The 57,153-nt window shown below is 67.8% G+C and carries 54 protein-coding genes (1 of these 54 only partly in view); 24 read left to right on the top strand and 30 right to left on the bottom strand.

Annotation, left to right across the window (positions count from 1 at the left end):
* Window positions 1–80: the 5' end (the start) of an alpha/beta hydrolase gene (locus tag AVL48_RS18935; protein WP_061987089.1), read on the bottom strand. Its footprint begins 1,510 nt before the window's first position; the window shows 80 of its 1,590 coding nt (coding positions 1–80); its start codon is at window positions 78–80; its stop codon lies beyond the left edge, outside the window.
* 185 nt (window positions 81–265) lie between these two features.
* Between AVL48_RS18935 and AVL48_RS18930 the strand changes: the two genes are divergently transcribed.
* Complete coding sequence (locus AVL48_RS18930; protein WP_061987087.1) at window positions 266–958, top strand: DNA alkylation repair protein; 693 nt, start codon at window positions 266–268, stop codon at window positions 956–958.
* Here AVL48_RS18930 and AVL48_RS18925 read toward each other — a convergent pair.
* The 8 genes from AVL48_RS18925 to infC form a co-directional block, all read right to left on the bottom strand.
* Window positions 939–4,325, bottom strand: a complete 3,387-nt coding sequence (locus AVL48_RS18925; protein ID WP_061987085.1) for a tetratricopeptide repeat protein — start codon at window positions 4,323–4,325, stop codon at window positions 939–941. The genes AVL48_RS18930 and AVL48_RS18925 overlap by 20 nt on opposite strands.
* A gap of 112 nt (window positions 4,326–4,437) precedes the next feature.
* The gene (pheT, locus tag AVL48_RS18920) at window positions 4,438–7,008 is read right to left on the bottom strand and encodes a phenylalanine--tRNA ligase subunit beta (protein WP_061987083.1); all 2,571 of its coding nucleotides are present in this window, start codon (window positions 7,006–7,008) and stop codon (window positions 4,438–4,440) included.
* The gene (pheS, locus tag AVL48_RS18915; RefSeq protein ID WP_061987081.1) at window positions 7,009–8,073 is read right to left on the bottom strand and encodes a phenylalanine--tRNA ligase subunit alpha; all 1,065 of its coding nucleotides are present in this window, start codon (window positions 8,071–8,073) and stop codon (window positions 7,009–7,011) included.
* A gap of 275 nt (window positions 8,074–8,348) precedes the next feature.
* On the bottom strand, window positions 8,349–9,179 hold the full coding sequence (locus tag AVL48_RS18910; protein ID WP_061987079.1) for a DUF6159 family protein: 831 nt from the start codon (window positions 9,177–9,179) through the stop codon (window positions 8,349–8,351).
* A 33-nt stretch (window positions 9,180–9,212) separates the two neighbouring features.
* Window positions 9,213–10,055 (bottom strand): TrmH family RNA methyltransferase, encoded by an 843-nt coding sequence (locus tag AVL48_RS18905; RefSeq protein WP_074038304.1) that lies wholly within the window; start codon window positions 10,053–10,055, stop codon window positions 9,213–9,215.
* Window positions 10,052–10,429, bottom strand: a complete 378-nt coding sequence (rplT, locus tag AVL48_RS18900; RefSeq protein ID WP_037313135.1) for a 50S ribosomal protein L20 — start codon at window positions 10,427–10,429, stop codon at window positions 10,052–10,054. Before rplT ends, AVL48_RS18905 begins: the two co-directional genes overlap by 4 nt.
* Before the next feature lie 63 nt (window positions 10,430–10,492).
* Window positions 10,493–10,687 (bottom strand): 50S ribosomal protein L35, encoded by a 195-nt coding sequence (gene rpmI, locus AVL48_RS18895; protein ID WP_007028043.1) that lies wholly within the window; start codon window positions 10,685–10,687, stop codon window positions 10,493–10,495.
* Between the two features lie 69 nt (window positions 10,688–10,756).
* The gene (gene infC / locus AVL48_RS18890; protein ID WP_061987075.1) at window positions 10,757–11,332 is read right to left on the bottom strand and encodes a translation initiation factor IF-3; all 576 of its coding nucleotides are present in this window, start codon (window positions 11,330–11,332) and stop codon (window positions 10,757–10,759) included.
* Between the two features lie 268 nt (window positions 11,333–11,600).
* Between infC and AVL48_RS18885 the strand changes: the two genes are divergently transcribed.
* The 3 genes from AVL48_RS18885 (at window position 11,601) to AVL48_RS18875 (ending at window position 13,898) form a co-directional block, all read left to right on the top strand.
* Entirely contained in the window at window positions 11,601–11,960 is a 360-nt protein-coding gene (locus AVL48_RS18885) for a DUF1844 domain-containing protein (RefSeq protein ID WP_061987073.1), read from the top strand.
* Between the two features lie 298 nt (window positions 11,961–12,258).
* The gene (locus AVL48_RS18880) at window positions 12,259–12,906 is read left to right on the top strand and encodes a GntR family transcriptional regulator (RefSeq protein WP_061987072.1); all 648 of its coding nucleotides are present in this window, start codon (window positions 12,259–12,261) and stop codon (window positions 12,904–12,906) included.
* Window positions 12,903–13,898 (top strand): 1-aminocyclopropane-1-carboxylate deaminase, encoded by a 996-nt coding sequence (locus tag AVL48_RS18875; RefSeq protein ID WP_061987070.1) that lies wholly within the window; start codon window positions 12,903–12,905, stop codon window positions 13,896–13,898. Before AVL48_RS18880 ends, AVL48_RS18875 begins: the two co-directional genes overlap by 4 nt.
* 66 nt (window positions 13,899–13,964) lie before the next feature.
* Here AVL48_RS18875 and AVL48_RS18870 read toward each other — a convergent pair whose 3' ends face one another.
* From AVL48_RS18870 to AVL48_RS18860, 3 genes are read right to left on the bottom strand one after another with little or no spacing between them, the layout of a single operon-like run.
* The gene (locus AVL48_RS18870; RefSeq protein WP_061987068.1) at window positions 13,965–14,348 is read right to left on the bottom strand and encodes a RidA family protein; all 384 of its coding nucleotides are present in this window, start codon (window positions 14,346–14,348) and stop codon (window positions 13,965–13,967) included.
* Window positions 14,345–15,109, bottom strand: coding sequence for an IclR family transcriptional regulator (locus tag AVL48_RS18865; RefSeq protein ID WP_061987066.1), 765 nt, complete (start codon window positions 15,107–15,109; stop codon window positions 14,345–14,347). Before AVL48_RS18865 ends, AVL48_RS18870 begins: the two co-directional genes overlap by 4 nt.
* Window positions 15,106–16,047: a sugar kinase gene (locus tag AVL48_RS18860; protein WP_061987144.1), complete on the bottom strand. Its 942-nt coding sequence runs from the start codon at window positions 16,045–16,047 to the stop codon at window positions 15,106–15,108. The genes AVL48_RS18865 and AVL48_RS18860 overlap by 4 nt, the downstream gene beginning before the upstream one ends.
* Before the next feature lie 150 nt (window positions 16,048–16,197).
* Here AVL48_RS18860 and AVL48_RS18855 point away from each other — a divergent pair, with 150 nt between their 5' ends.
* From AVL48_RS18855 to AVL48_RS18815, 9 genes are all read left to right on the top strand, one after another.
* Window positions 16,198–17,502 carry an amino acid deaminase gene (locus AVL48_RS18855; protein ID WP_061987064.1) on the top strand — a complete coding sequence of 435 codons (1,305 nt, stop codon included), beginning with the start codon at window positions 16,198–16,200 and terminating at the stop codon, window positions 17,500–17,502.
* A 33-nt stretch (window positions 17,503–17,535) separates the two neighbouring features.
* The gene (locus AVL48_RS18850) at window positions 17,536–19,131 is read left to right on the top strand and encodes an N-acyl-D-amino-acid deacylase family protein (RefSeq protein WP_061987062.1); all 1,596 of its coding nucleotides are present in this window, start codon (window positions 17,536–17,538) and stop codon (window positions 19,129–19,131) included.
* Entirely contained in the window at window positions 19,128–20,516 is a 1,389-nt protein-coding gene (locus tag AVL48_RS18845) for a GntP family permease (protein ID WP_061987060.1), read from the top strand. Before AVL48_RS18850 ends, AVL48_RS18845 begins: the two co-directional genes overlap by 4 nt.
* 27 nt (window positions 20,517–20,543) lie before the next feature.
* Window positions 20,544–21,674 (top strand): lactonase family protein, encoded by a 1,131-nt coding sequence (locus AVL48_RS18840; protein ID WP_061987058.1) that lies wholly within the window; start codon window positions 20,544–20,546, stop codon window positions 21,672–21,674.
* Between the two features lie 12 nt (window positions 21,675–21,686).
* The gene (locus AVL48_RS18835) at window positions 21,687–22,970 is read left to right on the top strand and encodes an extracellular solute-binding protein (protein ID WP_061987056.1); all 1,284 of its coding nucleotides are present in this window, start codon (window positions 21,687–21,689) and stop codon (window positions 22,968–22,970) included.
* Window positions 22,971–23,930, top strand: a complete 960-nt coding sequence (locus AVL48_RS18830; RefSeq protein ID WP_061987054.1) for a carbohydrate ABC transporter permease — start codon at window positions 22,971–22,973, stop codon at window positions 23,928–23,930. It abuts the gene before it with no gap.
* Window positions 23,921–24,787 (top strand): carbohydrate ABC transporter permease, encoded by an 867-nt coding sequence (locus AVL48_RS18825; RefSeq protein WP_061987052.1) that lies wholly within the window; start codon window positions 23,921–23,923, stop codon window positions 24,785–24,787. Before AVL48_RS18830 ends, AVL48_RS18825 begins: the two co-directional genes overlap by 10 nt.
* Before the next feature lies 1 nt (window position 24,788).
* Entirely contained in the window at window positions 24,789–26,195 is a 1,407-nt protein-coding gene (locus AVL48_RS18820; protein ID WP_143105001.1) for a beta-N-acetylhexosaminidase, read from the top strand.
* A gap of 63 nt (window positions 26,196–26,258) precedes the next feature.
* A complete protein-coding gene (locus AVL48_RS18815) occupies window positions 26,259–26,843 on the top strand; it encodes a hypothetical protein (protein ID WP_061987049.1) in 585 nt (194 codons plus the stop codon).
* A gap of 37 nt (window positions 26,844–26,880) precedes the next feature.
* Here AVL48_RS18815 and AVL48_RS18810 read toward each other — a convergent pair whose 3' ends face one another.
* Together AVL48_RS18810 and AVL48_RS40125 are read right to left on the bottom strand one after the other, a co-directional pair.
* The gene (locus AVL48_RS18810) at window positions 26,881–27,435 is read right to left on the bottom strand and encodes a hypothetical protein (protein ID WP_061987047.1); all 555 of its coding nucleotides are present in this window, start codon (window positions 27,433–27,435) and stop codon (window positions 26,881–26,883) included.
* Window positions 27,436–27,463: 28 nt separating this feature from the next.
* Window positions 27,464–27,781, bottom strand: coding sequence for a hypothetical protein (locus AVL48_RS40125; RefSeq protein WP_244896131.1), 318 nt, complete (start codon window positions 27,779–27,781; stop codon window positions 27,464–27,466).
* Window positions 27,782–28,175: 394 nt separating this feature from the next.
* Here AVL48_RS40125 and AVL48_RS18800 point away from each other — a divergent pair, with 394 nt between their 5' ends.
* On the top strand, window positions 28,176–29,429 hold the full coding sequence (locus AVL48_RS18800; protein ID WP_061987044.1) for a choice-of-anchor Q domain-containing protein: 1,254 nt from the start codon (window positions 28,176–28,178) through the stop codon (window positions 29,427–29,429).
* Between the two features lie 64 nt (window positions 29,430–29,493).
* On the opposite strand, the gene AVL48_RS18795 is transcribed toward AVL48_RS18800, so the two are convergent.
* The 5 genes from AVL48_RS18795 to AVL48_RS18775 form a co-directional block, all read right to left on the bottom strand.
* On the bottom strand, window positions 29,494–30,042 hold the full coding sequence (locus AVL48_RS18795; RefSeq protein ID WP_061987042.1) for a snapalysin family zinc-dependent metalloprotease: 549 nt from the start codon (window positions 30,040–30,042) through the stop codon (window positions 29,494–29,496).
* Between the two features lie 162 nt (window positions 30,043–30,204).
* The gene (locus tag AVL48_RS18790; protein ID WP_061987040.1) at window positions 30,205–31,155 is read right to left on the bottom strand and encodes an alcohol dehydrogenase catalytic domain-containing protein; all 951 of its coding nucleotides are present in this window, start codon (window positions 31,153–31,155) and stop codon (window positions 30,205–30,207) included.
* Between the two features lie 18 nt (window positions 31,156–31,173).
* Window positions 31,174–31,539, bottom strand: coding sequence for a MerR family transcriptional regulator (locus tag AVL48_RS18785; RefSeq protein ID WP_061987039.1), 366 nt, complete (start codon window positions 31,537–31,539; stop codon window positions 31,174–31,176).
* 36 nt (window positions 31,540–31,575) lie between these two features.
* Window positions 31,576–32,244, bottom strand: coding sequence for a response regulator (locus tag AVL48_RS18780; RefSeq protein ID WP_044852007.1), 669 nt, complete (start codon window positions 32,242–32,244; stop codon window positions 31,576–31,578).
* Window positions 32,241–33,872, bottom strand: a complete 1,632-nt coding sequence (locus tag AVL48_RS18775) for an ATP-binding protein (protein WP_061987037.1) — start codon at window positions 33,870–33,872, stop codon at window positions 32,241–32,243. Before AVL48_RS18775 ends, AVL48_RS18780 begins: the two co-directional genes overlap by 4 nt.
* Before the next feature lie 202 nt (window positions 33,873–34,074).
* On the opposite strand from AVL48_RS18775, the gene AVL48_RS18770 reads away from it, so the two are divergent.
* Complete coding sequence (locus AVL48_RS18770; protein WP_061987035.1) at window positions 34,075–35,397, top strand: cation:dicarboxylate symporter family transporter; 1,323 nt, start codon at window positions 34,075–34,077, stop codon at window positions 35,395–35,397.
* 81 nt (window positions 35,398–35,478) lie between these two features.
* Window positions 35,479–36,060, top strand: coding sequence for a DUF6000 family protein (locus AVL48_RS18765; protein ID WP_061987033.1), 582 nt, complete (start codon window positions 35,479–35,481; stop codon window positions 36,058–36,060).
* Here AVL48_RS18765 and AVL48_RS18760 read toward each other — a convergent pair.
* The gene (locus AVL48_RS18760) at window positions 36,050–36,451 is read right to left on the bottom strand and encodes a winged helix-turn-helix transcriptional regulator (RefSeq protein ID WP_061987031.1); all 402 of its coding nucleotides are present in this window, start codon (window positions 36,449–36,451) and stop codon (window positions 36,050–36,052) included. The two genes, AVL48_RS18765 and AVL48_RS18760, sit on opposite strands and share 11 nt — an antisense overlap.
* 115 nt (window positions 36,452–36,566) lie before the next feature.
* Here AVL48_RS18760 and AVL48_RS18755 point away from each other — a divergent pair, with 115 nt between their 5' ends.
* Entirely contained in the window at window positions 36,567–37,985 is a 1,419-nt protein-coding gene (locus AVL48_RS18755; protein WP_061987029.1) for an MFS transporter, read from the top strand.
* Here the strand turns inward: AVL48_RS18755 and AVL48_RS18750 are convergent.
* From AVL48_RS18750 to AVL48_RS18735, 4 genes are read right to left on the bottom strand one after another with little or no spacing between them, the layout of a single operon-like run.
* The gene (locus AVL48_RS18750) at window positions 37,955–38,674 is read right to left on the bottom strand and encodes a carbon-nitrogen hydrolase family protein (protein WP_244162629.1); all 720 of its coding nucleotides are present in this window, start codon (window positions 38,672–38,674) and stop codon (window positions 37,955–37,957) included. The genes AVL48_RS18755 and AVL48_RS18750 overlap by 31 nt on opposite strands.
* Window positions 38,675–38,684: 10 nt before the next feature.
* Complete coding sequence (locus AVL48_RS18745; protein ID WP_061987027.1) at window positions 38,685–39,158, bottom strand: SRPBCC family protein; 474 nt, start codon at window positions 39,156–39,158, stop codon at window positions 38,685–38,687.
* Entirely contained in the window at window positions 39,155–39,865 is a 711-nt protein-coding gene (locus tag AVL48_RS18740) for an anti-sigma factor family protein (protein WP_061987026.1), read from the bottom strand. Before AVL48_RS18740 ends, AVL48_RS18745 begins: the two co-directional genes overlap by 4 nt.
* Window positions 39,862–40,413, bottom strand: coding sequence for a sigma-70 family RNA polymerase sigma factor (locus AVL48_RS18735; RefSeq protein WP_177242375.1), 552 nt, complete (start codon window positions 40,411–40,413; stop codon window positions 39,862–39,864). The genes AVL48_RS18740 and AVL48_RS18735 overlap by 4 nt, the downstream gene beginning before the upstream one ends.
* A 259-nt stretch (window positions 40,414–40,672) precedes the next feature.
* Between AVL48_RS18735 and AVL48_RS18730 the strand changes: the two genes are divergently transcribed.
* Entirely contained in the window at window positions 40,673–41,308 is a 636-nt protein-coding gene (locus tag AVL48_RS18730) for a fibronectin type III domain-containing protein (protein ID WP_061987024.1), read from the top strand.
* Between the two features lie 77 nt (window positions 41,309–41,385).
* Here the strand turns inward: AVL48_RS18730 and uvrA are convergent, their stop codons facing one another.
* Together uvrA and AVL48_RS18720 are read right to left on the bottom strand one after the other, a co-directional pair.
* Window positions 41,386–44,241 carry an excinuclease ABC subunit UvrA gene (uvrA, locus tag AVL48_RS18725; protein WP_061987022.1) on the bottom strand — a complete coding sequence of 952 codons (2,856 nt, stop codon included), beginning with the start codon at window positions 44,239–44,241 and terminating at the stop codon, window positions 41,386–41,388.
* A 77-nt stretch (window positions 44,242–44,318) separates the two neighbouring features.
* Window positions 44,319–45,554: an acyltransferase family protein gene (locus AVL48_RS18720; protein ID WP_061987020.1), complete on the bottom strand. Its 1,236-nt coding sequence runs from the start codon at window positions 45,552–45,554 to the stop codon at window positions 44,319–44,321.
* Between the two features lie 108 nt (window positions 45,555–45,662).
* Between AVL48_RS18720 and AVL48_RS18715 the strand changes: the two genes are divergently transcribed.
* Window positions 45,663–46,340: an MBL fold metallo-hydrolase gene (locus AVL48_RS18715; protein ID WP_061987018.1), complete on the top strand. Its 678-nt coding sequence runs from the start codon at window positions 45,663–45,665 to the stop codon at window positions 46,338–46,340.
* A gap of 496 nt (window positions 46,341–46,836) precedes the next feature.
* On the opposite strand, the gene AVL48_RS18705 is transcribed toward AVL48_RS18715, so the two are convergent.
* Entirely contained in the window at window positions 46,837–47,160 is a 324-nt protein-coding gene (locus AVL48_RS18705; RefSeq protein ID WP_061987137.1) for a hypothetical protein, read from the bottom strand.
* Window positions 47,161–47,185: 25 nt separating this feature from the next.
* Window positions 47,186–48,364, bottom strand: coding sequence for a hypothetical protein (locus tag AVL48_RS18700; RefSeq protein ID WP_082857685.1), 1,179 nt, complete (start codon window positions 48,362–48,364; stop codon window positions 47,186–47,188).
* 431 nt (window positions 48,365–48,795) lie between these two features.
* On the opposite strand from AVL48_RS18700, the gene AVL48_RS18695 reads away from it, so the two are divergent.
* From AVL48_RS18695 to AVL48_RS18675, 5 genes are all read left to right on the top strand, one after another.
* Window positions 48,796–49,521 (top strand): HEAT repeat domain-containing protein, encoded by a 726-nt coding sequence (locus AVL48_RS18695; protein WP_061987012.1) that lies wholly within the window; start codon window positions 48,796–48,798, stop codon window positions 49,519–49,521.
* A 36-nt stretch (window positions 49,522–49,557) separates the two neighbouring features.
* On the top strand, window positions 49,558–50,244 hold the full coding sequence (locus tag AVL48_RS18690) for a hypothetical protein (RefSeq protein WP_061987010.1): 687 nt from the start codon (window positions 49,558–49,560) through the stop codon (window positions 50,242–50,244).
* 157 nt (window positions 50,245–50,401) lie between these two features.
* Window positions 50,402–53,308, top strand: coding sequence for an alpha-L-fucosidase (locus tag AVL48_RS18685; protein ID WP_061987008.1), 2,907 nt, complete (start codon window positions 50,402–50,404; stop codon window positions 53,306–53,308).
* A 46-nt stretch (window positions 53,309–53,354) separates the two neighbouring features.
* Entirely contained in the window at window positions 53,355–54,158 is an 804-nt protein-coding gene (locus tag AVL48_RS18680; RefSeq protein WP_061987005.1) for a MerR family transcriptional regulator, read from the top strand.
* Complete coding sequence (locus AVL48_RS18675) at window positions 54,155–55,150, top strand: BtrH N-terminal domain-containing protein (protein WP_061987003.1); 996 nt, start codon at window positions 54,155–54,157, stop codon at window positions 55,148–55,150. Before AVL48_RS18680 ends, AVL48_RS18675 begins: the two co-directional genes overlap by 4 nt.
* On the opposite strand, the gene AVL48_RS18670 is transcribed toward AVL48_RS18675, so the two are convergent.
* Together AVL48_RS18670 and AVL48_RS18665 are read right to left on the bottom strand one after the other, a co-directional pair.
* On the bottom strand, window positions 55,132–55,929 hold the full coding sequence (locus AVL48_RS18670; protein WP_177242373.1) for a DUF1684 domain-containing protein: 798 nt from the start codon (window positions 55,927–55,929) through the stop codon (window positions 55,132–55,134). The genes AVL48_RS18675 and AVL48_RS18670 overlap by 19 nt on opposite strands.
* Before the next feature lie 86 nt (window positions 55,930–56,015).
* Window positions 56,016–56,312: an antibiotic biosynthesis monooxygenase gene (locus tag AVL48_RS18665; RefSeq protein WP_061986999.1), complete on the bottom strand. Its 297-nt coding sequence runs from the start codon at window positions 56,310–56,312 to the stop codon at window positions 56,016–56,018.
* Window positions 56,313–57,153: the final 841 nt, after the last annotated feature.

Below are 57,153 nucleotides of genomic sequence, written 5' to 3'. Positions count from 1 at the left end.
GCGGCCGTGGCGGAGGGAGCGAGCGCCATGGTGCCGACGCCGATCCCCGCGACCGCCAGGGCGGCAACGAATTTCTTCACTGTGTTCCTTTTCGTCCGCGTACGACCCGGTCGGGCCGAAGCTACCGAGAACCGGCTTCAATCTCGTTGACCGACACGTTGACCGCCATCCCTCTTTAGTCGGTATCCGCGCCCCGATCCGGGCATATCCGTCTTGTCGGTCCCCTGTCGTACGCTCGCGGCGGCCTGCTGGGAGAGGAGTGCGCATGGATGTGGTGAAAAGCCTGGTTTCAGCGGTTCGCAACGGTTTGGCCGGACTGGCCGATACCGGAAAGGCGACCGCGATGCGGACGTACATGAAGTCGGAAATGCCGTTCCTCGGCGTGCCGAAACCTGCTAGATCGGCCTTGCTGAAACCGATTTTCGCGGAACATTCACTACCCGATGAGGTGAGCTTCTCCGCCGCCGTGCGCACCCTGTGGCGCGAGGCGGAATTCCGCGAGGAGCGGTACGCGGCCATCGACCTGTCCGGTCACCGCGCCTACGCCCCTTGGCAAGACAGCGAACTGCTCGTTCTGTACGAGGAGATGATCGTGACCGGTGCCTGGTGGGACTACGTCGACGAGGTCGCCATCCGCCGCGTCGGGCCGATCCTGCGGGCCGAACCGGAAACGATGCTCCCCTTGATGCTCACCTGGGCCTACGACGAGGACAGGTGGCGCCGCCGCACAGCGGTGATCTGCCAGGTCGGCGCCAAGGGCAGGACCGACACCGATCTGCTCACCCGGGCGGTCGAGGCGAACATCGACGACAAGGACTTCTTCCTCCGTAAGGGAATCGGCTGGGCGCTACGCGAGTACGCGAAGACCGAGCCGGACTGGGTACGCGCGTTCGTCGCCGCGCACCCGGCGCTCTCGAATCTCTCCCGGAAGGAGGCGCTCAAGCACCTGGGCGGTTGAGCACCGGTCGCGGGATCAGCGCGGAGAGCTCGTCGATCACCTCGCCGAGTCCGGGCAGCAACTGTCCTGTCTCCTTCAAATCGCGGAGCAGGTCCAGCCGGGTTTCCCGCGGCGGATCTTCTCCGAGAAGCTTGACGAGGTCGCGCTTCGCGTCATCGACGCGGCCGAGAGCCAAGAGATAGAAGAGCGGCTGGGTCTTGGCGTCCCAGTCCCCGGGGGCGGCGGCCGCGTCGGCCAAGCCCTTCTCCAGGGCTTCGGCGAACTGTCGTTCGGCTTCTTCGGTCCGCCCGGTCTTCAGCTCTACCAAGGCGAGGAGGTTGCGTAGCCAAAAGGATCGCGATGCGAGGGGCCGCAGGACCTCCCTCGCCTCTTCCGGCTTCCCGGCGAACAACAAGGCCTCCCCGAGGTTTCCCCGGTATTCGGTGTCGTCCGGATCCAGCGCGACCAGTTCGTGCAGTTCCTCGATGGCCTTGTCGTGGTCACCCGACCGGCGACGGATCTCGGCACGCAGGGCGCGGCCACTCTCGTCGTGGCCCTCGGCCAGTGCATTGTCCACATCGGCCAAGGCTCCGGCGAGGTCACCGAAGAGAGCGCGATGATGGGCGCGCTGGTAGTAGGCGTACCCACCGTCCTCGCCCAACCGGACCCCTTCGTCCAGCTCCGCCCTGGCTTCTTCGTGGCGATCCAGTTCCGCCAGGATTTTCGCCCGGGTCACATGGAAGAAGGCGTTCGAAGGGCTCGATTCGAGTGCGACGTCGATATCGGCGAGAGCGGACCGGTGATCGTCCAGTCTCTGGTGGGCCATCGCCCGCCAGGTATGCGCCCACTCGTTGCCGGGGTCGAGTTCGATCGCGCGGCTCAAGGACTCCACCGCTTCACCGTTCCTCTTCAACCGGCTGAGCATCATCCCTCGCCACAGGTGATTCTCGGCGTCCTCCGGAGCCAGCTCGACAGCCCGGTCGAAGTCGGCCAGCGCCGCCTGCCGATCACCGAGGTCGTCATGGACCAGCCCGCGCATGTAGTACGCCCACTCGTAGTCCGGGTCGATCCGGAGCGCGGCCGTGAAGCCGTCGATCGCGAGCCGGTACCGCTCCGCGCGCCGGTGGAACGCCGCCCGGATCGCGGGTGGCCTGGCGCTGCCGGGATCAGCCGCGATAGCCGCGTCCAAGACCTTCGCGGCCTCGTCGTGATCACCGATCTTTCCGAGGAACAAGGCCAGCTCGGTCAGGTAATAGACGTCCTGGGGACGGAGCGCGGCAGCCGCCTGGTACCCGGCGAGCGCCTCGGCGGTCTCCCCCAGTTCGGCCAGGAGGACCGCCCGGTAGTTGACCGCCCAGGCGTAGTCGGGATCGAGCCGGATGGCGATGTCGAGTTCGTCGATCGCCTTCCGGAGGTTCCCGCGCTTGTGGTGCACCTCGCCGCGGGCCGTGTAGGCCCACGCGTGGTCGGGCTGGAGGCGGACGGCCTCGTCGAGATCGGTCATCGCGCCGTCGAGATCGCCGAGTCCGGCTCGCGCCGAACCGCGACCGCGCCACGAGTACGCGTAGGCGGGGTCGAGTTCGATCGCCCGGTTCAGGTCTTCGAGCGCCGGCGCCCAGTCCGACTGGTTGCGGAAGAAGTTGCCGCGATCGCTCCAGGCGTAGGGATCGGCGGGGTTGAGGTCGAGAGCACGGTCGAAGTCCCTTTTCGCCGCATCGAGTTCGTCGCGGCTCTCGTAGGCCCAGGCGCGTCGCCTGATCACCGTCGAGAGCCGGGCCGCGTCGAGTTCACCAGCCCCGGCGAGCAGGTCGAGGACCTCCACTTCACGGGGGCCGTCACCGTCTCCCACCGCTTCGGCCAACCGCCGAGCCCAGCGCAGGACGGCGGGCTCGTCGGCGTCGATGCCGGCCTGCTCCATCATGCGTGCCCAGGTTCGCGCGGCCGCGGTGCCGGTCGTGATCATTTCGGCCACGCCGAGCAGGGCGTCCGGCAACGCTTCGACCGGATCGCCGCAGAGCCGGTGGTAGGTCTGCTCCAGTTTTCTTCGCTGCCAGCGCTCGTCATTCCAGGCATCGCGGTGCCCGGCGCGCCCGAGTTCGGTACACCGGCCTTCGTAGTATTCGGCGAGCTTGCGATGGTGCTCGGCGAACTCGCCGGGTGATCGACCGCGTTCCATGCGCACCATCGGACCGCGGACCACCGGGTGATAGCGCACCGGTAGCTCGCGCCGCCCGACGAACGGCAGTTCCCGCAGCCAGCGAAACGTCTCCCCCGCCGTTTCCGTTCCGGTCAGGACGCCGACGACGTCTTCGTCAAGGACGCGAGGTAGCGACGCCGTGGCGGCGATCTTTTGCTTCGCCTTTTCGGGGACCCAGTGCAGGAACCGTTTGACCGCGTCGTCGCCGGGATCCCCGACGGCGTCCGCCTCGGAGGGCTGTCGCTCCGCCAGCATGGCGACCAGGACGGGCAGGCCGTCGGTCAGCCGAAGCACGGTCTCGATCACCTGCTCGTCGGTGATCCCGTGCTCGGCGAGCAGCCGTCGCGCCTCCGGTCCGGTGAACGGCCTGAGTTCGATCTCGCGCACCAGCGGCGCGTACCGGTTCCATTTCGCCTCGTCCAGCGGGAACTGGCCCGCGACGGTGAGCACCAGGTTCTGCGGCAGGTCTCCGTACCGGCCGCCGAACAGGTCCAGCAGCCAGGTTTCCAGTACCGGCGCCGTCCGTTCGAAGGTGTCGAAGAACAGCGCGATCTGCCGGGATTCCGGCAGCCGCCACAGATCCTCGACGAACGGTTTGGTCAGCTCCTCCGCCGGATCGAGGAGCAGCTGGACGTCGGCCTTCCGTTTGAACTTCGCCGCGAGGTAACTCTGCAGCTGCTCCAGCTGTTTCGCCGTCGCGTCGGCATCGATCGCGTCGGCGGCGATACTGCCGCCGGGGAGGGTCTTCGCCACGCCGAGACCGGCCTTGACCACGGTCTTGGTGACGAGCGCGCGACCGGCCGCGGGAGCCTGCGGATCGCTGTGCAGTCGTTCCCGCGCCTTGAGGTAGGACTCGTAGCGCTTCTCGAATCGCCGCATGTCGTGCCCGGCGCGAGCGAGGTCCTTCGCGAGTTTGACCAGGGTCGCGGGCAGATCCTGGAGGCGGTCGTCCGCGAATCCGACGGCGGCGCGGGATTCCTCGGCGATACCGCGAAGCTGTTCGAGGAGGAAGGTCTTGCCGACCCCCGCGAGACCGTGCACCGAGAACAGGTACCGGCGACGCCGGTCGCTGCCCGGTAACGCCAGATTGGCCCGGAAGTCTTCACGTTCCCCGACGCGGCCGACGAAACCGTCGCTCAACCGGGCACGGGCGATGTCTTGGATGCTGGGGCGACCGTCTGGACGTGACACGAGAACTCACTTTGCCACACCTGGTGACGCGTGAAGGCCCCCTTCCCCCGGCTGGTCATTTGAAACCATGGCCGAGGGAAGGGGGCCTTCACGGGACTTCGGGACGCCGGGGTCAGGTCCGCAGGCTCGCACCGAAGCGTTCACCGGCGACAGCGATAGCGGCGTCGCGAGCCTTGGTGGCCTCGTCGACGGTCAGCGTGCGGTCCGCGGCGCGGAACCGCAGCTTGTAGGCCACCGAACGCTTGCCCTCGCCCACCTGCTCACCCTGGTAGGAGTCGAACAGCGTGATGTCCTCGAGCAGTTCGCCCGCCCCTTCGCGCAGCGCCTCGGCCAGGTCGGCCGACGGCACCTCCGACGCGGCGACGAGGGCGACGTCGAGCAGCACCGGCGGGAAGGCCGAGATCCTCGGCGCCGGACGGCCGTCCGGGATCGGGATCTCGTCCAGGTCGAGTTCCATCGCGACGGTGCGCGGCGGCAGCCCGAGCGCCTCGACGACCTTCGGGTGCAGCTCGCCGGCGTAGCCGACGGGCCACTGCCCGACCCGCAGCTGCGCGCAGCGGCCGGGGTGCCACGGCAGGTGATCCGCCGCGGCCGTGGTCAGCTCGACCCCGGCGGCCTGTGCCACCAGCCGGGCGGCCTGGACGGCGTCGGCCCAGTTCGCCTGCTCGCCCTCGCCCCACCAGCCGGCGCGGGCACGCTGGCCCGAGAGCACGACGGCGACGTGCACCGGCTGCGGCGGGACGGCCGCCTCCAGTACCGCGAGTTCCTCGTCGGTCGGCCGACGGTCCACCCCGAGGGACGGCATCGGGATCGGGTTCGCCCCGGGCAGCACGACCTGCCCGATGTGGAACAGCGAAACATCCTTGAAGCCACGGGAAATGTTGCGCTGCAGAGTTTCCAGCAGCCCCGGGAGCAGGGTGCTCGCCATCCGGTCCTTATCCGCTTCCAGCGGGTTGCGGACCCGGACGGTACGGCGGCGGACGTCGTCTTCGGGCAGCCCGAACGCGTCCCAGACCGAGTCCGAGATGAACGGGAAGGGCAGCACCTCGACGTAGCCCGCCTCGGCCAGCGCACGCGAGACCGAGCGGCGACGACGTTGCGTGTCGGTGAGACCGCGGCCCGCCGGGGCCTCGGGCAGCACCGACGGGATGCTGTCGTAGCCCTCCAGCCGGAGCACCTCCTCGACCAGGTCGGCGGACTGCACCAGGTCACCGCGCCAGCTCGGCGGGATCGCGGTCACCAGCGCGGTGCCGTCCTCGGCCGTGCCCACGTTGACCTTGCAGCCGATCTGCGAGAGCCGCCGAACCGTGACACCGCGCTCGTAACGCACCCCGGCCACCTGGTCGGGCAGGCTGATCGGCATGGTCACCGGCGGGTTCGGCTCGACGCCGCCCTCGTCGGTGCGGCCGGGCAGGATCGAGCCGTCGCCGTACTGGCGCAGCAGCCGCGCGGCGAACTCGACGGCCACCGCGCACAGCTGCGGGTCGGTGTAGCGCTCGAACCGCTTGGCGGCCTCGGAGAACAGCTTGTGACGGCGGGCCGTACGGCTGATCGACGACGGATCCCAATGCGCGGCCTCAAGGAGCACATCGGTGCTCTCAGGAGTGATCTCGGTCGACGCGCCGCCCATCGTGCCCGCCAGGGAGATGACCCCGCTGTCGTCGGCGATGACCACGTCGTCCGCGTCGAGGGTGCGCTCGACATCGTCCAAAGTGGTCAGTTTCTCGCCCGGCTTCGCCTTGCGCACCACCAGATCACCCTTGACCGAGCTGGTCGCGAAGGCGTGGAGCGGGTGGCCGAGTTCGATCATCACGTAGTTGGTCACGTCGACCGCGAGCGAGATCGACCGGATCCCCGCCAGCATCAGGCGGCGGCGCATCCACCACGGTGTCGGCGCGGTCGCGTCGAGATCCTTGACCCGGCGCAGCACGAACCGCCTGCAGCCCTCGGTGTCTTCGAGGTGCACCGGCCATGCGTCGGTTTCGGCCTCGGGCACCTCGATGGACGCCGGGTCGCCGAACGGGACGTCGAGCGCGTTCGACAGCTCGCGGGCCAGCCCGCGGACCGAAAGCGTGTACCCGCGGTCCGGGGTCGGCGTCACCTCGAGGACGGTGTCGTCGAGGCCGAGCAGCTTGTTCGCGTCCTCACCCGGGCTGGCGGTGCTCGGCGGCAGCACGAGGATGCCGGAGTGGTCGTCCCCGATGCCGAGTTCGCTCGCGGAGCAGATCATGCCGTCGCTGAGGCGGCCGTAGGTCTTGCGCGAGCCGATCTCGAAACCGCCGGGCAGCACCGTGCCGGGCAGCGCGACGATGACCAGATCACCCTCGGCGAAATTCGTGGCACCGCAGATGATCCCGCGGGTCTTGATCCCCGTCGGGCCGTCGTCCTCGAAGGGACCTTCGTCATCGTCGTCGTCATCCGCGTCGACGGTCTCGTCGGGCTTGTCGGTGTCGTCCTCGGACTCGCCGACGTCGACCCGGCAGAACCGGACCGGCTTCTTGAACTCGGTCAGTTCCTCGATCTCGGCCACGCGGCCCACCACGAGCGGGCCGGTGACCGGTTCGAGCGGGCGGACGTCGTCGACCTCGATGCCGATGCGCACGAAGGCGTCGGCCAGATCCTGGGCCGTGACCTCCTCGTCGACGTCGAGGTGTTCGGTCAGCCAGCTGGCTGGGACCTTCACTCAGGCCTCCGTTCCGAAGGGCAGGGTGAACCTGATGTCGCCCTCCACCATGTCGCGCATGTCCGGAATTCCGTTGCGGAACTGCAGGGTGCGCTCGATACCCATGCCGAAGGCGAAGCCCGAGTAGACCTCGGGGTCGACGCCGCAGGCACGCAGGACGTTGGGGTTGACCATGCCGCAGCCGCCCCATTCGACCCAGCCGGCGCCGCCCTTCTTCTCCTCGAACCAGACGTCGACCTCGGCCGACGGCTCGGTGAACGGGAAGAAGTGCGGGCGAAGCCGGGTCTTCGAGTTCTCGCCGAACATCGCGCGGGCGAAGGCGTCGAGGGTTCCCTTGAGATGGGCCATCGTCAGGCCCTTGTCCACCGCGAGCCCTTCGACCTGCGAGAACACCGGGGTGTGCGTGGCGTCGAGTTCGTCGGTCCGGTAGGTGCGGCCGGGGCAGACGACGTACACGGGCAGGTCGCGGTGCAGCAGCGTGCGGGCCTGTACCGGCGAGGTGTGCGTCCGCAGCACCAGCCCGGAGTCCTCCTCACCGAGGTAGAACGTGTCCTGCAGCTGGCGCGCGGGGTGGTCCTTGCCGAAGTTCAGTGCGTCGAAGTTGAACCACTCGGCCTCGAGTTCCGGACCGTCGGCTACCTCGTAGCCCATCGCGACGAACGCGTCGGCGATCCGCTCCGACAGGGTCGAGATCGGGTGCCGGGCGCCGCGGGGCACGCGGTCCCACGGCAGCGTGACGTCGACGGTCTCCTCGCGGAGCACCTTTTCGTCACGTTCGGCCTGGAGCACGACGCGGCGCGCGTCGAAAGCGGTCTGGATGGCTTGGCGCGCTTCGTTGACCCGCTTTCCCGCTTCGGCCTTCTCCTGCTTCGGCAGCGCACCGATCTCGCGGCGGGCGAGCAGCAGCGGAGACTGGTCCCCGAGGTGGGCGGGCTTGACCGCGGCCAGCGCGTCGAGATCCGCCGCGGCCGCGAAATCGGTCTCGGCCTGCTTGACGGCGGCCGTCAACGTTTCCGGCGCGAGCGTTCCCGCCTGGGGGTCCTGCTTGTCGTTGGCTTCGGACATAACTCCTCGGCGTCCGCTGGGACTGGTCCGGTGCACGCGAGCGCACGCATGGGTTTAGCAGCAGCTGAATTCTATGGGACAGCGAACGGCGGCCCCCGATCACCCTAGGGCTGGGCACACCGTCACTCGAGAGTGCGAAAGACGCGCCCTACGCCGTAAACAAGGTGCTGGAACGAACACCGCGTTCCATGAGAGCTCCCTTGTTCCGTGGTACGAACGGCCTGGTGCCCGTGACCCTACGTGGCCACGGGCACCGGCGCGAACGAAATTGCGGCTCAGCGCCCGGCGAAAGCGCCTTCGAAGTCCACCTTGCCGAACGCCTCCGGGACGACGCCGTCCGCGGCGTAGCGGTACAACGCGGTCTGGTAGATCCCGGAAAGCGTCGTGCAGACGATGGAGACCAAGAACCCCCACACGAGTGAAATCCCGATGGCGACGAAGATCGTGATGGTGCCGCCGAGAAGCATGCCCGCACCGACGATCACCGCGAAGCCCGCCAGCGACACCAGGAAGCCGATCACCCCGATGCCGAACCGTCCGGCCGCCTGCTCACCCCAGGTCCGCTTGAGCAGCTCCGCCGAACGCTTGGCGCCGTGCCGGACACCGGCGTCCTCGATCATCATCACCGGCAGCACGAGATAGGTGACGAGGTTCCAGGCGGCACCGACCAACCGGCTGACGAAGTAGCCGATGAACGCGAACCGCTGCTCGATCTCCCGGAGGATCAGGGAAACCGTCGCCGTCACCGCGGCCCAGCCCAGCAAGGGCAGCCATCGGCGTCCGGCCTCCGCCAGCCCGGAGGCCACGCGGGGGTCACCACCGCGCAGTGCGACGTCGGCCTGCGAGATGAGCGCGGCGTTGAAGAACACCGTGACGAACGCGGCCGTCAGATAGAACAGCCCGATCATCACGTACGAGCCCGGAGTCAGCCTCGAGTGGTCGGCGATCTCGCTGTGGGAGATCCAGTAACCGGAGCCGAGGAACACCGCGGCCACCACCAGCCCCGCGATCGCGGCGAGCATCGGGAAGACCGCGAGTTCCTTGCGGGATCGCAGCACACGCCAAGAAGCACCGAACAAAGCGAAAGAACGGGCGATACGCCCCATGATGACTCCCCAGAATCCAACGGAGTCCGGAGTCTAGCGACCCTGGCGCGGCGCCATCGCGTTGGTGTACACGCAGATCGCTGCGGCCGTCGCGAGGTTCAGGCTTTCCGCCCGGCCGTACATCGGGATCTTGACCGCGAGATCGACGGTGTCGAGTACGTGCGCGGGCAGGCCGTGCGCCTCGTTGCCGAACACCCATGCGACGGGCTGGTCGAAGGTCACCTGATCGAGCTCGGTGTCGGCGTAGCCGTGTGCGCCGAAGGTACGGAGACCGGCTGCGGAGCAGGCCTTCAAGGCCGCGTCGACGTCGCGGATCCGGGTGATGGCGGGGTGGAACAGGCTGCCGGCGGCCGCGCGGACGCATTTGCCGTTGTGCGGGTCGACACTGTCTCCCGCGAGCACGACCGCGTCGGCGCCCGCGGCGTCCGCGACGCGGATCACGGTGCCCGCGTTCCCGGGGTCCGAGACGTCGACGAGGACGACGACGAGCTTCACGCCCGGCTTCAGGACAGTCTCTTGTGGACGGTCGACGAGCGCGCACACCCCGACGATGCCTTGCGGCGTCACGGTCTCGGACAGCCCGTCGGCGGCGCGGTCGGAGATCGGCGAAACGGGTACGCCCGCCTCGCGCGCGGTGACGAGCAGACGCTCGTGTTGCACGGCGGCGCGTTCGGTGACGAACAGCTCGTACACCTTGCCGCCGTCTTCGAGGGCGTGGGTGAGCGCGGCTTCGACCGCGTTCGCGCCCTCGGCGAGGAACCGCCCGGTCTTCTCCCGTTCGGCCCGGCGGGTGAGCTTGCGCGCAGCAACAACCCGGGGCGTCCGTTCGGTGAACGGAGCCGCCCCGGGTTGCGGAAGAGCGCTGTCGCCGGTCAGGCCGACTTCTTCTCTTCGGTGTTCACGTTGGCCTTGGCCAGCTCGGCCAGCGCGGCGAACGCGGCGGCGTCGTTGACGGCGAGGTCCGCGAGGATCTTGCGGTCGACCTCGACACCCGCGGTCTTGAGACCCTGGATGAAGCGGTTGTAGGTGACGCCGTTGGCGCGAGCGGCCGCGTTGATCCGGGTGATCCACAGCTGGCGGAAGTCACCCTTGCGGGCACGGCGGTCCCGGTAGGCGTAGTTCAGCGAGTGAAGCGTCTGCTCCTTCGCCTTGCGGTACAGCCGCGAACGCTGGCCGCGGTAGCCGCTGGCGAGCTCGAGAGTCGCGCGACGCTTCTTCTGGGCGTTGACAGCCCTCTTGACGCGTGCCACTGGGTCCATCCTGTCGATCTGGGGGCGCGCAGGCGCGCCCGGCGTTTACAAAGTGCGGGAGTGTCAGCGGCCGAGAAGGCGCTTGACGCGGCCGACGTCGTTCTTGGCGATCTCGGTCGTGCCCTCAAGGCGACGGGTGAGCCTGTTGGACTTCTTCTCCATCAGGTGGCGGCGGCCGGCCTTCTGGCGGCGCAGCTTGCCCGAACCCGTGACGCGAACTCGCTTCGACGTCCCGCTGTGCGTCTTCATCTTCGGCATTACGTTGTCCTCTTTCGTGCGGCGGCACACCGGTGTTCTCCGGTGTGCCGCTGACATGGCTGGTCGGCGCTACGCGTCGGCGGGCGGCTCTGGCGACTCGTCCTTGGTGGCCTTCGTGGCCTTGGTCGGCTTCACGTTCTTGTGCGGAGCCAACACCATGATCATGTTGCGACCGTCCTGCTTCGGCGACGACTCGACGAAACCGAGTTCGGTCACCTCGTCGGCGAGCTTCTGCAGCAGCCGGAAACCGAGTTCCGGCCGGGACTGCTCGCGACCGCGGAACATGATCGTGACCTTGACCTTGTTGCCTGCCGCAAGGAAGCGCGACACGTGACCCTTTTTGGTCTCGTAGTCGTGCTGGTCGATCTTCGGCCGCAGCTTCTGCTCTTTGATGACGGTGAGCTGCTGGTTGCGGCGGGACTCGCGGGCCTTCTGCGCGCTCTCGTACTTGAACTTGCCGAAGTCCATGAGCTTGCATACGGGCGGGCGTGCCTGGGGGGCGACCTCGACGAGATCGAGATCGTTCTCCTGTGCCAGCCGCAGTGCATCTTCGATCCGGACGATGCCGACCTGTTCACCGGCGGGTCCGACGAGGCGGACTTCCGGTACCCGGATTCGGTCGTTGATGCGTGTCTCGGAGCTGATGGGGCCTCCCTGGTTCGAGGTAAATTCTTCTACCGTTTCGACCTGGTGCCCACATACCTAAGGCCCCGGTACCGTGCGGTACGCGGGGCCCACTCTTTCCGATCGTGTTCGATCTCCAGAACCGAACACACCGCCTCGACGCCCGAAATCGTCTTGGCGAGACCGGACCCGGACACCTGGTGTTGCGGCGGTGACACGGGTGGGAGCGGGGCTCCACTTGCCGCCCCCGATCGCTCGGGGGCTGGTCGCTCGTGGAAGGGTACCAGACGTGTCAGAAGAACCGGTTCAGCAGCCCCCGTATTCCCCGGACGTCCGCGACCTGGAGGACATCCCGAGCGTCGAGGTGATCAGCAGGGCGGCCGTCATGCTGCTCTCCGCCGGCGCCGAACGGCTCGGCCTCGCCGACGAGGACCCGGCCAGCTCACCGCACCGCGACCTCGACGAGGCCCGCCGCCTGATCACCGCCCTCGCCGGGCTGGTCACCGCTTCGGCAGAGTACCTCGGCCTGCACGCGGGCCCGTTACGCGACGGCCTGCAGTCGCTGCAGAAGGCGTTCCGCGAGGCTTCGGCCGTGCCGGACGCGCCTGGGCAGGGGCCGGGCGAGAAGTACACAGGGCCTGTGTACTAGGTCGCTTCCCTCCTCCTGCCCGTGCAATGAAGGGGCCTTTCATCGCAAATTTTGCGATGAAAGGCCCCTTCATTGCACGAGGTTCGTCCCGGGGTTCCGCGAGAGTGGACGTTGGCTATCGGGTGTCCGTGAAGGCCTCCTTCCCTACTCTGAGGGTAGGAAAGGGGGCCTTCACGGACAGGCAGACGCACCACAGGGACGACGTCTGAAGGTCCTGCCGTCTCCCACGGCCAGGCCTAAAACCCTTTATTGCACGGCCGACTACCGATCCAGGTGTCTGACAGCTAACATTTCAGATGTGAGTGGGTTAGCGAAGGTGCCGCGGTCCCTCCTCCGGGACGAGGCCTACGAGAACATCCGACGGGCGATCATCGACGGGACGTTGCCGCCGGGGACGAACCTGCGCGACGGCGACCTGGCCGAACAGCTGGGTCTTTCGAGGGCGCCGGTGCGCCAGGCGCTGCTGCGCCTCATCGAGGACGGCCTCGTCGAGTCGAAGCCGCAGAGCTACACGCGGGTGGCGGGGTTCGTCCCCGACGACGTCCGTGATGCCCTGCAACTGGTCCGCGCCCTGCACGAGTTCGCCGTCCGGGTCGGCGCGCCACGGATGGGCGCGGCCGAGGTCGAAGCGATGCGCGCGGCCAACGCGCGGTTCGCCGAAGCGATCGCCGCCGGGGACATCGGGGCCGCGATCGCCGCCGACGACGCACTCCACGACATCCCGGTGGCCGCCGCGCGCAACCGGGCGGTCGCCGCGACGCTCGACCGCTACACACCGCTGCTCCGACGGCTCGAATACGCCCGTTTCGGTTCCCTGCCCGCGCACCGGTCGGTCCAGCGGCACGCGGAACTGGCCGACGCCATCGAAGCGGGCGACGTCGACCTGGCCTGCTCGATCACCGCCACGATCTGGACCGAACTCGAAGCCCTCCTGGAGACGCCATGACCCTCGCCGACTTCCCGCGCTACCCGCTGCTGTTCGGCCCCTCCCCCGTGCACCCGCTCGACCGGCTCACCACCCATCTCGGTGGCGCGAAGGTCTGGGCGAAACGCGAGGACGTCAACTCCGGTATCGCGTTCGGCGGCAACAAGACCAGGAAGCTCGAATACCTGGTCGCCGACGCGCTCGCCTCAGGAGCGGACACACTGATCTCGATCGGCGGCGTGCAGTCGAACCACACCCGCCAGGTCGCCGCGGCGGCGGCGCGGGCCGGGCTGAAGGCCGTGCTGGTGCAGGAGAGCTGGGTGGACTGGCACGACCCGCTCTACGACAAGGTCGGCAACATCCAGCTCTCGCGCATCCTCGGCGCCGACATCCGGATGGTCGAGGCCGGGTTCGGCGTCGGCTTCAAGGAGAGTTGGGAGAACGCGATCAAGCAGATCGAGGCCGACGGCGGCAAACCGTACGCGATCCCGGCGGGTGGATCGGATCATCGCCTCGGCGGGCTCGGTTTCGCGAACTGGATCGTCGAACTCGAAGCGCAGGAGGCCGAACTCGGCGTCTTCTTCGACACTGTGGTCGTCTGCTCGGTCACCGGCAGCACGCAGGCCGGCATGGTCGCCGGGGCCGCGCTTTCGGGGAAGCCCCGGCGGATTCTCGGCATCGACGGCTCGGCGAAACCGGCCGAGACCCGCGACCAGATCACCCGCATCGCCCGCGCGACCGCGGAGCTGATCGGTGCGGGCGAGATCGGCGAAGTCGAACTGGACGAGCGCTACCACGCCGGGATCTACGGCATCCCCGACGAGTCCACTTTGGACGCGATCAGGACGCTGGCGCGGCTGGAAGGCGTGCTCACCGATCCGGTGTACGAGGGCAAGTCCACGGCGGGACTGATCGACCTCGTTTCGCGCGGGGAGATCGCGAAGGACTCGAACGTCCTCTTCGCGCACCTAGGCGGGCAGCCCGCGCTTAACGGGTACACGAGCGTGCTCTAGCGGCTGCAATGAAAGGCCCCTTCATCGCAAAATTTGCGATGAAGGGGCCTTTCATTGCACGCGCGACTAGTCCGTCACGGCCAGGACGTCGATCTCCACCAGCAGGCCGGCGGGCAGGCCGACGTACACGGTGGTGCGGGCCGGGTGCGGCGCTTCGCCGATCAGCTTGTTGTAGACCTCGTTGAACGCGCCGAAGTGGTCGACGTCGGTCAGGTACACGCGCACCATCATCGCGTCGCTCAGGCTCGAACCGGCGGCCTCGAGCACCGCTTCGATGTTCTTGAACGTCTGCTCCGTCTGCTCACCGACGGTCTCGCCGACGATGGCGCCGGTGGCCGGGTCGAAGGCGACCTGGCCGGCCACCTGCAGGATGTTGCCCTTGCGGACCGCCTGCGAGAACGCGGCCACCGGCTTCGGCGCGTTCTCCGTGCTGATCGCGGTCTTGCTCATTCCAACTTCCCCTTTCGGTTCCCCGTCCATCCACTGTGGACGGAAGCTTCTTCGGCGGCGGCGATCAGTTCCGGCACGAGCGCCATCAGGCCGTCGTAGTCGAGCAGTACCTTCGGCACCGACACCGACGCGGCGGCGAGTACCACGCCGCCCGGGCCGCGCACCGGCGCCGCGACGCAGTGGATGAAGTCCTCGTGCTCGGCGTTGTCCACCGCGTAGCCGCGGTCGGCGACGAGATCCAGTTCGGTCTCGTAGGCCGACGGCGTGGTGATCGTGTTCGGGGTGCGCGTGAAGAAATCGATCCGCGAAACGACGTCGGCGCGCTTTTCCGGCGACATCGCCGCCACCAGTACCTTGCCGACGGCGGTGCAGTGCAGCGGGGCGCGTTTGCCGATGCGCGAGTACATCCGCACCGAATGCCTGCCCTCGAACTTGTCGATGTAGACCACCTCGCCGTCCTCATAGGACGCGAGGTGCACGGTGTGCCCGGTGCGCGCGTTGAGCCCGGCGAGCGCGGATTGCGCGGTGCGGCGGACGTCGCGGTCTTCCAGCGCCTGCTGCGCGAGGTCGAACAGCGCGCTGCCGAGCCGGTAGTACCGCTGCCCTTCCCGGCGCACGAAGTGATGCGTCTCCAGGGTGCGCAGCAGCCGCAGCACGGTCGACTTGTGCACGCCGATCTCCTCGGCGAGCTGGTCCAGCGTCTTCGGCTCGCGGGCGAGCCCGCTCAGCAGTGTGAGCGCCCGGTCCAGGCTCTGGCTCATCCGCCCACCAATCCCTTGTCCGTCAGCTTCGCCGCCGCCCATGCTGCCTCCTCCGCCCCGAGGAGCGCTTCGACGACCGCGCCGGGCAGTGGCGTCCCCACGTCGTCGTGGGTCAGCAGGGTGGCCGCCGCCTGCAGATGACCGCGGCGAAGCCTGGTCGCGGGGTCGTCGCCGCGCAGAGTGGCGGCGAGGAAACCGGCGGCGAACGCGTCACCGGCGCCGACCGGCTCCACGACGTCGACCTGGAGCGCGGGCGAGAACAGCGGTGGCTCGTCGCCGTCGACGAGCGTCACCCCGCGTGCCCCGTGCTTGACGACCAGCGTCTTCGGGCCGGGTACGACGGCGCGCAGCCGTTCCGGGTCGCCGGTCCCCCACACCCGTTCGGCCTCGTCCTCGCCTGCCAGCACGATGTCGGCACGGGCGGCCAAGCCGGCCAGCACCGACGGGTCGCGCCCGGTCCACAGCGCGGGCCGGAAGTTCACGTCGAACGACACCAGCGTGTCGCCACGCGGTCGTTCCATCAGGGCGCGGACCAGGTCGAGACAGCCGTCCGACAGTGCGGGCGTGATCCCGGACAGGTGGATGACCCGCACCCCGTCGAGCTCGATCTTCCCCAGCAATCCGGCGTCCATTCCGGACGCGGCGGAGCCCTTGCGGTAGTAGCGGACGGGGCTGCCGTCGGCTCCGCTCTCCTTGATGTAGAGCCCGGTCGGACGCGTCGGGTCGACCACGACCGCGCTGACGTCGACCCCCGCTTCGCCGATCTCGCGCACGAGCGCGCGACCGAACGGATCGTCACCGACCGCGCTCACCCACGCACTGGCGAACCCCAGCGCGGGGAGGTGACACGCGACGTTCGATTCGGCTCCCCCGATGCTCCGCACCCACTTCCGCACCTGGTCGGGCGGCCCGGATTCGGCCGGCACGAACAAGGCCATCGACTCCCCGATGCACAAAACGTCGGGCGCGCTTGTCACCTTCACGTCTCCTAGTCGTCACCCCGTTGACCGTTAGCGGACCGGATGCTACACCTATCCCACGCAATATGCGCAACGTCCGTTGCAACATACGCAACCGAGGTGAACCTCATGTTCCAAGCCGGCACCATCGATTCCGCCGCGGTAGCGGCCATCCGGAAGGAGCGCGTCGACTGGCGCTTCCGCTCGGTGGCGCCTTCGCTGTCCGGCCTCACGATCGGCGAAGCCGCCGCCCGCGGGGCCAAGCTGTTCGACGACGGCTTCCTCGGCCCCTTCGTGGTGCTCGACGAGGAAGCTCTCGAACACAACCTCCGCACGATGGCGGACTGGTGCGCCGAGCGAGGGGTCGCGCTGGCCCCGCACGGCAAGACGACGATGGCGCCGCAGCTTTTCGAGCGGCAGCTCGAACACGGCTCGTGGGGCATCACCTGCGCGAACGCCGGGCATCTGCGGATCTATCGCGCGTTCGGCGTTTCCCGCATCCTGCTGGCGAACCAGCTGCTCGACCCGTCGGGCTTGAAGTGGCTCGCCGCGGAACTGGACGCCGACGACGACTTCGAGTTCGTCTGCTGGGTCGACTCGGTCCACGGTGTCGAGCTGATGACCGAAGCCCTGAGTGGCGCCCGCCGCAAGGTGGACGTCCTCGTCGAACTCGGCGCGGAGGGCGGCCGCACCGGTGTCCGCGACACCGAGACCGCGCTCGCCGTCGCCGAAGCCGCGCACGCGAGCCCGGCACTGCGGCTGCGTGGATCCGGCGGCTACGAAGGCGCGCTTTCCCACCACACCGACGAAAAGTCGCTCCAGCTGATCAGCTCCTATGTGGACGGTCTGCGCGAACTCGTCTTCGCCTTCGCCGCGAAGGGCCTGCTCGACGACGCCGGTCAGATCATCGTCACCGGCGGCGGCAGCGCGTACTTCGACCGCGTCGCCGACGAACTCACCAAGGACTGGGGTGACCTGAACGTCCTGCCGATCCTGCGCAGCGGCGCCTACGTCACCCACGACGACGGCTTCTACCGGGTGATTTCCCCTCTGGGCGAACACCCGCGCATCGGTGGCGTGGCCTCGTTCCGTCCCGCGCTGCGCGCCTGGGCGCAGGTGACGTCGAAGCCGACGGACGAACTCGCGCTGCTCACCATCGGCAAACGCGACGCGTCCTTCGACGAAGGCATGCCGGAGCCCCGGCTGATCCGCAAGGGCGACGGGCCGCCGTCCGCGCTCGAAGGTCACTCCATCCAGAAGATGAACGACCAGCACGCCTTCCTCACCTTGCCCGCGTCTTCGCCGGTCGAGGTCGGTGACTGGATCGCGCTCGGCCTGTCGCATCCGTGCACGGTGTTCGACAAGTGGCCCCTCATCCCGGTCGTCGCCCCTGACGGCGAGACCGTGCTCGATTTCGTCCGTACCCATTTCTGATCCGTCCTCCACCGCCGCAGAGGAAGAATCACCATGGACATCGTCGTCCGCTCCGCACTGGTCGCCGACGGCACCGGGGATCAGCCCACCAAGCACGACGTGGGCATCTCGGAAAGCCGTATCGCCAGTGTCGCCGAACCGGGCTCGCTCGCGGGCCGCCGCACCATCGACGCCGAAGGACTCGTGCTCGCGCCCGGGTTCATCGACATGCATTCGCATTCCGACCTCCAATTGCTCGCGAATCCGGACCACCTCGCGAAGCTTTCGCAGGGCGTCACCACCGAGGTCCTCGGGCAGGACGGGCTTTCCTACGCGCCCGTGAACGACGACGTCCTCGCCTCACTGCGCCAGCAGCTCGCCGGGTGGAACGACGATCCGGCCGGGTTCGACTGGAACTGGCGCTCGGTCGGCGAATACCTCGACCGGCTCGATGCCGGGGTCGCGGTCAACGCCGCCTACCTGGTGCCGCAGGGCACCGTCCGGATGCTCACCGTCGGCTGGGACGACCGGCCCGCGACCGAGGCCGAGATGAACGCGATGAAGGAACTCATCGCGACCGGGCTGGCCGAGGGCGCGATGGGCATGTCGTCCGGGCTCACCTACACGCCGGGCATGTACGCGACCACCGAGGAACTCGTCGAACTGTGCCGGGTCGTCGGCGAGAACGGCGGCTTCTACAGCCCGCATCACCGCAGCTACGGCAAGGGCGCGCTCGAGGCGTTCGGCGAGATGGTCGACGTCTCCCGCCGGTCCGGCTGCCCGCTGCATCTCGCGCACGCCACGATGAACTTCTCGGTGAACAAGGGCAAGGCGCCGGATCTGCTGGAGTTGCTCGATCGGGCCCTCGACGACGGCTGCGACATCACGCTGGACACCTATCCCTACCTTCCCGGCGCCACCTACCTTTCCGCGCTGTTGCCGAGCTGGTCCGCCGAAGGCGGGCTCGACGCGACACTCTCGCGACTGTCCGATGTGGACACCCGCGAGCGGATCCGCGCCGAGATCGAGGAGACCGGCTCCGACGGCGCTCACGGCGTCCCGATCGACTGGGACGCCATCGAGATCAACGGCGTCCGCCGGGACGAGAACTCCCACCTCGTCGGGCACTCCGTGGCCGCTTCGGCCCAGCGGGCCGGGAAGCCCGCCGCGGACCTGTACTTCGACGTCCTGATCTCGGAAAAGCTCGGTACGTCCTGCCTGATGCACGTCGGGCACGAAGAGAACGTCCAGGCGATCATGCGCCACCGCACGCACACCGGTGGCAGCGACGGGCTTCTCGTCGGGGCACGACCGCATCCCCGTGCCTGGGGCACGTTCCCGCGTTACCTCGCGCGCTACGTCCGCGAACTCGGCGTTCTCGACCTCGCCGAATGCGTCGCCCATCTCACCGGCCGTGCGGCGAAACGCCTGCGGCTGACCGACCGAGGCCTCGTCCGCGCCGGATACGCGGCGGACCTCGTGCTGTTCGACCCGGAAACCGTCGCCGACACCGCCACGTTCGACGAGCCGCGGCAGCAGGCCGCCGGTATCCCCTATGTCTTCGTCAACGGTGTCGCCGCCATCGACGATGGTCAACCGACCGGCGCCCTCGCCGGCCATTCACTGCGCAACCCCGGGAGTGCCCGATGATCGACTGGCTCCAACATTCGACGGGAGGTCTCCTGACCCTCGCCGCCGTCTCGATCGCGGTCTTGCTGCTGCTCATCATCAAGGTCAAACTCGAGCCCTTCATCGCGCTGATCGTGGTCGGCCTGCTGACCGCGCTGGCCGCGGGCCTGCCGGTGGTCCAGATCGTCGGCTCCGCGCAGAAGGCGTCGGATTCCCTGCTGGAAAAGGGTTTCGGCGGGATCCTCGGCCATATCGCCGCGATCATCGGACTCGGCACGATTCTCGGGTCCATTTTGGAGCGCTCGGGCGGGGCGAAGGTGCTCACCGGCGCGCTACTGCGGGCCATCGGTGAGAAGCGGGCGCCGCTCGCGATGGGCCTCGCGGGGTTCGTCTTCGGTATCCCGGTCTTCTTCGACATCGGCATCTTCGTGCTGGCGCCGCTGGTCTACGTGGCCGCCAAACAGGGCGGCCGTTCACTGGTGCTCTACGCGTTGCCGCTGCTCGCCGGTCTTTCCATCACGCACGCGTTCCTCCCGCCGCATCCCGGCCCGGTGGCCGCGGCCGGTCTGCTGCACGTGGAACTCGGCTGGATCATCCTGATGGGGCTGGTCTGCGGTATCCCGGCGTTCCTCGTCGGCGGCGTGGCGTATTCGACGTGGATCGGAAAGCGCATCGACGTCGCGGTCCCCGCGGAATTCCTGGTGGCCGAGGAAGAAGGCGAAAAGGAAGAGAACCCGCCGTCTCTCGTTCTCGTGTCGGCGATCATCGCGGTTCCACTGGTGCTGATCCTCGCCGGGACCTTCGGCAGTATCTGGCTTCCGAAGAATTCCGCGGCGGCCGGGGTGGCCGCGTTCATCGGTACCCCGGCGGTCGCGCTGACGATCTCGGTACTGCTCGCGTCCTGGTTGCTGGGTCTCCGCCGTGGCTTGACGGGCAAGGATTTGAGCGAGCTTTCGGCGAAATCCCTCCGGCCGGTCGCGATGATCCTGCTGGTGGTCGGCGCGGGCGCGTTCTTCGGCGCCGTGCTGGCCGCGACGGGCATCGGCAAGGCTGTCGCGGGTTCACTCGACAACGCCGGTCTCCCGGTCATCCTGGCGGCGTACGTGATCAGTTGCGGGATGCGGATCGCGCAGGGCTCGGCGACCGTCGCGATCGTGACCACGAGCGGCATCGTCGCGCCGACGGTGGCGACACTGGGTTACTCGCAGATCCAGCTCGCGCTGCTGGTCGTGGCGATCTCCGCCGGGTCGATCATCGCCTCCCACGTGAACGACGGTGGGTTCTGGATCATCTCGCGGTACTTCGACATGACGGTGCCACAGACCCTGAAAACCTGGACCGTCTTGGAAACCGTCCTTTCCGTTTCCGGTTTCGGCGTGGCAGCATTGCTCATGGCAGTGGTTTAAACCACCCGACATCTGGGAGAAATCACGATGACCGGACTCGATCGACGCACCTTCCTCGGCGCCGTCGGAGCGGCTGGACTCACCACCGTTCTCGGTTCCCAGCTCGCGAACGCTTCCGAACAGACCTGCGGACCGAAGGGAACCGGCGCCATCTACGTCAGCAGCTACACCAGTTCCGGGCACGGGCTCGATGTCGCTCACCGGGACGCGACGACCAACGCGCTGGTCGTCGACCGGACCATCCCGGGGATCAGCAACGCATCCTGGTTCGACCTCAGCGCCGACCGCAAAACGCTGTATGTGACCAACGAGGACGAGAACGGCCAGATCTCCGCGCTGAGCCTCGCCGACCCCGCGAAACCCAAGCTGCTCAACAAGAAGTCGGCGAAGGGGCAGCACCCGACGCATCTGAGCGTCCATTCGAGCCAGAAGTACGTGCTTGCCGCGAACTACAGCAGCGGCAGCGTCGTCGTCCTCCCGATCCTCGCGGGCGGGAAACTCGGCGACGTCGTCGATCTGGCGCAGCACAAGGGTGCCGAGCGGCAGGCGCACGCGCACCAGGTGGTCAACGATCCCACCGGCAAATGGGTGCTCGCGGTCGACCTCGGCGCGGATTCGGTGTACGTCTACAAACTCGATGTCGCGACCGGGAAACTCAAGCTGAACCAGCAGCTCAAGCTCCCTTCGGGCGCCGGTCCCCGGCATCTCGCCTTCCACCCCAACGGCAAGTACGCCTACATCCTCGGCGAATTGCGTGCCGAGGTGACCGTCGCGGCGTGGAACCCGGCCACCGGGAAACTGACCGCGGGCCAGGTCGTCCCGGCCGTCCCGGCGGGAACGCCCGGCGAGCAGTATCCGGGCGAGATCGCCACGTCCAAGGACGGCAGGTTCGTCTACGCGTCGGTGCGTGGCTCCGACACGATCGCGTCGTTCGGCGTCGGCGAGGACGGGAAGTCCTTGAAGCTGTTGAACAACGCGCCCGTCGGTGGCGTGTACCCGCGTCACTTCACCCTCGACCCGACCGGGCGCTGGTTCTACGTCTCGAGCGACAAGTCCGGCACGCTCAGCTGGCTGCCGCGTGATCCCGACACCGGTCTTCCTGGTGCCGTCGCCGGAAAACTGGCGCTCGCCCAGGTCAATTCGGTCTTTTTCACCTAAGGAGAAACTCCCATGAGAACTCGCGTGCTCATCGCGGGCCTCGCGGCGATCGGCCTCGTCGCGGGCTGTGCGCCGGCGCAGAACACCCCCGCCGCGAGCGGTGGCGACGAGAAGTCCGGCACGGTCCGGGTATGGCTGTTCGACGAGGCCAACCGCGCGCCCAAGGAAGCCGCGGTCAAGGAGGCGATCGCCGAGTTCAAGGCGGCGCATTCCGGGGTCGAGGTCGACGTCCAGTGGATCCCGGTGGAGGGCCGTGCGGACAAGTTCTCCGGCGCCTTCAACGATCCGGCCAGCGCGCCGGACGTCGCCGAGTTCGGCAACACCGACGTCTCCAGCTACGCCGCCACCGGCGCGCTGGCCGACCTGACCGGCGATCTCTCGTCGTGGCAGGAAGGCGCCGACATCCTGCCCGCGGTACTGGAGACGGCGAAGTCCGGCGGCAAGACGTACGGACTTCCGTGGTTCACCGGCATCCGCGCCTTGTACTACCGCACGGACCTCTTCGCCGAACTCGGCCTCAAGCCTCCCACGACGCTGGCGGAACTGACCGAGACCGCGAAGACGATCCGCGCCAGGAAGCCGGAGCTGTACGGCATCTCCGTCGGTGGCAAGTACACCTACGCGATGCTGCCGTTTCTGTGGGCGCACGGCGGCGAGATCGCCAAGCAGGAGGGCGACAAGTGGAAATCCACTGTGGACTCCGAGCAGGCCAAGGCCGGTGTCGCCGCGTACGCGAACCTGCTGAAGGCGGACATCTGCCCGCCGGAGCAGTGCGCCAACCTCACCGGCACGCAGAGCATCCAGGCGTTCGCGGGCGGCAAGGCGGGGATGTCGATCGGTGGTGACTTCAACCGCAAGGCCGTCGAAGCCGGTCAGGTGAAGGGCAAGTACGCGATCATCCCGATCCCGGGTACCGAGACGGGCAAGATCGCGCCGGCGTTCGCGGGCGGCAACCTGCTCGGCGTGTTCAACGCGACCAAGCGCAAGAGCCTCGCGGTCGAGTTCACCGAACTGCTCGGTGGCGCCAAGTACCAGGAGAAGATGTACGTCGCCATGGGCAACCTGCCGACGCTCGGCAGTGTCCAGCAGAAGGTCGCCGCGAGCGACCCGTCGGTCAAGCCCTTCGTCGACACGCTCACCGCCGGGACGAAGTTCGTCCCCGCCACCGCGGCGTGGTCGAAGATCGACGCGCAGAACGTGCTGCCCACCGCGATCCAGCAGATCGCGACCGGTGGCAAGGATCCGGCCACCGCGCTGGCCACCGCGGCCGCCGAGATGAACAAGGCGTTCGGTTAAGTGGTCACGCAGGAAATCCCTCGCACCGCGGCCTCGCCCGCCCCGGCACGGCGGTCACCCCGCCGTCGCCGGGACGGGCGGGCCGCCCTGCTCTACCTGGCTCCCGGCGGCATCCTGCTGCTGGCCATGCTGGTCTACCCGATCTACCAGCTCGTCCTGATCTCGTTCTACGACTACGGCCAGCCGCAGGCCGTCGGCAACGCGCCGCTGGTGTTCCTCGGCTTCGGCAACTACGTCGAACTGCTGGAGAACGTCCAGTTCTGGGAGGTGCTGGCCAAGACCCTCGGCTTCACCGCGGTCTGCGTCGTCGGCAGTCTGGCGCTCGGGACGGGGCTGGCCGTGCTGGCCACCCGGGTCCGCGCGTGGGCGCGGGTTCCGCTGTTCCTGGCGGCACTGGCCGCCTGGGCGACACCGGCGATGGCGGGCTCGTACGTCTGGCTGTTCCTGTTCGACGCGGACTTCGGCCTGGTCAACGAGGTGCTGTCGGGGATCGGGTTCACCGGGATGGCGAACCACTCGTGGACGTTCGACACCTACAGCACCTTCGGCCTGGTGGCCGCCGAGGTCATCTGGTGCTCGTTCCCGTTCGTCATGGTGACCATGTACGCGGGGATCAAGGGCGTGCCGGAAGAGGTCATCGAAGCCGCGTACCTCGACGGCGCGTCGACCTGGCGCACCACGTGGTCGATCACGCTGCCGATGGTGCGGCCGCTGCTGACCATCGCCACGATCCAGTCGATCATCTGGGACTTCAAGATCTTCACCCAGATCTACGTGATGACCAACGGCGGCGGCGTGGCCGGGCGCAACCTCGTGCTCAACGTCTTCGCCTACCAACAGGCCTTCGCCGGACAGGAATACGGTCTCGGCGCGGCGCTCGGAGTCGTGATGACCTTGCTGCTGCTGTCCATCACCGGGCTGTACGTCCGGTCGCAACGCCGGAGCGCGGGATGGGTGTGACCGCGGGCCGTCGAGTTCACCGGCCCGGCAGGCTGATCGCCGAGATCATCTGTGTCGTGATCGCCGGGTTGGTCGCGTTCCCGGTGTACTGGATGGTGCTTTCGGCGTTCAAGCCCACTGGGCAGATCCAGGCGGAGAATCCTCGCCCGTGGACGCTGACGCCGACCCTTGAGCATTTCGAACGGGTGCTCACCGGCGAGGGTTTCGCGATGTTCTTCCTGAACAGCGTGATCGTGGCCGTCGTGGTGGTGGCGTTGTCGCTGCTGCTGTCGTTCCTTTCGGCGGTGGCGCTGACCCGGTTCAACTTCAAGGGCAAGACCGTGCTGCTGGTGATGGTGCTGGTGGCGCAGATGGTGCCGGTCGAGGCGCTGACCATTCCGCTGTTCTTCCTGATGCGGTCGGTCGGTGACGTCGCGCCGGCGTTCGGCACCAACCATCTCGGCTCGCTGATCCTGGTGCACTTGGCGTTCAGCCTGCCGTTCGCGATCTGGATGCTGCGCGGGTTCGTCGCGGCCGTACCGCAGGAACTGGAAGAGGCGTCGAAGATCGACGGCGCGAGCCGGATGCGGTTCACCTGGCAGATCCTCTTCCCGCTGGTGGCGCCCGGTTTGGTGGCGATCAGTGTGCTGGCCTTCATCCACGCCTGGAACGACTTCCTGTTCGCCAAGACGTTCATCATCTCCAACACCGAGAACCAGACGCTTCCGCTGGCGATTCTCGTGTTCTTCAAACCGGAGGACACCGACTGGGGCGCGGTGATGGCGGGCTCGACCCTGATGACCATCCCGGTGCTGGTGTTCTTCATCCTTGTCCAACGACGACTCGTGTCCGTCATGGGCGGCGCGGTGAAGGGCTGACATGCCGGGATTCGAAACCCTGCTCCCCCGTCCCGTCTCGGTGGAACCCCTGCCGGGACAGTGTCCAGTACCGTCCGAAGTGGACGTCCGTACCGACGTCACACTGCCCGCCGAGGGCTATCGCCTGGAGATCGACCCGTCCGGTGTGCGACTGCACGTGGCCGACGCGGCCGGCGAGTTCTACGGCCGCCAGACGCTCCGGCAGCTCATCGGCCCGGACGCGTTCCGGGCCGCGTCGATCCACCGTGGACAGCAGACGATCCCGTGCGGGGTGGTGACCGATCACCCCAGGTTCGGCTGGCGTGGCTGTCTGCTGGATGTCGCGAGGCATTTCCGGACCAAGGCCGAGGTGCTGCGGTTCATCGACCTGCTCGCCGCGCACAAGCTCAACGTGCTCAACCTGCATCTGACCGACGACCAGGGCTGGCGGATCGAGATCCCCGAGTTCCCGAAGCTGACCGAGGTCGGCGGCTGGCGGAAGTCGTCCATGGTCGGCCGGCACGACGGGCCGGAGCGCGACGGGCGACCGCACGGCGGGTTCTACCCGACCGACGATCTCCGCGAGATCGTCGCGTATGCCGCCGCGCGGTCGGTGACGGTGGTCCCGGAGGTCGACATCCCCGGCCACGCGCGGGCCGCGATCGCCGCGTACCCCGAACTCGGGCCGGAGACCGGCGAACCGTGGGAGGTGTGGACGAGCTGGGGCATCAGCACGTCACTGCTGAACACGAAGAAGTCCACACTGGACTTCTTCAAGGCCGTCTTCGACCACGTGCTGGACATTTTCCCGTCGGAGGTCATCGCGCTCGGCGGCGACGAGGTGCCCGGCGCGACCGAGGAACACGGGCGGTTCGTCCGCGAGATCGCACGGCACCTGGTCGAACGAGGACGTCGTCCGCTGGGCTGGGACGAGGTGCTCGAAGCGGGCGATCTGCCGCCCATGGTCATCGGCTCGTGGCAGAGCGAGGCGGCCGGTGCCCGCGCGGTGGCCGCCGGACACGACGTCGTCATGTGCCCCGAGGACCACGTGTATCTGGACCACCGGCAGTCCGACCACGTGGACGAGCCGATCCCCGTCGGTTATCTGAGGACGTTGGAGAGCTTCTACGGCTACGAGCCGGTGCCCGCCGACTTCCCCTCGGGCAAGACGATCCTGGGCACGCAAGCTCAGGTGTGGTCGGAACACCTCGACACCGTGCGGCGGGTGGACTACGCCGCGTTCCCGCGCCTCTGCGCCTTCGCCGAGGTGGCGTGGAGCAGCCCGGAGGGTCGGGACTACGCGGAGTTCCTGCCGCGCTTGCGGGATCACCACCTGCCGCGGCTGGACGCGCTGGGCGTCGAGTACCGGCCGCTGGACGGGCCACTTCCCTGGCAGACACGGCCGGGAGTTCCGGGCCGGCCTCGGTAGGAGTGAGTACATGATGGCCCCCTTCCTCGCGCCTGGGTACCGGAAGGGGGCCATCATGGAGTGATGAGTGATCAGTCCGCGCGGTGGGTCGACGTCACCCAGCTCCCTGAAGAACTCGTAGCGCTCATCGGCACCCTCCGCCCCGGGGAGGATGTGCTCATCACCCGCGACGGCGAGACGATCGCGACGATTTCCGGCGCGTATCCCGAGGACCGCGGGTTCGCGGCCCCCGCTTCCGAGGACATAACGGTCGTGGCCACCGCCATGAAGCTCTCGGCTTCGGCACGGGATTCGCTGTCCGAGCGGCTCGGCCCCGGCTATCTTGTGCTGGACCTGCACTCGGCTCCCCCGACCGTCGACGTCCTGCTGGTCCCGCCCGCCAGTCCGCAGTTGATCGGCAACTTCCGGGCGCTGTACCCGAAGGCCCGGATCGTGATCACGGAAATCGAGGACGCCGAACTCGGCGTCAAGTACGAAGGCCCGGTGCGCCGTCTCCTCGACGCCGGGGCGGAGGCCTATATCCCGTCCAGCACGATCCCGCGGCTGGCTGAGCAGCTGGACCGGACCATGACCCAGCTGCGGCAGCTCACCGGCGACACGTCGGCTCCCCTGATGATCGAAGCGCCGGGAGACCGGGCGCTCGACTGATCAGCGAGCGGCTGTCCTCAAAGCTCTGCCGAAAGACTCACGACCGGCGCGAGTTGCCTTCGAAGTCGCCGACATTCAACGAGTTCACGCGATCGTCCAAGCTGTCCCAGAAGACCTGCTTCTCGGCGGCCCGATAGAAATGCCGGTAGCCCATCAGCTCACCGGAGTCGATGCTCTCCTCCACCAGATCGGGCGTTCCGAACAAGTCGAGGAATTCGTCATGAGACCGCAGATACCCGAAGTGGGCGAGAAGACCACGCTCGGCACCGTACAACGCGAAGCCGGAAACCGTCCCGCCGACGATCCGGTAGCTGAACTTCCCGGAGAAGTGAACGATTCCCTCGGTTTCGAAGACGTTCTCGATCACTTCTTCCCGCGAGAGAGGTTCACCGTCCGCGCCGTAGTACTCCGTATCCCGGCCGCTTCCGCCGATCGTCCGGTGGACGATCGGCGAGAGCGTGACCTCGATGACGCGGTCGCGGGCGACAGTACCGGCTGCCTCCGCCCCGAAGCGGACGCCGGCGAGGCTCAGGGTGCGCGGATCGACATCCGGCCGGGCGAGGATGTCAAGATCGTCGAGTATCTCGATCACCTGAGGAAGCGTAGTACCGGTGGCCAAGTCACCTCCACGAACCGCGAGCGGTAGGTCCGCGCGTCCGCGGACGGCTCAACTGCGGATGCGCGGTCGCGTCGTGGACGATGCGCCGATCACTCGCTTCAGGCGCACAGTGGAGGACCCGCGGCTCCAGGAACGGTCCCGTCGGTGAACTCGCGGTGTAGGCGAGCATCACCGGGCTGAAACCGGGACTGGTGTCCATGGTGATCAGCACGTACTCGGCGCCGATCCGGGTCACGGAGAACGCCGTCCCGACCCCGGCCAGCATCCGGACGGAGCCTCCTCGCGGGGCGACCAGCCGCGGCCGGTCCAGAACTCCCACGGCCCGCGAAGGCCATCGATAGGCACTCTGGCCAGCCGGAGATGGCCTTGTTCGGCGCCGTAGATGTAGGTGTGGCCGTTCGAGCAGTTCCGAGCCCCACGCGGGATCGCCAGCAGTTCGGACGGCGTCAGGGCGGGCAATCGGGAGGTGGCCAGCGAAGTCCCCGCGCCCCCAAAAGTCGAGTTCACCGGAACCCGTTGTCTCACAACGGTCGTAGAGCACCCGCAGGACGTCACCCTCGACGATCCCGTCACCGGCCCAGAAATGCTCCGAGCCCGGCCCGCGGATCAGAGCCACCGGAACAAGGATCCGCGACGCGCGACGCATCGGATCATGCTAGAGCCGTCGCGAGGTTTGTACGAGCCTTGTGCGCGGGGTGGCTACGGTCCGCGGCATGTCCTGGAAACTGCTTTCCGTGACCGTACTCGCCGCCCTCGCGTGCACGGGGTTCACGACGGCCGAAGCCGCTTCGAAGACCTACTACGTCGACCAGGCCTCAGGCAGTGACACCGCGAGCGGTACCTCGCAGCAGACCCCGTGGAAATCCCTCGCGAAGGTCTCCGCGACCACGTTCGCTACGGGCGACATTGTCCTGCTGCGCCGCGGCGGGGCCTGGACCGGCGGCCTCACCGTCAAAGGCTCGGGCGTCACGATCGGCGCGTACGGCACGGGCGCCCGGCCGATCGTGAAGGGCGACACCGAAGCCTGTGTCGACCTGCCCGGCAACGACAATCGCGTGCAGGACCTGCAGATCGGTGTCGCGGCCGACGCCGGACGCTGCTCGTGGGCGGGGGTGAAGGTGACCGGCGACGGCAACAAGGTGCTGTCGAACCTCATCATCGGCGCGGGCGCGGGCGTGTACATCGCGCCGTCGGCGGATCGCACCGAGGCCACGCAGAACGACCTGGTCGACAACAACCACATGACCGTGGTGACCCCTGGCGGCAACGACGACTCCGGCGCCTTCGCCGTCCTCGTGCAGGGTAACGACTCCGACATCGGCTGGAACCGGATCAGCGGCTCGATCGCGAAGGCCGACGACTTCGGCGGGCTCGACGGCGCCGCTGTCGAGATCTTCTACGGGTCGCGCAACATCGTCCACCACAACATCTCCGAGGACAACGAGACCTTCACCGAACTCGGCACGGACACCAAGGACCCCGACGGCGTCTCGACCGGGAACGTCTTCGAGTACAACGCGATCTTCGGCGCCAAGACACGCGGCGGGATCATCACGCGCGGGGCCGAGGACGGCAACGGACCGGTACTCGGCACGGTGTTCCGCAACAACTCCCTCCGGCTCTCCAACGCCGAGTCGGAGGGTTTCGTCTGCTACGGCGGCTGCACGAACCAGATGCTGAGGATGACGCAGAACGTCGTCCAGGCGGCGTACAAGGTGGGCTACGCGGACCCGGCCTTCACCGCGACCGACCACAACGTCTACTTCGGCGGGCTCCGGCAGTTCACGGCGGGCGTGACGGACAAGGTGGCCGACCCGAAATTCGCCTCGGCCACGAACCTGATCCTGTCGGCGGGAAGCCCGGCGATCGACCTCGGCACGACGAAGTACGACGACCGCGACGTCGACGGCGACCCGGTCTTCGCCGGTGCGCGGGTCGATGCGGGCGCCTACGAATTCCAGGGCTAGAAGTGCGTGAAGGCCCCCTTCACTGCGCTAGACGCAATGAAGGGGGCCTTCACGTACTGAACCGTCAGTTGTAGACGCGCTGCATGGCACCCGCCGCCAGCAGGCCGTTGGCCCACAGCGAGTTCACCCGCGAGACCTCCTGCGCGTTCGGCTTCGCGTTGGTGCAGGACGGGCCGGGGCCACCACCGGACATCAGCTCCGAGCACGGGCCTTCGTAGTGGTCCGGCAGGCCGAGCGCGTGACCGGTCTCGTGCGCGGCGATCCGGGTCTGGTTGTACTGCCTGGCCTGCGTGTAGTCGATGAAGATGGTGCCGCGGCCGTGGCCGTCGGTCTCGGCGTACGAGCCGGAGGGGTCGTTGCCCTCGGTGTAGCGCAGGGTGGCCCCCGACGAGCTTTCCCGCAGCTTCACGTTGGACACCGAGTTGTTCCAGTTCGCCGCACCCGCCTGGATGGCGGCACGGAAGCTGGGCGCTCCCGAGGCGTCGTAGTAGACCGTGGTCACCGCCGCGGTCTGCTGAGCAGGCTGGACCGCGGCCGTGGCCTGACCCGCGGTCACCGGAACGGCGAGCAGCGCCAAGCTCACGGAGGCGGAGACGAAGAACTTCCTTGCCATGGACCCACTCCTTGAAAGGACAACGGAATGGTTCGTGAATCTAGGAGTCCCCGCCGCGACCCGGCACCGACTTTCGTCGCGTTGCCCGGCTGGTGATTTACCAACACTTTCGTCCTATTGACATGCACACGCTCGCATACGACGATATTCGGCCCGTCGCGTTCAGGGCCGCAGTACCAGCTTGCCCGCGGTGGTCCGCGCCTCCAGTTCCGCGAGTACCCGGGGCCCGTCCGCGAGGTCGTGGACCGTCGGCGTGCCGGGCGCGCAGACGCCACTGGCGATGAGCGCGCGCAGCTCGTCCATCAGGTCCGCGAAGATCTCCGGCGCTTGTTCGATCAGGACACCGAGGTGCAGGCCGATCAGGTGGATCTGGTGCCGGAAGTTCAGTTCGCGGTTGGTGATCGCGGCCTCTCCCCCGGCGACGCCGTAGACCACGACCCGCCCGGTGACGCGTTTGGCGGCGGCGAGGCTCGCGGCGAACGTCGCCCCGCCGACGGACTCGAGAACGAGATCCACTGCGCCGGGCTCCTCTCCGTAGCCGAGGACGCGATCGGCTCCCGACGCCCGCACCAGGTCGTGCTTGCCCGGCGACGCGGTGCCGATGACGGTGGCCCCGTAATGCTTGGCCAGCCGGACCGCGGCCTGGCCGACCCCGCCCGCCGCAGCCTGCACCAGCACGGTCTCCCCGGCGGCCAGCCGCCCCAGCGGTTTGAGCGCGGCGAGCGCGGCGGCCCAGTTCAACAGCAACCCGGGCGCCTGCTCGTCCGACCAGCCCTTCGGCACCGGGACCGCACCGGCCGCGGGCATGACCATGTACTCGGCGAAGGCCCCGCCACCCGTTCCGACGACGTGGTCGCCGAGCGCGACGCCGGTCACCGCGTCGCCCAGGCCGACGACCTCACCCGCGGCTTCGAAGCCCGCGACGTACGGCGCTTTCGGACCGCCTTCGTAGGTGCCCCGGGTCTGCATGACGTCGGCGAAGTTGACGCCCGCCGCGGTGACCTTCAGCAGGATCTCGCCTGGTCCGGGCGAGGGAACGGGTGCGTCGGTGATCAGGTGGAGATCTTCAGGACCGTTCGCGGAGTCCTGTCGCAGCGCGCGCATCGAAATCATGGCCGCACGCTAAAACCCTCACGTTTGCGGCAGGGTCAAGTCGCGGAGGTACGCGTCGAGAGCGTCGCGATTGCGGGCCATGAGCGCGATCCGGCGGTCGAGCACTGCCCGCTGCCGCGCGACCTCGCCGATCATGTACTCGCACGGCACCTTCGGCCGGACCTCTTCCGGCCCGTCGAGGTACGGGAGGACTTCGCGGATCAGCCTGACCGGCAGACCGGCGTCGAGCATCCCGCGAATCTGCAGGACCGCCTCGACCGAGCCTTCGCAGAAGTCGCGGTAGCCGTTGCCCTCGCGGCCCGGGCTGATCAAGCCCTCTTCCTCGTAATAGCGCAGCGCGCGGACACTGACCCCGGTCTTCCGCGCGAGTTCGCCGATCTTCACCTGCCCACGGTAGCCCGCGCGCCGCGGTATAGGTCGTTATACGGTTTTCGGTTTGTACCAGACCTCGGGGCGGCCGACCTGGCCGTAGCGGGGTTCGCGCTGGGCGAGGCCGTTGTCGGCGAGGTATTCGAGGTAGCGCCGCGCGGTGACCCGGGAGGCGCCGATCGCGGTCGCGGCGGCCCCGGCGGACAGGCCGTCCGCGGCTGAAGCGAGGACTTCGGTGATGGACTCCAGGGTCTGCGCGCTCATTCCCTTCGGCAGCGACTGCCGCTCGGTGGTGCGCAGGGTGCCGAGCGCGCGGTCGATCTCGGCCTGTCCGGTGACCTCTCCCGACGCGCCGTGGAACTCCGCGTAGCGCTCCAATTTTTCCCGCAGGGACGCGAACGTGAACGGTTTCAGCAGGTACTGGACCACGCCGACGGACACCGCGGCCTTGACCAGCGCCAGGTCGCGGGCCGAGGTCACCGCGATGACGTCGATCGGGAGACCGGCCGCGCGCAGCGACCGGCAGACCGCGAGTCCGTGCGTGTCGGGGAGATAGAAGTCCAGCAGTACCAGGTCGACCGGCTCGCGTTCACAGAACCGCAGCGCGTCGCCGCCGGAGTGGACGACGCCTGCCACGGTGAACCCGGGCATCCTCTCGACGTACACCCGATGCGCGTCGGCGGCCACCGGTTCGTCCTCGACGACCAGCACCTTGATCATCGTGTCGGCTCCTTCGGCGGCCGCGGCGGCTGCGCTGCCTTCAGTGGCAAGCGCACGGTGAACACCGCGCCCTCGTCGCGGCCGACGTCGATGGTCCCACTGTGCCGTCGCACCGCTTGACCCACCAGCGCCAACCCGAGTCCGTGCCCGTCCTCGGGTTTGGTGGTCCAGCCGCGCCGGAACACGTCCTCGACGTCGTCCACGCCGGGCCCGGTGTCGGCGACCCGCAACAGCAGCTCGTCGGCGCCGGACCGCACGGTCACCTCGACGCCGGGCCGTCCGCCGTCCGCCGCGTTGCCCACCGCCGCGTCGATGCCGTTGTCGATCAGGTTGCCGAGGATGGTCACCAGATCCCGCGGTGGGACACCGGTGTCCGAATCCTCCATGACGGTGTCGGGCGTGATCGTGAACTCGACGCCGCGCTCGCTCGCCTCCGCCGCCTTGCCCAGCAGCAGCGCGGCGAGCACCGGCTCGGCGACCGCGCCGACCACCCGGTCGGTGAGTTCCTGCGCCAAGGCGAGCTCCTCGGTCGCGAACTCGACGGCCTGTTCGGGACGACCGATCTCGACCAGCGAAACGACCGTGTGAAGCCGGTTCGCCGCCTCGTGCGCCTGCGAACGCAACGCTTCCGCCAGTCCGCGCACCGTGGTCAGTTCACCGGTGAGCGCCTGGAGTTCCGTGTGGTCGCGCAGGATCACCACGGTGCCCATCGCCTCACCCCGCGACCGGACCGGCGCCGTGCTGACGACGAGCACCCTGGCCTCGGTGAGGTGGATTTCGTCGGTGCGCTCCTCCCCGGAGGTGAACGCCTCGACGAGGTCTTCGGGTATGTCCAATGCGGACAGTTCACGGCCGACCGGATCGCCGTCGACGCCCAGCAGCGCACGGGCGCCGTCGTTGCACAGCACCACCCGTCCGTCTCCTCCGACGAGCAGCAGTCCCTCGCGCATCGAATGCAGGACGGCTTCGTGGTACTCGAACAGGTTGCTCAGTTCCTCCGGAGCGATCCCCCTGGTCTGCCGCCGGAGCCGGGCGCTGACCAGGTAGCTGCCGATCCCGCCGACCACCAGCACGGCCACCGCGACCCCGATCAGCGGCCACAGGCGTTCGCGCAGTTCGGCGTCGATCGCCTCGACCGTGATGCCCACCGACACCAGGGCGACCACCTGTCCTCCGGTGCCGAGTACCGGGACCACCGCGCGTTCGGACGGCCCCAGTGAACCGGCGTAGGTCTCGACGACCTTGCCGCCACGCTGCGCCTCGCCGATGTTGCCGATGAACGGCTGCCCGATCAGCTCCGGGTTCGGATGGGTGAAGCGGATCCCGTTCGGGTCCATGATGGTCACGAAGTCCACGCCTGTGTCCGCGCGGACACTCTGCGCGAACGGCTGCAGTGTCCGGCTGGGTTCCGATGTGGACAGTGCGGCCAATACACCGGGCGCGTCCGCCACCGCTTCGGCGACCGCGGTCACCTGATCGCGCGCGCGATCCTCGGTGGCGCGGACGGAATCGAGGTAGGCGAAGGCCAGCCCCGCCGCGACGAGCACGAAAAGCACCACGAGCTGGAGGATCAGCAGCTGGCGAGCGAGGCTGCCACGCCTGGTCCGGATCCGCGTCGTCGAGGGCACCCGCCCATACCAGCACACTGGCGGACCGGCCGCTCGCACCGCATGGCCGGAATTCCCTTAAAGGCACTCGCGCGAACTCAATGAACACAACCGTGACCCAGCTCACCTGGCCGGGTGATAGTGACCGGCAATCCCGGACATCCCTGAGCTGGAGGCAAAGGTGCCTACAACGCCCGAAGCGGCGCCGCGTCGCCGAGACAAGATGCATTACCTGTACCTGGCCGTGATCGCCGCCGTGGTCCTCGGCGTCATCGTCGGGTTCGCCGCGCCAGGTCTGGCCAAGGAGCTCAAGCCCCTCGGCACCGGCTTCGTCAACCTGATCAAGATGATGATCTCTCCCATCATCTTCTGCACCATCGTGCTCGGTATCGGATCGGTGGCGAAGGCCGCGAAGGTCGGCAAGGTCGGGTTGCTCTCGCTCGGCTACTTCCTGATGATGTCGACGTTCGCGCTCGCGATCGGTCTCGTCGTCGGCAACCTCCTGCACCCGGGAGAGGGCCTGCACCTCGACCCGGCGGCCGCCGCGAAGGCCCACACTCAGGCCGAGGGCGGCGAAGGCACCGTCGACTTCCTGCTCGGCGTCATCCCGAAGACGATGGTCTCGGCGTTCACCGAAGGCCAGGTGCTGCAGACCCTGCTGGTCGCGCTGCTCGCCGGATTCGCCGTACAGAAACTGGGCCGCAAGGGCGAACCGATCCGCCGCGGCATCGAGCACATCCAGCGGCTCGTGTTCCGGATCCTCGCGATGATCATGTGGGCCGCCCCGATCGGCGCGTTCGGCGCCATCGCCGCCGTCGTCGGCGAAACCGGCTGGGGCGCGCTGCGCAGTCTCGCCGTCATCATGATCGGCTTCTACCTGACCTGCCTGGTGTTCGTGTTCGGTGTGCTCGGCTCGGTCCTGTGGATCGGCGCGCGGGTCAACATCTTCACGCTGTTCCGCTACCTCGGCCGTGAATTCCTGCTGATCGTGTCCACGTCGTCGTCCGAGTCGGCCCTGCCGCGCCTGATCGCGAAGATGGAGCACCTCGGCGTCTCCAAGCCCGTCGTCGGCATCACCGTGCCCACCGGGTACTCGTTCAACCTCGACGGCACCGCCATCTACCTGACCATGGCGACACTGTTCATCGCGACCGCGCAGGACCAGCCACTGTCCCTCGGCGAGCAGATCTCCCTGCTGCTGTTCATGATCATCGCCTCCAAGGGCGCCGCGGGCGTCAGCGGCGCCGGCATCGCCACCCTCGCCGGCGGGCTCCAGTCACACCGGCCCGAACTCGTCGACGGCGTCGGCTTCATCCTCGGCATCGACCGATTCATGTCCGAAGCCCGCGCACTCACCAACTTCGCGGGCAACGCCGTCGCCACCGTCCTGGTCGGAACATGGACCAAGGAATTCGACCGCGAACGAGCCAACCAGGTCTTCAACGGACAAGCCCCGTTCGACGAAGCCACCCTGCTCGACGAGCACGACCCAGCCCCCCACGAGGATCGTGACGACGAGCGGGAAAAGGCCGTGGCGCGCGTGTAGCGCCACGGCGAAGAGAGAACCGCGGTGCGAGGGTCCCCCGTCCTCGCACCGCGGTTCTTCGTTTCTGGAAAACTGAAGGACATGCCGGACGCCATCGACCGCTACGCGCGTGAGCGGTACTCGAAGCTGTTGCACGGCAACTTCGCCTCGATGATGAGCGCCCCGGAACGCGAGGTCTTCCTGCGCGAGCTGGCCGAAGACGCGCGGCGGGTCACCGACGACGAACTCGAGGCACTGTTCGAGGCGGACTGGCGGCCCCGGCTCACCGCGGCCTGGCTGGTCGGGGTCGACCGCCGGGCCGCATGGCGCGACCGCATCAGGGAACCGTTCCTGGCGAGCGATTTCGTCTTCGCCGGGCAAGGGTATTGTTTCGCGCTGGCCCGGTTCGGCACCTTCGCCGACGCCGAACTCCTCGTGTCCTATCTGGACCATTACCTCGCCCGGCCGGAACTGCGCTACGACCAGGAGTGGGCGCTCGCGGCCCTGCACCACATCGACGCGGACCTCAGGACGGCGTACACCTCGCGCTATCTGCGGCCCGGCGGGCTGTGGGAAAGCTGGTCCGCGGCGAACAGCACGGATCTGCCGTTCCACAAGATGTGGTTCGACCTGCTCTGTTCCCATGTCCAGCGTGCCGTGCACGCGGCAGACGTCAGGCGCTGACCTTCTCGTCGTACACGACACGGGACTCGGCGATCGAATCCCGGTGACGTTCCGCCCAGTGCAGGAAGCCGCTCAGCGACGCGTAGAGCTCTTTGGCCATCGCCGTCGCCTCGTACTCCACCTTCGGCGGCACCGTCGGGTACACGGTACGGACGAGCAGGCCGTCGCGTTCGAGGTTCCGCAACGTGAGGGTGAGCATCCGCCTGCTGATCCCCTCCACCGATCGCTCCAGTTCGGTGAACCGCACGGGACCACGCGTGGCTTCCAGCAGGATGCCGATCGCCCACTTCCCGCTGATCCGGTTGATCACCTCGAGCACGGTGCACACCTCGAGTTTTTCCGGATCGACCACCCTGGCCTGCGCGGTCACATCGGTGTTCCCCTGGGACATGGAAGTGCCTCCTTCCGGCAGGGAACAGAGTCACACAAGATGAGCGCTGTAACAAGTGATGCACCAAAGCATCACCTGGGGAAAGTCTCCACGGAATTCACAGAGGGGTACCTCCATGCCTCAACGCGCTCTCGCTCTCGCCGTGCTCACCGCCGTTTCGCTGATGGTCGTCCTCGACGGTTCGATCGTCGCCGTCGCGCTGCCCGCGATCCAGAACGACCTCGGGTTCACCGCTTCGTCGCTCGCCTGGGTGGTCAACGCCTACTTGATCGCCTTCGCCGGACTCCTGCTGCTGTCCGGCAGACTGGGCGACCTGCTCGGCCGAAAACGGGTGTTCCTCGCCGGACTCAGCGTGTTCACCCTCGCCTCGCTGCTGTCCGGTGTCGCGCAGGACCAGACCCAGCTCATCGTGTTCCGCTTCCTGCAGGGCGCGGGCGGCGCACTCGCTTCGGCCGTCGTGCTCGGCATGATCACCACGCTCTACCCGGAGCCGCGGGCCCGGGCGAAAGCCATCGGCGTCTACAGCTTCACCCAGGCCGCGGGATCGTCGATCGGGCTCATCGCGGGCGGCACGCTCACCCAGCTGCTCGACTGGCACTGGACCTTCTTCGTCAACCTGCCGATCGGCGTGGTCGCGCTGGTGATGGCCGTCCGGCTGCTCGAAACCGACCGTGGCGCGGGACTGCGCGGCGGCACCGACGTCATCGGCGCCGGACTGGTCACCGGCGGGCTGATGCTGCTGGTCTACACGATCGTCAAGGCCGAGGAGTACACCTGGGCGGACGCCCGCACGCTCGGTCTGCTCACCGTGTCGCTGCTGCTGCTCGCCGGGTTCGTGCTGCGGCAGGCGAAAGCGCGCGAACCGTTGCTGCCGCTGCGGATCTTCCGCGTCCGGGCGGTGTCCGGGGCGAACACGGTGATGGTCCTGATGGTCGCCGGGCTGTTCGGCTTCCAGTTCATCACCGCGCTCTACCTCCAGCGGGTCCTGGAACTCGACGCGCTGAGCACCGGGTTCGCCTTCCTGCCCGCGCCGGTGTCGATCGCGGTGATGTCTTTGGTCTTCGCCGAGAAGCTGAATCACCGCTTCGGGGCGCGGACGGTGCTCGTCACCGGGCTTTCGCTGGTCGCCTTGGCGCTCGGCTTCCTCGCCACGGTCGAAGCGGACGGGAACTACGCGACCGACGTCCTGCCCGCCCTCGTCCTCATGGGCATCGGCTTCGGCGCGGCGATGCCCGCGCTGATGGGGCAGGCGATGTCCGGGACCACGCCCGCCGACGCCGGGGTCGCTTCAAGACTGATCAACACCACCCAGCAGATCGGCGCCGCGCTCGGAACCGCGGTGCTCGCGACGGCCGCCGCGTCCCGGACGGGAGCACTGCTGGCAGAAGGCGCGACCATGCCCGAAGCGCTGACAAGCGGCTACCGGACCGCGTACGCGCTGAGCGCCGGGCTGCTCGCTCTCGCCGTCTTCGTCGCGGCCGTGGTCCTGCGTGGCCGCGTGTCTCAGGAAGCCTCGCCGGCGATGGTCGCATAGGCCCATTCGGAGAGTTCGCCGCCGAGACGGACCTCGGCGGCGCCTCCGGGTTTCCAGACCCCGCTGCCGCCGAACGCGGCCATCCCGCCGGTCTTGCCGGAATACTGGGAAAGCACCACCCACATCCCGTGGCCCGCCGCCACGCCGACCTGGTCGAGCAACCGGTCTTCCTGGCCCTCACTGAAAAGCGCGCTGAGGACATAGACCTCGGCTCCGGCTTCGGCGAGTTCCCTGGAATGCTCCGGATCGGCGGCGTCGAGACAGATCGCGAGGCCGAGCCGCCTGCCACCGACCTCGATGATCACCTGCCGCTCACCGGCGTCGAAAAGCTTTTCTTCGCTGTTGTGCAGGTTTCGTTTCGCGTACGTGGCAACGGTTTCCCCGTCCGGCCCGAGGACGAGCGAACCGATGTACCGACGGCCGTCCTCCAGGAGCGGGAGCCCGACGACGGCGTGCACCCCACTGGTCCGGCAAGCTTCCCGCAGCGGTTCGAGTCGCGGGTCGTCCCGCGTCAGCCAGAGTCCCTCATCGGCGGCGAGCGCCTCGAATTCCAGTCCGGTCAGGGAGAGTTCGGGGAAGGCACAGAGATCGGCGTCTGCGAGCCGCAGCAGCCTCGCGTGTTCGGCGAGGTTCGCGGAGAGGTCGGCGGGGACGGTGAACGGCTGCACGGTGGCGACACGCAACGTCATACGCGGAACCCTAACCCGCGGGCGCGAGCAGATATCCCCGCAAGCCGTGTTGCCCGCGTCGCATCATCAGCGCGTGATTGATTCGGAAGACCGGCCTGGCGACGCGGTCGAGCTTGCGCAGCAACGGTTTCCGGGCCTCGACCTCCTGCGTGATCTCCAGCCGGGTGCCGCTTCGCTCCGGGATCAGCGCGCCGGCGAGTGTTCCTTCCAGGTCGCCGCTGAGCAGTACCCGCACGCGGCCCTCACGCTCGTCCTGCCGATCGCGGTGCATCCGCACAGTCAGCGCGTACGGCAGTCTCGACCGGCAGACGAGTTCGGCGGTGTCTTCGTCGACTTGGCTGACCGAACGAACGTCACGCCACCACAACGGGTACGCGGCGAGGTCGACGACGGCGTCGAAAACCGCCTTCGGTGAGGCGGGAAGCACCCACGTGTCACGGAAGCGGTACCGACCGCTTCCGTGACGCGCGTGCGAATCCGTCATACCCGCGCCGACACCAGGTTCCGGCCGTCCAAGGTCACGACGTCGACCGAGGCCACGTCGTCGGGGGCGACCAAGGCCGAGCCGTCGATCCCAGTGCCCTCCCGTTCGCCCTTCTTCGACACCAGCCAGCTGCCCGCGTTGACCCGTTCACCGCTCTTGGTCACCACGACGAGCTGGCACTTCTCGCCCTCGCGGACACCTTCGGCCTTCGCGTGGAGCCGGACCCAGCCCGCCGCCGGGACGACCCGGACCGCCAGCTGCGCCCCCGTGCCCCGGTCGGTGGCCGCGAGATCACGGGTGCCCGGTACCGGAGCGGTCGCCGTGGGCACCGGCAAGGCCACCGTCGAGGGTTCCGGCGACGTCTGCCGTCCGACCAGCACGCCGGCGCCCAGCGCCACGACGACCAGCACGGCCGCGCCCGCCACGGCGAGGAACCGGCGCGGCTTGCGCCCCTGGGTGTCCTCTTCGTCACGGACCTGGCGCAGCGTGCGCTGCAGAAGCAGGTCGCCGCCATCGGGAGGTCCTTCGAGGAACGCCTCCGGCGGCACCTCGTCGAGGTGATACCGCAGCTCCGCCAGCTCGCGCACCTCACGACGGCACGTGGGGCAGTTCGCCAGGTGTGCCTCGAACGTGGCCGCTTCCACCGGCGTCAGTCCACCGAGGACGTAGGCGGCGAGCTGACCCTGGTCGTGTCCCACCGCACTCATCGCGCTACCTCCTTCCCGGTTCCCGACATCACGGCTCTGAGCGCCCGTAACGCGTAATAAGATCTCGACTTAACGGTACCTGGGGCGACACCCAAGGACCTCGCCGCTTCGGCCACCGTCCGGCCCCGGTAGTAGATCTCCACCAGAACCTCACGATGTTCCGTGGTCAAGCCGTCCATCGCCCCGAGCACGGCCATCGAGTCCACGACGCTCTGCGCGTGGTCCCGCGAGACCGCCGGGGTCGGCGCGCCTTCCTCCGGCTCCGGCACTTCCGGCGGCCGCGCGGCCCTGGCCCGCGCGCGGTCGGTGATGATGTTGCGGGCGACCGTGAGCAGCCAGCCCCGCACCGAACCCTTCGCGTCGTTCTCCAGGTCTTCGGCATGTTTCCAGGCTCGGACCAAGGTCTCCTGTACGACGTCCTCCGCGGCCGCGCGGTCCCCGGTCAGCCTCGTCGCGTACGCCAGCAGGCTTCTCCCGTGTTCGGCGTACAAGTGCCGGACCAGGTCCTCGCCCTTGGCCTTTTTCGGCCGCCAGCCACCGATCGCCACTCGTGTCCTCCCGACGGTCTTCTGGGTCGGCGAGGACAGTACTGCAACCCGCACGGGCAAGGTGGATCGTTCGGCGCGCGCCGCGATCGAACTGTGCATCGGCACCGGCCTCTCCTCGGTTCTCCATGGCCGCCTCCTCTTGGCTCCTACACGGGCGGTGCGCCGGAGCGGTTCAACCGGGTCTTGTCGATCACCGGGCGCGCTCGTATGCTGACGCCTCCGGACTCCGCCGCCGCCTGATTCCCGGGAGGGTCGAGGCGTGCCAAGGAAACTCGCGGCCGTTCTGCTGCTGATGGCTTTCGTGTCGGGATGCGGCGAAGAACCCGGTTTCCGCGCGACACTGACGGATGCCGTGAACGTCGAGCTGAGCTGGCCGGACGACGATCCGAACGCCGCGGGCCGGATCGTCGAGTACACCACCGATCCGCACGGCGACTACACGATCCTGGGGTTCTTGCCGCCGCGGCAGACCTCCTACCGGCATCCGGACCTGATCCCGGAAACGCGGTTCCACTACCGGATCCGGCCGTTCTACGGTGCCGTGTCGGAGGCTGTCACGGTTTCCGGACTTGCCACTCCCGCCGCTTTCGGACCCGCCGTACCGCTGCGGGCGGGTGATCGATCGGCGGCACCGGCGTCGTTCCGGGCCGAGCCCGCACCGGAGCAGATGGTGCGGTTCAGCTGGGCCGACCGCTCCAGCGACGAGGACGGTTTCCTCGTGGAGATCAGGAAACCGGGTGCCGCCGACTTCGTGCCCGTCGAAATGTCCGATCCGGGGACGACGTCGGCCGGGCTCGCCTCGATGCCGGGTGAAGAGGGTTCTTCGTACCGGCTGCGCGCCTTCTACTACGGGGCCGCTTCGCCGGTGCTGGACCGGACCACGGGGAAGGGCTAGTTCCCGCTTCCGAATGCTATGAAAGGTCCTTTCCTTGCAAATTTTGCAAGGAAAGGACCTTTCATAGCATTGGCACCTCAAGCGAGAACGGTCTTCAGGAACTCGCCGGTGTAGCTCTCGGGAACCGAAGCGACGTACTCCGGGGTGCCCTCGGCGATCACGGTGCCACCACCGGAACCACCTTCGGGGCCCATGTCGATGATCCAGTCCGAGGTCTTGATGACGTCGAGGTTGTGCTCGATGACGATCACCGTGTTGCCCTTGTCCACCAGCCCGTTGATCACGCCGATCAGCTTGCTGATGTCTTCGAAGTGCAGACCGGTGGTCGGCTCGTCGAGGATGTAGACCGTCTTGCCGGTGGACCGCTTCTGCAGTTCGCTGGCGAGCTTCACGCGCTGTGCCTCGCCACCGGACAGCGTCGGCGCGGGCTGCCCGAGCCGGACGTAGCCGAGGCCGACGTCGACGAGGGTCGCCAGGTGCCGGTGGATCGCCTTGATGGGCTCGAAGAACTCGGCGGCCTCCTCGATCGGCATGTTCAGCACGTCGGCGACGGTCTTGCCCTTGTAGTGGACCTCCAGGGTCTCCCGGTTGTACCGGTCGCCCTTGCACACCTCACAGGGGACGTAGACGTCCGGCAGGAAGTTCATCTCGATCTTGATCGTGCCGTCACCGGCGCACGCCTCGCACCGGCCGCCCTTGACGTTGAAGGAGAACCGGCCCTGCTGGTAACCGCGCACCTTCGCCTCGGTGGTCGCGGCGAACAGCTTGCGCACGTGATCCCAGACACCGGTGTAGGTCGCCGGGTTGGACCGCGGGGTGCGGCCGATCGGCGACTGGTCGACGCGGACCAGCTTGTCCACGCCGGCGAGGCCGTTGACGCGCGTGTGCCTGCCCGGGACCTGCCGGGCGCCGTTGAGCTTGTTAGCCAGCACGGTCGCGAGGATGTCGTTGACCAATGTGGATTTCCCGGAACCCGAGACACCGGTGACCGACACCAGGCAACCGAGCGGGAACGACACGTCGAGACCGCGCAGGTTGTGCTCCCGCGCGCCGACGACGGTCAGCTGCCGCTTCTTGTCGACCGGGCGCCGGATCGCCGGGACCTCGATCTTGCGACGGCCCGACAGGTACGCGCCGGTGATCGAGTCCTTGTTCCGCAGGATCTTCTTGTACGGTCCACTGTGGACGATGTGACCGCCGTGCTCGCCCGCGCCGGGGCCGATGTCGACCACCCAGTCGCTGGAGCGGATGGTGTCCTCGTCGTGCTCGACGACGATCAGCGTGTTGCCGAGGTCACGCAGCCGGACCAGCGTCTCGATCAGCCGGTGGTTGTCCCGCTGGTGCAACCCGATCGACGGTTCGTCCAGCACGTACAGCACGCCGACCAGACCGGAGCCGATCTGCGTGGCGAGCCGGATGCGCTGGGCCTCGCCGCCGGACAGCGTCCCGGAGGCGCGGTCGAGCGAGAGGTAGTTGAGCCCGACGTCGAGCAGGAAGCGCAGCCGCGCCTGGATCTCCTTGAGGACCGCGCCGGCGATCACCGTCTCCCGCTTGCCGAGTTCCAGTTCGTCGAGGAACTGCGACGCCTCCGCGATCGAGAGCGCGCAGACCTCGGCGATCGACCGCTCCCCCTGGGTCTTGTGCTCCAAGGTGACGGCGAGGATCTCCGGCTTGAGCCGCGTGCCCTGACAGGCCGGGCACGGCACCTCGCGCATGTAGCCCTCGTACCGCTCGCGCATGTACTCGGACTCGGTCTGTTCCTGACGCCGCTCGAGGAACGGGATGACGCCCTCGAAGGCCGCGTAGTACGAACGCTGGCGGCCGTAGCGGTTCTTGTAGCGGACGTGGACCTGCTCGTCGACGCCGTGCAGGACGGCCTTCTGCACCTTCGCCGGCAGCTTGCGCCACGGGGTGTCCATCCGAAAGCCGATGGTCTCCGAAAGAGACTCGAGCAGCCGGATGAAGTAGTCCGCGCTCTGGCCACCCGCCCACGGCGCGATGGCGCCCTCACCGAGGGACAGCTCGTCGTCCGGGACCACCAGTTCCGGGTCGACCTCCTTGCGGACGCCGATACCGGTGCATTCGGGGCAGGCGCCGTAGGGCGCGTTGAACGAGAACGACCGCGGCTCGAGGTCCTCGATCGCCAGCGGGTGGCCGTTGGGGCAGGCCAGGTTCTCGGAGAAGCCGCGCACGCGATGCGGGTCGTTCTCCGGCAGGTCGACGAATTCCAGCTCGATCAGGCCATCGGCGAGCCGCAGCGCCGTCTCGACCGAGTCGGTGAGCCGCTGCCGCGAGCCGGTCTTCACCGAGAGCCTGTCGATGATGACGGCGATCTCGTGCTTTTCCTGCTTCTTCAGCTTCGGCGGGTCGGTGAGCGGGTGGACCGTCCCGTCGACCACGACACGCGCGTAGCCCTGCTGCTGCAGGTTCTCGAAGAGGTCGAGGTACTCCCCCTTGCGCCCGCGCACGACCGGCGCGAGTACCTGGAAGCGGGTGCCCTCCTCCATGGCGAGCACCTGGTCGACGATCTGCTGCGGGGTCTGCTTGCTGATCGCCTCCCCGCACTTGGGGCAGTGCGCCTTGCCCGCACGGGCATAGAGCAGGCGCAGGTAGTCGTAGACCTCGGTGATGGTGCCGACGGTCGAACGCGGGTTGCGCGAGGTGGATTTCTGGTCGATCGACACCGCGGGCGACAGGCCCTCGATGAAGTCGACGTCCGGCTTGTCCATCTGGCCGAGGAACTGGCGCGCGTACGCCGACAGCGACTCGACGTAGCGACGCTGCCCCTCGGCGAAGATGGTGTCGAAGGCGAGGCTCGACTTCCCGGACCCGGACAGGCCGGTGAACACGATCATGCTGTCGCGGGGCAGGTCGAGATCCACGCCGCGGAGGTTGTGCTCGCGGGCGCCGCGAACAACGAGGCGATCAGCCACGCCAGGGTCCCTTCAGGTTTCATTCTCAGCTGCGGTCGCCGGCCCGGTCGATAGCTGCACGGGCGGCCGCCTCCATGCTACGAGGCACCACCGACAGAAACTGATTCCGAGTCCTTGACCTGCGGTTTTCCGGGCTTTTCGCGTCGATCTCGGCGAGCGGTGAGCCACCGGTGGACCGGCCGTTCCACGCCCACGGTGACCGCCCAGCCCGCCAGCACGGCGGCGGCCAGCACGATGGGGAGACGCAACCAGCCGGGGACGCCGACGTTCAGCAGGGCACGGGCCAGGATGTAACCCAGTTCCTGGTGCACCAGATAAAGACCATACGAGATGCCCGCGAGCCAGGTGACAGCCGGGGCGATCCGGGCGAGCCCGGGGAACCGCCAGTCCGGTCCCCGCGCCGCGAAGCAGACGGCCACCAGCATGATCGCGAAGCCGATCAGCGAAGGCCAGCGCTCGGGATCGTTGGGCAGGGCCTGGTGGAACGGGAAGACCTGCAGGTCCTGTGCGGCGCAGGCGGCGAGCAGGAAGAGCGCGAGATGCCAGTGCGCCAGCCGCCGTTTCGCCCACAGCCAGATCGCGATCCCGATGGCGAAGACGTGCACGCGGTGCAGGCCCAGCCCGTAGAAGAAGGTTTCGACGAGCTTCGGCGTGGAAACCGGGTCGAACACGACGAACCGGAGGATCAGCGGGACCAGGATCAGCGCCCAGAGCAGCCCGACGGTGAGCCGGTGGGTGCGCCAGCGGCGCGGCCACAGCAGGGCGGCGGCGGTGAACGCGACGAGTTGGACCGGCAGCGTCCAGTAAGCGCCGTCGAGATAGTAGAAAAGCTCGTAGCGCCAGCCCCACTCCTGCACCATGCCCAGGTTGGCGAGCAGATCGGAGCCGGTGGGGATGTACCACGGCGACGGATCGGTCGGCGGGCCCTCCGGGACGCCGAACAGGAATCCCGACAGGCCGGGCGGGAACGACAGGCCGCTGAACCGGATCGTCGCGTATCGAGCCACGACGTAGGTCACGGCCACGGCGACCAGGTAGGCGGGCACCAGCCGCGCGACCCGGTTCCACAGCCACCGCCGAGGTTCACCCTTTCGAAGGCTCGCGCACACGAAGAAGGCGGAGATCACCAGAAGGATGGCCGCACCGAACTGCGCGGTCACCCGAAAGGGGTACCCCACCAGTTCGGGATGCAGGAGAGCGCCCTGGTGGGTCACGTGCCCGAGCATGACCGCGAAGACGGCGACCACGCGAAGCAGGTCCCAACTGATCCGGCGCGGAGTCCGCGTTCCGGTCGGCGGCGAAGGGTCGGGCACGGGTGTCCTGATGGTTCGGCTGGCGGGGCGACGCGAGCCTACGGCCCACGCCTGTGCGGCGCCTGTGCGGGTGGAACCGATTGCAGGCGAACGACTACCGTGTGCGCTGTGAACATCGTCGAGACCTACACCGGGCATGTCGAGCCCGGCGGTGACGCCGCCCGTCGCACCCTGGACGCGCTCACCATCACGAAGCTGTCGGTCGGTCCGATGGACAACAACGCGTATCTGCTCGTCTGCCGCGCCGAGAACGAGGCGCTGCTGATCGACGCCGCGAACGACCCGGAACGGATCTCCGACCTCATCGGCCACGGCCCCGACCGGCCCGCGCTGAAGACCGTCGTGACCACCCACCAGCACCAGGACCACTGGCAGGCCCTCGGCGCCGTCGCCGGCGCGAACGGTTCGAACACCGCCGCCCACCCGCTGGACGCCGAGCCACTGCCGATCCCGCCGGACTTCCTGGTCGAGCACGGCGACACGATCAAGGTCGGGCAGATCACCCTCGAAGTGATCCACCTGCGCGGCCACACCCCCGGCTCGATCGCGCTCCTGTACCGCGACCCGGCCGGGCACCCGCACCTGTTCACCGGCGACTCGCTGTTCCCCGGCGGCGTCGGCAAGACGAACTCACCGGAGGACTTCAAGTCGTTGATCGACGACGTCGAGTCGCGGATCTTCGGTGAGCTACCGGATGAGACGTGGTTCTACCCGGGACACGGAGACGACTCGACGCTGGGTGAGCAGCGGGCACATCTGGCGGAATGGCGCGAACGCGGCTGGTGAGCTGACAACGTTCCCGAACGGGGCTGCCCAGCGAATAGGCAGCCCCGGTTCTGTTCGCACTGGGACCGGACGGGCCTGCCCGTGTCTTCAGTGGCGTCGGCCGAGGGTCGGCAAGCCGCCCGACCGTGTGGACACCGAGGTCGAACCATGGACATCTCGATCATCGCGATGGAGGGTCTCGTTTTCGAGGTCCAGCAGTTGCCGGCGCTGCTCTACGGTCAGCGTCGCGCGTTCGGCGGTGTCGACGTCACTCCAGGCAAGCCTGCCTTGGCGGAACAAGCCACGCAGTTCTCGAAATGGGTGGACGGACGTCGCAGACCGGGTATCACGCCGCGACCTCGCTTGTTCGGTCACTCTCGACCGAGGGTGGCGGTCCGTCGCGCAGGCACAGCCAAGGCCGACCGTCAGACCACATTTGGCGCATTCCACCTGTCGTCCCCCTTGCTCCCGAGTCCCGCGCTCGTGGATCAGTCGGCCCATCGCGATCCGGTGTTACTCAGGCTGACGGATCGTGGATCCAGCAAAGCTCGGCGGGCGACGGTATTTCCCCCAGCACCCTGATCTCACAGGCCAGCCGCGCGAGAGCCTGGCCTTTCGGTCCCCGCCACGGCACGAAACCAGGACTTTCACCCACAAGATCACCAGGCACCGCGCCGTGGTCGATCAGCGCACCGACCACGGACAACAACGCCGAGGTCGTCTCGGCAAAGGTCGCATCGTTTCCGACCTTCGCTTCCGCCACCGCGGCCACGGTCGAGAGGCCGACCCATTCTTCTCGCGCGCAGGCGAGCAGGTATTCCAGAGCGTCTTCCTCGGACATGGTCATCCTTTCGAATGCGCGCTGTTCAACGCCGTGGCCAGTGAAAAGCGAGCCCGTACTCCTCCCGCGGACGACAGGGCCCTTGGAAGGTGTGCTCGACGACGCCCCGCCGGATCTCGAGCAGACGTCGATCCCCTGCCGGCGGCCGGATGACGCGCTCGTAATCGGTCTGTTCCGCGTACCACCAGCATGCCTCGGGGACACAGTCGTCGAAGGTGATGCTCACGCTCAGGCCGCCACTCACCTTGCCTTCGCCGTCGACCACTCGTGGCGCGATTCCGTGATGGTCGACTTCGACGTTGACCCAATGCCGCTCCTGGTCGAGATCGTCATCGCAGGCGAGGGAAACGAACTCGTGACGCTCGCCTTCGCACAGCGGGTTCGGGAAGCGCAGCTCCACGGTCAGCGGATCCCCTGGTCGCGCACCCGGCCGGGTCTCGGCACGGCAACCGAAGATCCCTTTGACGGGCATGGGCGCCAGCGCGCCGGTCCATCCGGTCAGTGCCCGCGCCCGGTACCCGTCGACGCCGTTCGCACAGGCGACGACGTTTCGCACCGTCAACCGGCGATACGCCGTCCTGCGCCGCATTTCCACGGCTACCAGCTGACGTTCCAGGAAAACGGGCTGCACACCGTCCGGGAGCGGCCGCCGCCCGGGCTCCTGAGGCCCGGAAAGTGAGGTTCGGGCGATCTCCACATAAGTTCGCCAGGCTTCGCCGTCGCGCGCGAGGCTCGCCAGTTTCCTTGCCAGGCAAGGGGAAAGCTTATCGCTTACCGCGTGCCGCCAAGCGTTGTGCATGGGCGTCGTCGTGGTCGGCGGCGGAACTTCGAACACGCCGGGCAGGTTCCTCGACTGCCCGAAACGCTCGTCGAGGGTCGCCTCCCAATCCACCCCGCCGAGCCGGAACGCGGCGTTCAGGATGTCGGAGCCCGTCGATTCTCCCGTCGGCGCCATCCGGCTGATCTCGTCGAGGACCAGTCCCCAGACCGCGAGCGCCCGGACCTCCGGAGTCGCCGTGGTCATCGACTCTGTCGGCCGGATAAGCGCGCCGAGGACGGCGGCCGATTCGCTCGCCGGGTCTTCGATCGCAGAACGCAGGAACCCGAGTGGCCCGTCGTCCTCGCGGCCGGCGAGCCGGCGCAAGGCGGCTTCGACCGCAGCGACAGAACAGGAAATCCGCTCCCACTCCACCTGGATTGTCAAGACGCCCTCCACGATTCGTGGCGATGATCGACAATGCGCGGCCGGCCGGACGACGATCGGTCATCGCCCAAGGTGTACTAGTACACCACGTTCGAGGGGTTCGACAAGGGCGAACGAACCGCGTCGAAACGTCGCGGTCACCGGCGATCACGCAGGCACCTTGTCGACCGGCCGCGGCATCCGGTTCAGGACACCGGTCACCGTCTTCACGCTCGCCGCTCCGAACCGTGTGGTCATTGATCACGGACGGGAATCCGTGAAGACTTTTCACCGACCATCCGGCGTTCGGTGATCAAAATCCTTTTCGCGATTCCCGCGGTGAAAAACCGGCACGCCCCCAAAAGGCGATTTTTCGGCGAATCAGGTATCTGCCGTCCGGCATCGCGTTCCTTCCTTCAGTCAGCATCAACGCCGCTGCGAAGGAGAACCTCATGCCGATCCCACGCAATCCCGACACCCCGTCTTTGGGCCCGGGTGGCGACAACCTCGAAGCGGGCCCGAGCAGTTCGGGTCTCGGAAGCTTCTCGAACAGCGAAATCGGCGAACTGGTCACCCTGGCCGCCGAAACGATGGCCGCGTCCGGTGCGGACGCCGAACGCAATTACCAGCGGAGCCTCGACCGGCTTCGCGAGCGCGCGGACGAAGTCGTCCCGGCGCTCGGCGCGCAGTACGACGCGCTGTCCGAGGACCAGTACCTGGAACGCTGGGGGCTGGTCCAGCTGCTCACCGACCTGCGGCACACGGCGGCTGTTTCCGTCCTCGAAAACGTACTGCGCCAGCCGATCCCGCCGGAGCGTTCCGACGACCCGGCGCACGGGATCAGCACCGTCGGCGAAGAGGTGATCATCCGCACCACCGCCGTGGAAGCGTTGGCACGACTGGCGTCCGCCGGCGATCAGGCGGCCAAGGACCTGCTGTTGCGGCAGGTGCGGCACGAGGTGTTCACGGTGCGGCGAGCGGCCGTCCAGGCCATCGCCGAGACCGGCGACACCGATCTCACCGCGCAGGTGCGCGAGGCGCTCAGCGGCACCGAGGACGATCGGTTGCTGAACATCCGGCGGGTCGACGTCCGCGGTGTCCCGCAGGCCGTCGGCGGTCGCCACGTGAAGGACTCGCGGACCGACGACGTGCCACCGCCGGAGCCCCCGCGCTCCTGAATCGAACGAATTCCTTCTACAGACAGGTGATCTCCGATGGCCACTTGCAGCTACACCGTGCCGGACAAGAACGTGACCGGAGACAATTTCTACGGTGCCTCGATCTGCAATCAGACCTACATCGACTATTTCTGGAACACCTACGGCTTCTCGGGCAACAAGGACTACTGGGACGACGGCTTCGGCTGGGAAGACCCGTGCAATACCGACAAGCCGCTGGCCCGGACCTTCAACGCGTGCTACCTGCTGACCTATTCGGCGCAGGACTACGAGAACGACGCCTATTCCGGGGCGATGCTGAACTGGGCACGCCGCTACGTCCGGGACAACTGCGACGACCTGCGCTCTCTTTGCGGCGACGGCAGCGCCATCGCCCGTTCGTTCAGCGGCGCGTTCGTCGACGACCGGATCGAGGTGTACCTGGGTTTCTGGTACTCCAAGGACGTTCCCGGCCGCGCCGAGACGCTGATCCACGAGTCCCGGCACCAAGGCGGGAAGCCGCACAACGCGAATTTCCCCGCCGGTTCGGTGTTCGGCGCCGGCCAGAGCGGGGCCGACTCGACGTGGGGCTACGAGGGCGCGTGGATGTACGGCGCGCTGTACCTGTGGTGGTTCTACGCCCAAGGCGCACGCACGACGTCGGCGCTGCGTGAGCGGGCCCGCCAGCGCGGCAACCTCGTGATCGACAACGCTTTCGCGACCCACCCGGGTTTCAACATCTGAAGCGTGACCGATCGGGCCCTCTCGTTTCACCACGAGAGGGCTTCGTCGGGATATACCTCCGACGACTGAGCTTGTGTCCCGCTCATCGGGGCTTGACCGCTGGATTATCAGCCGCAATCATCGGATCTCTCGGCAACCACGCCCTGGATGAGAGCGGATGGTCATGAGAGTTCGAGCGCAACGCACCGCCTGGCTCGCCGTCGTCCTCGCCCTGCTGGCGGGCCTGCTCACCACGACGGCGGCGAATGCGGAGGTGCACCATCCCCGCCAGCAGTGGCTACGCGAGGCCACCGCGGGACTTTTCCTGCACTGGGGCATGTTCACCGCACCGCGCCACACCGACTGCGCGGCCTGGGAACGCGCCGTCACCGACGGCGGCTGGAGCGCCGACTACTGGGTGGACGAAGCGCGCAAACTCGGCGCCTCCTACATCGTGCTCGCCACCTTCCACAGCAGGCTGGGGTACGCGCGGCCGTGGCCGTCGAAGATCCCGGGAAGCTGCGCGACGCAACGCGACCTGCTCGGCGAACTCGTCAAAGCGGGCAACGCCAAGGGCGTCCGGACCATCCTCTACATGACCGACGATCCGCAGTGGCACAAGGAAACCGGTGTCGAGTCCCTGGATTCCGCGGCGTACTCCGCCTACAAGGGCAAGCAGGTGGACCTGACCACGCGGCCCGGATTCGGCGAGTACAGCTACGACCTCTTCCACGAGGTCATGGACCGCTACACCGATCTCGCCGGGTTCTGGATCGACAACGACAACGAGTACTGGGAAAAGAACAAGCTCTACGAACAGATCCGCGAGAAACGGCCGTCCTGGTTGCTGAGCAACAACAACGAGGACACGCCGATCATGGACACCGTCAGCAACGAGCAGAAGACCGGCATCACCCCGGCCTACGATTACCCGCAGGCCGCGTTCACCCCGATGCCGCGGCTCACCGAAGCCGACTACAAACTGCCGACCAACGGCGGCTGGTGGTACGACGGCACCGATCAGGCCGTCGACTTCCGGCTGTCCACCGGGCGCTACATCACCAACGCCGGTTCGTCGATGAAGTCGCTGATGGCCGAAACCCCGATGGTGAACGGGAAGTTCCCGCCGCAGCAGGAGGCGTACAACAACTTCATGGCGAGCTGGGTACCACCGATCAGGTCCTCGCTTCAGGGCAAAGAGGGCGGCGGGTACATGTACGGCGGGATGCAGCCCGGGTTCTGGAACGACGGCGCGCACGGCGTCATCACCGTCGAGCCCGGCGCCGGAACGCAATACCTCCACGTGGTCACGCGGCCGCGAACTGATCTGCTCCGGTTGCGCGACAACGGCTACCAGGTCACCAAGGTATCCGACCTGCGCTTGGGCAAACCGCTGCGGTTCAGCCAATCCGCCGGTTACCTGACCATTGTGGACATCAAGAACTGGGACACCTACGACACGGTGTTCAAGGTGGAAACGGCCGGGCAGCGGTACTTTTACGATTCCCGCACGATCAAGGCCACGGCGTCTTCCTCGCGTGCGGGGCATCCGGCGTCCAACCTCGTCGACGGGAACTTCGAGAACTACTGGGACGCCGACGGCAAGCAGCCGGTCTCGCTGACCTTGGATCTCGGCAAGCGGCGGACGGCGACCTACCTCGCGGTGAACCAGCGTGAGATGTCGCCGACGCACGCACGGGAATCGTTCGGCAGGCCCGAGGACTCGTCCCGGATCAAGGACTATCGCGTCTACCTCAGCGACGACGGCAGGAACTGGGGCGAACCGATCCGCACCGGGGCGATGCCGAGTGCCCGCGGGGTGCAGTTCATCGATCTCGGTGAACGTCGGACCCGGTTCGTCAAACTCGAAGTGCTCGACACCTGGGCCGGTCCGCAGGCGAAGCCGTTCTACAAGCAGTTGGCGATCGACGAGATCAAGGTGGCGTACGGCTATCCGAGCTCGTTCCCCGGCACACCGGTTCCGCTGGAGGCCGAATCCTTCCGTAACGACCTCGACGGCCGCGCCCGCCTTGACCCGTGCGCGTCCTGCTCCGGATCGCTCCAGGTCACCGGGCTCGGCCGCGGTCCTCGCCACGCGGTCTCGTTTCCGGGGGCGACGGTGGCGGAAGCCGGGACCTACCGGCTCCAGCTCGACACCACGGGCGGACCCGCGACGTCGGTGGCGGTGAGTGTCAACGGCGGCGCGCCCGTGGAGACCACGATCGACGCCGGCACGCCCGGAGTCGTGGCCTCGACGGCGCTCCCGGTCACGCTGAACGCCGGTGCCAACACCGTCAAGGTGTTCAGCGATGCCGCCGCGGGCCCGGACCTGGACCGGATCGCGGTCGCTCCCCTGCCATCCTCGTCCTACACACCGAAGACGACTCTGACCGTCGAACCCGGTGGGCTCCAATGGCTTTCCCCGGGACGGCAGTCCATGAAGGTGACCGCGAAGCTACGGCTCGACGCCGACGACACCATCGGCAAGGTCTCCCTGGCGCCGGTCGTCCCGGCGGGCTGGACACTGCGGGGAGCTCCGGCGACGGCGGCGTCGATGCGCGTCGGGCACGAGCTCGAAGCCTCATGGACCCTGGACTCCCCCGAAGACATCACCGCGACCGACATCCCGGTCACCGCGTCGTTCGACGTGCTCGGGCGGGCGAAATCGGTGAGCAAGCCGGTGCGGGTGAGCCCCCGGCCGGCGGACCGGGTCTTCATGCGGGAGGCCGAAGACTCGGCGAACGACGTCGGCGACGCCGGGGTCACGTACTGCGGAGTGTGCTCCGGTGGCCAGAAGGTCCGCAACATCGGCGGCGATCCGGGCTCGTTCGTGCTGTTCGAGGACGTCACCGTGACCGAGGCCAGGCGGTACACCCTCTACCTCGACTTCACCGTCAACGGGCCGCGCTCGTACTTCGTCACGGTGAACGGCGGCGCTCCGGTGGAGGTGAAGGTCGACGGCTCGGGGAACAACACCCAGTACACGACCTCGGTGCCGGTCGAGCTGCGGGCGGGGGCGAACACGATCAAACTCCACAACGACCAAGCGTCGGCCCCCGATCTCGATCGGCTGTCACTGGGGTGAGGTACCGGCTTGACCCTCTCCCGGGGAGAGGGTTCAGGCTTGTCCCATGACGACCTTGATGCCGATCGGCGTGTTCGCGCACGCCACCCGGCTGTCGGTCCGCGCGCTGCGGAACTACGACCGGCTGGGGCTGCTGGTGCCCGCGCTGATCGACCCCGGAACCGGGTACCGCCGGTACTCGCTCGAACAGTTCGCCCGCGCGGGGCTGATCCGTCGGCTGCGGGAACTGGAGGTACCGCTCGCGGAGATCGCCGAGATCCTCGACGCGGGTACGCCGGACGACGTGAAGGCCGCGATCAAACGGCATCACGACCGGGTGGTGACGCGGGCCGCGGAACTCGCGGCGATCGGCGGCGAACTCGATTCCGTACTCGCCGAGCCAACGCGGTGGCTGCATGTCTACGAGCGCACGCGCGCTCCGCAACCGATCGCCCGCCTGACGATCCAGACCGCGCTGGGTGGTTTGGCCGAGCTGATCGGGCCGGCGTACGGCCGCCTGTTCGCGGCGCTCGAAGCGCAAGGCGTCGCACCGGCGGGGCCGCCCGGGACCCGGTACCTCACCGACGATCCCGATGAGCTGACCGTCGAACTGTTCGTCCCGGTCAGCGAGCCGGTGCGCGCGGACGGAGACGTCGACTCCGCCGAACTTCCCGGATGTCTCCTCGCGGCGACGATCCACGAGGGAGACTACGACGACGTCGAAACCGCCTACCGGTCACTGGGCCGCTGGATCGCCGAACGCGATCGCGTCCCGGCCGGCCCCGCGGAGGAGTTGTACCTCGTGGCTCCCGGCCCCTCGGTCACGCCCGAGGCCTATCGCACCGAAATCGCCTGGCCGGTGCGCCCGTGATCCTCGACGGCATCACCACCACCGGTGGCGAACATTGCGAGACCAGCACTCTCGACGTCCTCCTGCGGCACGCCGGGATAGAGCTGTCCGAGCCCATGCTGTTCGGGCTCGGTGAAGGTCTGGGCTTCATCTACTGGGACGGGAAGAACCTGCCATTCCCGTTCCTCGGTGGACGCGGCAAACCCCTCGAGATCACGCGGAGACTGACCGCACGGCTCGGGCTGGCGTTGGTCGTCAAGGAGACCACGTCGGCGCGCACGGCGTGGCGGAACGTGGCCGAGCGGATCGACGCCGGCCTCCCGGTCGGCCTGCAACTTGATTCCTACCACCTCGAGTACTTCACCTCGAAGGTCCACTTCGGCGGACACGTCGCCGCTTTGTACGGCTACGACGAAGAAAAAGCGTTCCTGGTCGACACTGCGCAGCAAGGCGGTGAGGTGACGACGTCACGGGAGAGCCTGGAACGCGCCCGAGGCGAGAAGGGGCCCATGACGGCGAAGAACCTCTCGTTCACCCTTACCGCGGACGGGTCGCTCACGCCGCTTTCCGACGCCGTTCGCTCCGCCGTGCGAGCCAACGCGGCGGAGTTCCTCAATCCGCCCATCGCCAACCTCGGCTATCGCGGGATCGGCAAAGCCGCCGTCCAGGTGCGGAATTGGCTCGACCGCAGCAGCGACCCGGCCCGCGATCTCCCGCAAACCGCCACCCTGATGGAACGGGCGGGGACCGGCGGCGCGCTCTTCCGCCGGTTCTACCGCGACTTCCTCGAAGAAAGCGCGACCCTCGTCGACGACGCCGGTCTCCGTACCGCCGCCGAGAAATATCGCGAGATCACTCCATTGTGGACCGAAGTGGCGCGGTTGTTCACACAGGCGGGGGAAACCGGCGACGCTCGGCACCTGGCCGACGCGTCCGCCATCCTGTCCGAGCTGGCTCAGCGCGAACAGGAGGCGATGACGGCGCTGGCGACGGTTCAGCCTTGCCGCTCGTAGGGCAGCTTCTCCCCCGCTTCGACCGCGAACGGCAACCGGTTATCGGCAGGCGGCAACGGGCAGGTCGCGAAGTCGGTGAACGCGCACGGCAGATTCGTCGCCCGCGTGAAGTCGAGGACGACGGACCCGTCCTCGGCGGGTGGAGCCACCGCGAGTGACCGGTTCGCCGCGTACGTGGTGACGCCGCTCGTGGCGTCCGTGAACAGGATGAGCAGGCCGTCCTTCTTGCCGTTGAACGCGGTGAGGGTGTGCTCCACGCCGTCGTGTTCGAAACGCACGATCCCCGGCGCGACGTAGACGTGGCTGAGGCCTTCGACCACCGCGCCGACCGTGGTCGGGCGCGGCGCGTCGAAGGCCTCGAAGGTGCCGGAAAGCACCCATGCCTCGTCGGGCTCGTACGCTGGGACCCCGCGGAAAGCGTTCAGCACGGGAGCTTTCGGATCGTGCACGCGGATCAGGTACCCACCGCGGCGCGCCACCTCGATCTCGACGTCCCCGGCGACGACGCGAGTGGTCGCGCCGCTGTTGACCAGCTCGAAGCGGCGGACATCGGTGACCCGCTCCCCCTCATGGGAGAGGTCCGCGCCCTGCGGGTCGAGGTAGGCCGCGTCGGCGTCCTGCCACCACAAGCCGGGGAGCCCGTCGTACGCGCGCGGCTTGTCCTCGAGCCAGTCGAGGGAGACCAGGGCGAGCCAGCCGAGCGGATCGGCGAGATCCCGCTCGCGCTGGGTCTTCCAGTCCTGCCAGTCCCGCGTGAACGTGTCCACGCTTGTGCTCATCGCCGATCCCTTCCGTGACCTCGTTCGTTCTCCCAGGTCAACAGCCTGCCGACGGCGATATTTCCCGTCCCGGCATGTGGGCGGCCCTAGGCGCGGTAGTCGGAGGTGGTGCCCTCCTCGGCGGAGATCAATTCGGTGATGGGCGCGAAGAACGCCTTGATCCCCGGCAGGTTCGCGCCCTTCTCCCGCGACGCGGCGAAGTCCCCGGAGGAACGCCACCACACGATGTCGAGCCAGGTTTCGTCGTCGACCCGGATCAGCTGGGCGTCGAGGAATCCTTCCCGGTCTTCGCGGAAATCTGCGAGCATCGCGGTTCGCGCCTGGAGCAGTTCGTCCGCGCGGTCGGCGGGGACCTTGAAGCGGGTCAGTTCCACTGTCGTCATGGTGCCGATGCTAGGCGACAGCGTCCGCGCTCGCTTCCTTTGCGTGGTTGCCATGACCACCCCGTTGGTCCGCATTTAGTCGACTAAATGCGGCGTTTCGCGCAGTAGCTTTCTCGCTGGCGATATCAGCCTTTGGTGGCTTGGGCTCAGCTGGTCAGTGCACCGGCGGGGGATAATGCTCGTTCTGGGTTCCGTGTCGCGTGGTGTTCCGTTGCGGTCGGTGGAGCGTGATTTGATCGTGTTCGGGATGAGGCGCGGGAAATCGTTTGGGGAGATTGGGGTCTGGATTGGGCGGGATCATTCGGCGGTGTCGCGCGAGGTTGACCGTAAGGGTGGGCGGGAGGTGTATTCGCCGTTGCCGTTTCTGACTCGCGCGATGACGGAGAGTCGCGAAAAAATCGGTCACCGATGCAGATCGCGTGCGGGTTGCGACCTTGGTAGAGCGGCGCGCTCGATTTGTCATGCTGACGCGTATTCCTCGTGGTCGTACGGCAGAGGAGGTGATCCCTCGACCAGCCGTCAACCTTTCCTGACGTTCAAAAACAGCGTCACCTGGGGATCAGCGTGGCGAGCTGGGCAGTCAATGGGTTGCTGCGCCAGCACCTTCCAAAGAAACTGGCCTATCCGGGTGTTCACAGGACGAACTCGATGCCATCGCAGTTCAGTAAAGTGTGGCCAGACTGAGCGGCATACGAACACCCGTTCGACCAGTTTTTGGTATTATCGAGGGGTGTCCGAGACGTTTCTTCCTGAGTTGCCGCAGGAGTTGTGGCGTGCTGGCAAGCTGGAGCTTGCTTATGGCGTGCGGCAGTTTCTGCGGGTGATGCGGATGGCGTCCGCT

This window comes from Amycolatopsis regifaucium (genome assembly GCF_001613935.1).
In the GTDB taxonomy this organism is placed as follows: Bacteria; Actinomycetota; Actinomycetes; order Mycobacteriales; family Pseudonocardiaceae; genus Amycolatopsis; species Amycolatopsis regifaucium.
This window is presented reverse-complemented; position numbering and strand designations above follow the sequence as displayed.

Excerpts from the sequence above, each read along its gene's own strand:
- AVL48_RS18930 (WP_061987087.1), top strand. The coding sequence starts at position 266 with ATGGATGTGGTGAAAAGCCTGGTTTCAGCGGTTCGCAACGGTTTGGCC.
- pheS (WP_061987081.1), bottom strand. The coding sequence starts at position 8,073 with ATGTCCGAAGCCAACGACAAGCAGGACCCCCAGGCGGGAACGCTCGCG.
- AVL48_RS18910 (WP_061987079.1), bottom strand. The coding sequence starts at position 9,179 with ATGGGGCGTATCGCCCGTTCTTTCGCTTTGTTCGGTGCTTCTTGGCGT.
- rpmI (WP_007028043.1), bottom strand. The coding sequence starts at position 10,687 with ATGCCGAAGATGAAGACGCACAGCGGGACGTCGAAGCGAGTTCGCGTC.
- AVL48_RS18875 (WP_061987070.1), top strand. The coding sequence starts at position 12,903 with ATGACCCTCGCCGACTTCCCGCGCTACCCGCTGCTGTTCGGCCCCTCC.
- AVL48_RS18870 (WP_061987068.1), bottom strand. The coding sequence starts at position 14,348 with ATGAGCAAGACCGCGATCAGCACGGAGAACGCGCCGAAGCCGGTGGCC.
- AVL48_RS18865 (WP_061987066.1), bottom strand. The coding sequence starts at position 15,109 with ATGAGCCAGAGCCTGGACCGGGCGCTCACACTGCTGAGCGGGCTCGCC.
- AVL48_RS18860 (WP_061987144.1), bottom strand. The coding sequence starts at position 16,047 with ATGGCCTTGTTCGTGCCGGCCGAATCCGGGCCGCCCGACCAGGTGCGG.
- AVL48_RS18855 (WP_061987064.1), top strand. The coding sequence starts at position 16,198 with ATGTTCCAAGCCGGCACCATCGATTCCGCCGCGGTAGCGGCCATCCGG.
- AVL48_RS18850 (WP_061987062.1), top strand. The coding sequence starts at position 17,536 with ATGGACATCGTCGTCCGCTCCGCACTGGTCGCCGACGGCACCGGGGAT.
- AVL48_RS18845 (WP_061987060.1), top strand. The coding sequence starts at position 19,128 with ATGATCGACTGGCTCCAACATTCGACGGGAGGTCTCCTGACCCTCGCC.
- AVL48_RS18840 (WP_061987058.1), top strand. The coding sequence starts at position 20,544 with ATGACCGGACTCGATCGACGCACCTTCCTCGGCGCCGTCGGAGCGGCT.
- AVL48_RS18835 (WP_061987056.1), top strand. The coding sequence starts at position 21,687 with ATGAGAACTCGCGTGCTCATCGCGGGCCTCGCGGCGATCGGCCTCGTC.
- AVL48_RS18825 (WP_061987052.1), top strand. The coding sequence starts at position 23,921 with ATGGGTGTGACCGCGGGCCGTCGAGTTCACCGGCCCGGCAGGCTGATC.
- AVL48_RS18820 (WP_143105001.1), top strand. The coding sequence starts at position 24,789 with ATGCCGGGATTCGAAACCCTGCTCCCCCGTCCCGTCTCGGTGGAACCC.
- AVL48_RS18815 (WP_061987049.1), top strand. The coding sequence starts at position 26,259 with ATGAGTGATCAGTCCGCGCGGTGGGTCGACGTCACCCAGCTCCCTGAA.
- AVL48_RS18800 (WP_061987044.1), top strand. The coding sequence starts at position 28,176 with ATGTCCTGGAAACTGCTTTCCGTGACCGTACTCGCCGCCCTCGCGTGC.
- AVL48_RS18795 (WP_061987042.1), bottom strand. The coding sequence starts at position 30,042 with ATGGCAAGGAAGTTCTTCGTCTCCGCCTCCGTGAGCTTGGCGCTGCTC.
- AVL48_RS18790 (WP_061987040.1), bottom strand. The coding sequence starts at position 31,155 with ATGATTTCGATGCGCGCGCTGCGACAGGACTCCGCGAACGGTCCTGAA.
- AVL48_RS18780 (WP_044852007.1), bottom strand. The coding sequence starts at position 32,244 with ATGATCAAGGTGCTGGTCGTCGAGGACGAACCGGTGGCCGCCGACGCG.
- AVL48_RS18770 (WP_061987035.1), top strand. The coding sequence starts at position 34,075 with ATGCATTACCTGTACCTGGCCGTGATCGCCGCCGTGGTCCTCGGCGTC.
- AVL48_RS18765 (WP_061987033.1), top strand. The coding sequence starts at position 35,479 with ATGCCGGACGCCATCGACCGCTACGCGCGTGAGCGGTACTCGAAGCTG.
- AVL48_RS18760 (WP_061987031.1), bottom strand. The coding sequence starts at position 36,451 with ATGTCCCAGGGGAACACCGATGTGACCGCGCAGGCCAGGGTGGTCGAT.
- AVL48_RS18755 (WP_061987029.1), top strand. The coding sequence starts at position 36,567 with ATGCCTCAACGCGCTCTCGCTCTCGCCGTGCTCACCGCCGTTTCGCTG.
- AVL48_RS18750 (WP_244162629.1), bottom strand. The coding sequence starts at position 38,674 with ATGACGTTGCGTGTCGCCACCGTGCAGCCGTTCACCGTCCCCGCCGAC.
- AVL48_RS18745 (WP_061987027.1), bottom strand. The coding sequence starts at position 39,158 with ATGACGGATTCGCACGCGCGTCACGGAAGCGGTCGGTACCGCTTCCGT.
- AVL48_RS18740 (WP_061987026.1), bottom strand. The coding sequence starts at position 39,865 with ATGAGTGCGGTGGGACACGACCAGGGTCAGCTCGCCGCCTACGTCCTC.
- AVL48_RS18705 (WP_061987137.1), bottom strand. The coding sequence starts at position 47,160 with ATGTCCGAGGAAGACGCTCTGGAATACCTGCTCGCCTGCGCGCGAGAA.
- AVL48_RS18695 (WP_061987012.1), top strand. The coding sequence starts at position 48,796 with ATGCCGATCCCACGCAATCCCGACACCCCGTCTTTGGGCCCGGGTGGC.
- AVL48_RS18690 (WP_061987010.1), top strand. The coding sequence starts at position 49,558 with ATGGCCACTTGCAGCTACACCGTGCCGGACAAGAACGTGACCGGAGAC.
- AVL48_RS18685 (WP_061987008.1), top strand. The coding sequence starts at position 50,402 with ATGGTCATGAGAGTTCGAGCGCAACGCACCGCCTGGCTCGCCGTCGTC.
- AVL48_RS18680 (WP_061987005.1), top strand. The coding sequence starts at position 53,355 with ATGACGACCTTGATGCCGATCGGCGTGTTCGCGCACGCCACCCGGCTG.
- AVL48_RS18670 (WP_177242373.1), bottom strand. The coding sequence starts at position 55,929 with ATGAGCACAAGCGTGGACACGTTCACGCGGGACTGGCAGGACTGGAAG.
- AVL48_RS18665 (WP_061986999.1), bottom strand. The coding sequence starts at position 56,312 with ATGACGACAGTGGAACTGACCCGCTTCAAGGTCCCCGCCGACCGCGCG.